This is a genomic window from Streptomyces sp. NPDC059787 (genome assembly GCF_042732315.1).
Taxonomy (GTDB): domain Bacteria; phylum Actinomycetota; class Actinomycetes; order Streptomycetales; family Streptomycetaceae; genus Streptomyces; species Streptomyces atrovirens.
The window spans coordinates 111,414-166,602 of the sequence record NZ_JBHWHX010000014.1; the positions used below are offsets into that span (position 1 = coordinate 111,414).

Annotated in this window: 57 protein-coding genes, 1 pseudogene and 2 riboswitches (2 of these 60 only partly in view); of the genes and pseudogenes, 37 read left to right on the forward strand and 21 right to left on the reverse strand. The window is 71.9% G+C overall.

The window, feature by feature from the left end; all coding sequences use genetic code 11:
* Positions 1-232, forward strand: partial view of an allantoicase gene (gene alc / locus ACFV5H_RS16170; protein WP_385052806.1) — the final stretch only. The gene continues 848 nt to the left of window position 1, outside the view; 232 of the gene's 1,080 nt are visible here — the last part of the coding sequence; the start codon falls outside the window, past its left edge; it ends in the stop codon at positions 230-232.
* A gap of 279 nt (positions 233-511) precedes the next feature.
* Here alc and ACFV5H_RS16175 read toward each other — a convergent pair whose 3' ends face one another.
* Positions 512-1,264 carry an SDR family oxidoreductase gene (locus ACFV5H_RS16175; RefSeq protein WP_385195285.1) on the reverse strand — a complete coding sequence of 251 codons (753 nt, stop codon included), beginning with the start codon at positions 1,262-1,264 and terminating at the stop codon, positions 512-514.
* Positions 1,265-1,408: 144 nt separating this feature from the next.
* Here ACFV5H_RS16175 and ACFV5H_RS16180 point away from each other — a divergent pair, with 144 nt between their 5' ends.
* Positions 1,409-2,035, forward strand: a complete 627-nt coding sequence (locus ACFV5H_RS16180) for a dihydrofolate reductase family protein (protein ID WP_385195288.1) — start codon at positions 1,409-1,411, stop codon at positions 2,033-2,035.
* A 41-nt stretch (positions 2,036-2,076) separates the two neighbouring features.
* Here ACFV5H_RS16180 and ACFV5H_RS16185 read toward each other — a convergent pair whose 3' ends face one another.
* Complete coding sequence (locus ACFV5H_RS16185; protein WP_344566122.1) at positions 2,077-2,277, reverse strand: hypothetical protein; 201 nt, start codon at positions 2,275-2,277, stop codon at positions 2,077-2,079.
* A gap of 179 nt (positions 2,278-2,456) precedes the next feature.
* Between ACFV5H_RS16185 and ACFV5H_RS16190 the strand changes: the two genes are divergently transcribed.
* A complete protein-coding gene (locus tag ACFV5H_RS16190; RefSeq protein ID WP_385052797.1) occupies positions 2,457-3,707 on the forward strand; it encodes a histidine kinase in 1,251 nt (416 codons plus the stop codon).
* A 58-nt stretch (positions 3,708-3,765) separates the two neighbouring features.
* Positions 3,766-4,440 carry a response regulator gene (locus ACFV5H_RS16195; RefSeq protein ID WP_385195291.1) on the forward strand — a complete coding sequence of 225 codons (675 nt, stop codon included), beginning with the start codon at positions 3,766-3,768 and terminating at the stop codon, positions 4,438-4,440.
* A 2-nt stretch (positions 4,441-4,442) separates the two neighbouring features.
* On the opposite strand, the gene ACFV5H_RS16200 is transcribed toward ACFV5H_RS16195, so the two are convergent.
* Positions 4,443-5,468: a Gfo/Idh/MocA family oxidoreductase gene (locus ACFV5H_RS16200; RefSeq protein ID WP_385052791.1), complete on the reverse strand. Its 1,026-nt coding sequence runs from the start codon at positions 5,466-5,468 to the stop codon at positions 4,443-4,445.
* A gap of 116 nt (positions 5,469-5,584) precedes the next feature.
* Here ACFV5H_RS16200 and ACFV5H_RS16205 point away from each other — a divergent pair, with 116 nt between their 5' ends.
* The 8 genes from ACFV5H_RS16205 to ACFV5H_RS16240 all read left to right on the forward strand — a co-directional run bounded on the left by ACFV5H_RS16205 (position 5,585) and on the right by ACFV5H_RS16240 (position 16,425).
* Positions 5,585-6,334 carry a GntR family transcriptional regulator gene (locus ACFV5H_RS16205; RefSeq protein ID WP_385052860.1) on the forward strand — a complete coding sequence of 250 codons (750 nt, stop codon included), beginning with the start codon at positions 5,585-5,587 and terminating at the stop codon, positions 6,332-6,334.
* Between the two features lie 171 nt (positions 6,335-6,505).
* Positions 6,506-7,510 carry a sugar ABC transporter substrate-binding protein gene (locus ACFV5H_RS16210; protein ID WP_385052788.1) on the forward strand — a complete coding sequence of 335 codons (1,005 nt, stop codon included), beginning with the start codon at positions 6,506-6,508 and terminating at the stop codon, positions 7,508-7,510.
* Positions 7,507-8,574, forward strand: coding sequence for an ABC transporter permease (locus ACFV5H_RS16215; RefSeq protein WP_385052786.1), 1,068 nt, complete (start codon positions 7,507-7,509; stop codon positions 8,572-8,574). The genes ACFV5H_RS16210 and ACFV5H_RS16215 overlap by 4 nt, the downstream gene beginning before the upstream one ends.
* The gene (locus ACFV5H_RS16220; RefSeq protein ID WP_385052783.1) at positions 8,571-9,380 is read left to right on the forward strand and encodes an ATP-binding cassette domain-containing protein; all 810 of its coding nucleotides are present in this window, start codon (positions 8,571-8,573) and stop codon (positions 9,378-9,380) included. The genes ACFV5H_RS16215 and ACFV5H_RS16220 overlap by 4 nt, the downstream gene beginning before the upstream one ends.
* Before the next feature lie 121 nt (positions 9,381-9,501).
* Positions 9,502-10,650 (forward strand): ROK family glucokinase, encoded by a 1,149-nt coding sequence (locus tag ACFV5H_RS16225; protein WP_030869668.1) that lies wholly within the window; start codon positions 9,502-9,504, stop codon positions 10,648-10,650.
* Positions 10,647-11,225: a sugar kinase gene (locus tag ACFV5H_RS16230; protein WP_385052779.1), complete on the forward strand. Its 579-nt coding sequence runs from the start codon at positions 10,647-10,649 to the stop codon at positions 11,223-11,225. The genes ACFV5H_RS16225 and ACFV5H_RS16230 overlap by 4 nt, the downstream gene beginning before the upstream one ends.
* Positions 11,226-11,323: 98 nt before the next feature.
* On the forward strand, positions 11,324-14,221 hold the full coding sequence (locus ACFV5H_RS16235; protein WP_385195293.1) for a DEAD/DEAH box helicase: 2,898 nt from the start codon (positions 11,324-11,326) through the stop codon (positions 14,219-14,221).
* Positions 14,218-16,425, forward strand: a complete 2,208-nt coding sequence (locus ACFV5H_RS16240) for an SWIM zinc finger family protein (protein ID WP_385195296.1) — start codon at positions 14,218-14,220, stop codon at positions 16,423-16,425. Before ACFV5H_RS16235 ends, ACFV5H_RS16240 begins: the two co-directional genes overlap by 4 nt.
* 35 nt (positions 16,426-16,460) lie before the next feature.
* Here the strand turns inward: ACFV5H_RS16240 and ACFV5H_RS16245 are convergent, their stop codons facing one another.
* From ACFV5H_RS16245 to ACFV5H_RS16300, 12 genes and pseudogenes are all read right to left on the reverse strand, one after another.
* Positions 16,461-16,826, reverse strand: coding sequence for a helix-turn-helix transcriptional regulator (locus ACFV5H_RS16245; RefSeq protein WP_085571271.1), 366 nt, complete (start codon positions 16,824-16,826; stop codon positions 16,461-16,463).
* Positions 16,827-17,030: 204 nt separating this feature from the next.
* Complete coding sequence (locus ACFV5H_RS16250; protein WP_385052770.1) at positions 17,031-17,405, reverse strand: hypothetical protein; 375 nt, start codon at positions 17,403-17,405, stop codon at positions 17,031-17,033.
* Between the two features lie 465 nt (positions 17,406-17,870).
* The gene (locus ACFV5H_RS16255) at positions 17,871-19,697 is read right to left on the reverse strand and encodes a glycoside hydrolase family 3 protein (protein WP_385195299.1); all 1,827 of its coding nucleotides are present in this window, start codon (positions 19,695-19,697) and stop codon (positions 17,871-17,873) included.
* Positions 19,698-19,862: 165 nt separating this feature from the next.
* A pseudogene (locus ACFV5H_RS16260) lies at positions 19,863-20,003 on the reverse strand (transposase); the annotation flags it as partial.
* Between the two features lie 292 nt (positions 20,004-20,295).
* Positions 20,296-20,679, reverse strand: a complete 384-nt coding sequence (locus ACFV5H_RS16265) for a hypothetical protein (protein ID WP_385195301.1) — start codon at positions 20,677-20,679, stop codon at positions 20,296-20,298.
* Between the two features lie 421 nt (positions 20,680-21,100).
* Positions 21,101-21,586, reverse strand: a complete 486-nt coding sequence (gene rraA, locus ACFV5H_RS16270) for a ribonuclease E activity regulator RraA (protein ID WP_385052762.1) — start codon at positions 21,584-21,586, stop codon at positions 21,101-21,103.
* Between the two features lie 48 nt (positions 21,587-21,634).
* Positions 21,635-22,279 (reverse strand): 3-oxo-tetronate 4-phosphate decarboxylase, encoded by a 645-nt coding sequence (otnC, locus tag ACFV5H_RS16275; RefSeq protein WP_385052760.1) that lies wholly within the window; start codon positions 22,277-22,279, stop codon positions 21,635-21,637.
* The gene (gene otnK, locus ACFV5H_RS16280; protein ID WP_385195304.1) at positions 22,276-23,538 is read right to left on the reverse strand and encodes a 3-oxo-tetronate kinase; all 1,263 of its coding nucleotides are present in this window, start codon (positions 23,536-23,538) and stop codon (positions 22,276-22,278) included. The genes otnC and otnK overlap by 4 nt, the downstream gene beginning before the upstream one ends.
* 83 nt (positions 23,539-23,621) lie before the next feature.
* Positions 23,622-24,704, reverse strand: a complete 1,083-nt coding sequence (locus tag ACFV5H_RS16285; RefSeq protein WP_385052755.1) for an isocitrate/isopropylmalate dehydrogenase family protein — start codon at positions 24,702-24,704, stop codon at positions 23,622-23,624.
* Positions 24,705-24,741: 37 nt separating this feature from the next.
* Positions 24,742-25,578, reverse strand: a complete 837-nt coding sequence (locus ACFV5H_RS16290) for a sugar phosphate isomerase/epimerase family protein (RefSeq protein ID WP_385195306.1) — start codon at positions 25,576-25,578, stop codon at positions 24,742-24,744.
* Complete coding sequence (locus tag ACFV5H_RS16295) at positions 25,575-26,270, reverse strand: aspartate/glutamate racemase family protein (RefSeq protein ID WP_385052750.1); 696 nt, start codon at positions 26,268-26,270, stop codon at positions 25,575-25,577. The genes ACFV5H_RS16290 and ACFV5H_RS16295 overlap by 4 nt, the downstream gene beginning before the upstream one ends.
* Positions 26,271-26,504: 234 nt before the next feature.
* Positions 26,505-27,218, reverse strand: coding sequence for a FadR/GntR family transcriptional regulator (locus ACFV5H_RS16300; RefSeq protein ID WP_385052748.1), 714 nt, complete (start codon positions 27,216-27,218; stop codon positions 26,505-26,507).
* Positions 27,219-27,580: 362 nt separating this feature from the next.
* Here ACFV5H_RS16300 and ACFV5H_RS16305 point away from each other — a divergent pair, with 362 nt between their 5' ends.
* The 4 genes from ACFV5H_RS16305 to ACFV5H_RS16320 all read left to right on the forward strand — a co-directional run bounded on the left by ACFV5H_RS16305 (position 27,581) and on the right by ACFV5H_RS16320 (position 30,223).
* Complete coding sequence (locus tag ACFV5H_RS16305; protein ID WP_385052745.1) at positions 27,581-28,876, forward strand: CitMHS family transporter; 1,296 nt, start codon at positions 27,581-27,583, stop codon at positions 28,874-28,876.
* A gap of 127 nt (positions 28,877-29,003) precedes the next feature.
* Positions 29,004-29,405, forward strand: coding sequence for an aldehyde dehydrogenase family protein (locus ACFV5H_RS16310; protein ID WP_385052743.1), 402 nt, complete (start codon positions 29,004-29,006; stop codon positions 29,403-29,405).
* A gap of 22 nt (positions 29,406-29,427) precedes the next feature.
* Positions 29,428-29,886, forward strand: a complete 459-nt coding sequence (locus ACFV5H_RS16315) for a cupin domain-containing protein (RefSeq protein WP_385195308.1) — start codon at positions 29,428-29,430, stop codon at positions 29,884-29,886.
* 19 nt (positions 29,887-29,905) lie between these two features.
* Entirely contained in the window at positions 29,906-30,223 is a 318-nt protein-coding gene (locus tag ACFV5H_RS16320; RefSeq protein ID WP_385195311.1) for an antibiotic biosynthesis monooxygenase family protein, read from the forward strand.
* On the opposite strand, the gene ACFV5H_RS16325 is transcribed toward ACFV5H_RS16320, so the two are convergent.
* From ACFV5H_RS16325 to ACFV5H_RS16335, 3 genes are read right to left on the reverse strand one after another with little or no spacing between them, the layout of a single operon-like run.
* Positions 30,166-30,951, reverse strand: coding sequence for an ABC transporter ATP-binding protein (locus tag ACFV5H_RS16325; protein WP_385195314.1), 786 nt, complete (start codon positions 30,949-30,951; stop codon positions 30,166-30,168). The genes ACFV5H_RS16320 and ACFV5H_RS16325 overlap by 58 nt on opposite strands.
* The gene (locus ACFV5H_RS16330; protein WP_385195317.1) at positions 30,948-32,063 is read right to left on the reverse strand and encodes a FecCD family ABC transporter permease; all 1,116 of its coding nucleotides are present in this window, start codon (positions 32,061-32,063) and stop codon (positions 30,948-30,950) included. Before ACFV5H_RS16330 ends, ACFV5H_RS16325 begins: the two co-directional genes overlap by 4 nt.
* Complete coding sequence (locus ACFV5H_RS16335) at positions 32,060-33,085, reverse strand: ABC transporter substrate-binding protein (protein ID WP_385195320.1); 1,026 nt, start codon at positions 33,083-33,085, stop codon at positions 32,060-32,062. Before ACFV5H_RS16335 ends, ACFV5H_RS16330 begins: the two co-directional genes overlap by 4 nt.
* Positions 33,086-33,133: 48 nt before the next feature.
* A riboswitch (cobalamin riboswitch) is annotated at positions 33,134-33,255 on the reverse strand.
* 223 nt (positions 33,256-33,478) lie between these two features.
* On the opposite strand from ACFV5H_RS16335, the gene ACFV5H_RS16340 reads away from it, so the two are divergent.
* The 3 genes from ACFV5H_RS16340 to ACFV5H_RS16350 all read left to right on the forward strand — a co-directional run bounded on the left by ACFV5H_RS16340 (position 33,479) and on the right by ACFV5H_RS16350 (position 36,106).
* A complete protein-coding gene (locus tag ACFV5H_RS16340) occupies positions 33,479-34,459 on the forward strand; it encodes a ferric reductase-like transmembrane domain-containing protein (protein ID WP_385195322.1) in 981 nt (326 codons plus the stop codon).
* Between the two features lie 54 nt (positions 34,460-34,513).
* Positions 34,514-34,640: riboswitch (cobalamin riboswitch) on the forward strand.
* Positions 34,641-34,702: 62 nt separating this feature from the next.
* Positions 34,703-35,107, forward strand: a complete 405-nt coding sequence (locus ACFV5H_RS16345) for a (2Fe-2S) ferredoxin domain-containing protein (RefSeq protein ID WP_385195325.1) — start codon at positions 34,703-34,705, stop codon at positions 35,105-35,107.
* A 357-nt stretch (positions 35,108-35,464) separates the two neighbouring features.
* Entirely contained in the window at positions 35,465-36,106 is a 642-nt protein-coding gene (locus ACFV5H_RS16350; RefSeq protein WP_385195327.1) for a superoxide dismutase, read from the forward strand.
* Between the two features lie 365 nt (positions 36,107-36,471).
* Here the strand turns inward: ACFV5H_RS16350 and ACFV5H_RS16355 are convergent, their stop codons facing one another.
* Entirely contained in the window at positions 36,472-36,831 is a 360-nt protein-coding gene (locus ACFV5H_RS16355; RefSeq protein ID WP_385059684.1) for a hypothetical protein, read from the reverse strand.
* Between the two features lie 447 nt (positions 36,832-37,278).
* Here ACFV5H_RS16355 and ACFV5H_RS16360 point away from each other — a divergent pair, with 447 nt between their 5' ends.
* Positions 37,279-37,620 (forward strand): hypothetical protein, encoded by a 342-nt coding sequence (locus tag ACFV5H_RS16360; protein ID WP_385195388.1) that lies wholly within the window; start codon positions 37,279-37,281, stop codon positions 37,618-37,620.
* On the opposite strand, the gene ACFV5H_RS16365 is transcribed toward ACFV5H_RS16360, so the two are convergent.
* Positions 37,521-37,964, reverse strand: a complete 444-nt coding sequence (locus tag ACFV5H_RS16365) for an Rrf2 family transcriptional regulator (RefSeq protein ID WP_385195329.1) — start codon at positions 37,962-37,964, stop codon at positions 37,521-37,523. The two genes, ACFV5H_RS16360 and ACFV5H_RS16365, sit on opposite strands and share 100 nt — an antisense overlap.
* A 161-nt stretch (positions 37,965-38,125) precedes the next feature.
* Between ACFV5H_RS16365 and ACFV5H_RS16370 the strand changes: the two genes are divergently transcribed.
* From ACFV5H_RS16370 to ACFV5H_RS16445, 16 genes are all read left to right on the forward strand, one after another.
* A complete protein-coding gene (locus ACFV5H_RS16370; protein WP_385195332.1) occupies positions 38,126-38,596 on the forward strand; it encodes a nuclear transport factor 2 family protein in 471 nt (156 codons plus the stop codon).
* A 602-nt stretch (positions 38,597-39,198) separates the two neighbouring features.
* Complete coding sequence (locus ACFV5H_RS16375) at positions 39,199-39,375, forward strand: hypothetical protein (RefSeq protein ID WP_385195335.1); 177 nt, start codon at positions 39,199-39,201, stop codon at positions 39,373-39,375.
* Positions 39,376-39,430: 55 nt separating this feature from the next.
* Positions 39,431-39,829, forward strand: coding sequence for a hypothetical protein (locus ACFV5H_RS16380; RefSeq protein WP_385053905.1), 399 nt, complete (start codon positions 39,431-39,433; stop codon positions 39,827-39,829).
* Between the two features lie 170 nt (positions 39,830-39,999).
* The gene (locus ACFV5H_RS16385) at positions 40,000-41,457 is read left to right on the forward strand and encodes an aldehyde dehydrogenase family protein (RefSeq protein WP_385195338.1); all 1,458 of its coding nucleotides are present in this window, start codon (positions 40,000-40,002) and stop codon (positions 41,455-41,457) included.
* Positions 41,458-41,540: 83 nt separating this feature from the next.
* Positions 41,541-41,840, forward strand: a complete 300-nt coding sequence (locus tag ACFV5H_RS16390; protein WP_385195390.1) for an SDR family NAD(P)-dependent oxidoreductase — start codon at positions 41,541-41,543, stop codon at positions 41,838-41,840.
* Between the two features lie 144 nt (positions 41,841-41,984).
* On the forward strand, positions 41,985-42,344 hold the full coding sequence (locus ACFV5H_RS16395) for a hypothetical protein (protein WP_385195340.1): 360 nt from the start codon (positions 41,985-41,987) through the stop codon (positions 42,342-42,344).
* Between the two features lie 589 nt (positions 42,345-42,933).
* Positions 42,934-45,717 (forward strand): ATP-binding protein, encoded by a 2,784-nt coding sequence (locus tag ACFV5H_RS16400; RefSeq protein WP_385195342.1) that lies wholly within the window; start codon positions 42,934-42,936, stop codon positions 45,715-45,717.
* 160 nt (positions 45,718-45,877) lie between these two features.
* A complete protein-coding gene (locus tag ACFV5H_RS16405; RefSeq protein ID WP_385195345.1) occupies positions 45,878-46,702 on the forward strand; it encodes an alpha/beta fold hydrolase in 825 nt (274 codons plus the stop codon).
* Positions 46,703-46,768: 66 nt separating this feature from the next.
* A complete protein-coding gene (locus ACFV5H_RS16410) occupies positions 46,769-47,092 on the forward strand; it encodes a putative quinol monooxygenase (protein ID WP_290006461.1) in 324 nt (107 codons plus the stop codon).
* Positions 47,093-47,222: 130 nt separating this feature from the next.
* The gene (locus ACFV5H_RS16415; protein WP_385195347.1) at positions 47,223-47,915 is read left to right on the forward strand and encodes an SDR family NAD(P)-dependent oxidoreductase; all 693 of its coding nucleotides are present in this window, start codon (positions 47,223-47,225) and stop codon (positions 47,913-47,915) included.
* Positions 47,912-48,151 carry a hypothetical protein gene (locus tag ACFV5H_RS16420; protein ID WP_385053885.1) on the forward strand — a complete coding sequence of 80 codons (240 nt, stop codon included), beginning with the start codon at positions 47,912-47,914 and terminating at the stop codon, positions 48,149-48,151. The genes ACFV5H_RS16415 and ACFV5H_RS16420 overlap by 4 nt, the downstream gene beginning before the upstream one ends.
* A gap of 32 nt (positions 48,152-48,183) precedes the next feature.
* Positions 48,184-49,482, forward strand: a complete 1,299-nt coding sequence (gene pcaC / locus ACFV5H_RS16425; protein ID WP_385195350.1) for a 4-carboxymuconolactone decarboxylase — start codon at positions 48,184-48,186, stop codon at positions 49,480-49,482.
* A gap of 55 nt (positions 49,483-49,537) precedes the next feature.
* Entirely contained in the window at positions 49,538-50,173 is a 636-nt protein-coding gene (locus ACFV5H_RS16430) for an MBL fold metallo-hydrolase (RefSeq protein ID WP_385195353.1), read from the forward strand.
* A gap of 52 nt (positions 50,174-50,225) precedes the next feature.
* Complete coding sequence (locus tag ACFV5H_RS16435; RefSeq protein ID WP_385053878.1) at positions 50,226-51,005, forward strand: exodeoxyribonuclease III; 780 nt, start codon at positions 50,226-50,228, stop codon at positions 51,003-51,005.
* Positions 51,006-51,079: 74 nt separating this feature from the next.
* Complete coding sequence (locus tag ACFV5H_RS16440) at positions 51,080-51,487, forward strand: DUF6278 family protein (protein ID WP_385195356.1); 408 nt, start codon at positions 51,080-51,082, stop codon at positions 51,485-51,487.
* 145 nt (positions 51,488-51,632) lie between these two features.
* Positions 51,633-52,376, forward strand: a complete 744-nt coding sequence (locus ACFV5H_RS16445; RefSeq protein WP_385053873.1) for an amino acid ABC transporter ATP-binding protein — start codon at positions 51,633-51,635, stop codon at positions 52,374-52,376.
* A gap of 270 nt (positions 52,377-52,646) precedes the next feature.
* Here the strand turns inward: ACFV5H_RS16445 and ACFV5H_RS16450 are convergent, their stop codons facing one another.
* Positions 52,647-53,402, reverse strand: coding sequence for a hypothetical protein (locus tag ACFV5H_RS16450; RefSeq protein WP_385053870.1), 756 nt, complete (start codon positions 53,400-53,402; stop codon positions 52,647-52,649).
* A 152-nt stretch (positions 53,403-53,554) separates the two neighbouring features.
* Between ACFV5H_RS16450 and ggt the strand changes: the two genes are divergently transcribed.
* Positions 53,555-55,189 carry the 5' portion of a gamma-glutamyltransferase gene (gene ggt / locus ACFV5H_RS16455; RefSeq protein ID WP_385195358.1) on the forward strand. Its footprint extends 174 nt past the window's final position, so 1,635 of the gene's 1,809 nt are visible here — the first part of the coding sequence; its start codon is at positions 53,555-53,557; the stop codon falls past the right edge of the window.

Below are 55,189 nucleotides of genomic sequence, written 5' to 3' on the forward strand. Positions count from 1 at the left end.
CACGGCGTACCTGAAGGGCAACAGCGCCGGCTGGGCGTCGGTCTCGGTGAAGGACGGCGACGACGCCGACTGGCGGGAGATCCTCCCCCGCACCCGCCTCCAGCCCGACACCGACCACCGCTTCGTCCTCCCCGCCCCGGCGACCGCCACCCACGCCCGCGTGGACATCCACCCCGACGGCGGCATCTCCCGCCTCCGCCTCTTCGGCTCCCTGACCGAACAGAGCACCTGACCCACCACAGCCGCAGCCGCGGGCAGTCGTGCCCACACAGCCGCGGGCAGCCGTGCCCACACAGCCGCGGGCAGTCGTACCGACATAGCTGCGGGCAGTCGTGCCGCTGGGGCGGCACGGGTGGGCGCAGCGGCACCCGGCAACCGCCGGCAGAGCACCCCTCACGCACGGCACCCGGCAACCGCCGGCAGAGCAACCCTCACGCACGGCACCCCACAACCGCCGGCAGCCCCCCGGGACGTGGCGACTGTCACCCCAGCCGCCACGCCCAGCCAGACATCACGCCGCGTGCCCCCCGTCCACCGAGAACTCCGCCCCGGTGACATACGCCGCCCCCGCCAGATGCGCGATCGTCTCCGCGACCTCCTCCGCCCTCCCGAACCGCCCCACCGCGGTCATCGCCACCTGCCCGTCCGCATAAGGTCCGCCCGCCGGGTTCATGTCCGTGTCGATCGGCCCCGGATGGACGATGTTCGCCGTGATCCCCCGCCCGCCCAGCTCCCGGGCCAGCGCCTTCGTCAGCCCCACCAACGCCGACTTGCTCATCGCGTACAGCGTCCCGCCCGGCCCGGGCACCCGCTGGGTCATACACGTACCGACGGTGATGATCCGCCCCCCGCGCGGCATGAAGGCGACCGCCGCGCGGGAGGCGAGGAAGACCCCGCGCACGTTCACCGCGAGCACCCGGTCGACATCCGCGAGGGACAGCGTCTCCACCGGCCCGAGCACGCCGACCCCCGCGTTGTTCACCAGCACGTCCAGCCGCCCCAGCTCCCGCGCGGCGGCGGTCACCGCCCCGGCCGCCTCCTCCGGGTCACCGGCGTCCGCACGCAGGGCCACCGCGCGGCGCCCCAGCGCCTCCACGGCCCGCACGACCTCCTCGGCCGCCTCCTTGCCGTTCACGTACGTCACCGCGACGTCCGCGCCCTCCCGCGCCAGCCGCAGCGCCGTCGCCGCGCCGATCCCACGGCTGCCCCCGGTGACCAGGGCCGCCTCGCCGAGCAGGGTCTTCTCCACAGTGTGAGTCGTCATGCGTCCATCCCAGCGCTCCCGCCCCCGACGCGCTGGCGGCGAACGGACGTCGACCTGACGCAACGCCGATGAGTTGCGGGCCCCGCCGGGGTCTGAGCTGATGACGGCACGCCCCACCCCCGTACCGGAAGGCAGGAACCCGTCATGGGCAAGCTCGTAGTCACCACCTTCGTCACCCTCGACGGCGTCTACCAGGCCCCCGGCGGCCCCCAGGAGGACACCAGGGACGGCTTCGAACAGGGAGGCTGGAGCGTCCCCTACGGAGACGAGGACTTCGGCCGGTTCGTCAACGGGGTCTTCTCCCGCGTGGGCGCCTTCCTCCTCGGCCGTCGTACGTACGACATCTTCGCCTCGTACTGGCCGAAGATGACCGACCCCGCCGACCCGGTCGCCGGCAAACTGAACGCGCTGCCGAAGTACGTCGCCTCCGCCGGCCTCACCGACCCCGAATGGGCCGGCACCACCGTGATCCGCGGCGACCTCGCCAAGGAGGTCACCGCCCTCAAGGAGCGCACCGACGGCGAGCTCCAGCTCCACGGCAGCGGCGCCCTCGCCCGGTCCCTGTTCGCGCTCGACCTCGTGGACACCCTGCACCTGCTGACCTTCCCGGTCGTCCTCGGAGCCGGGCGCCGCCTGTTCCCGGAGGGCTCGATGCCGAGCGCCTTCCGGCACACCGGCGGAGAGATCACCGCCGCGGGCGTGTCCATCCAGACCTACGACTTCTCCGGCCGCCCCGAGTACGGCTCGTACGAGCTCCCGGAGAACGCCTGACACCGGCCGCACCGGTGGACGCCGCCACCCGGACGGCGGTGTCAGCCGGGCTTCCGGCTCTCCGCGGCGGCGAACAGGGCGCCGCTCAGCACCAGCAGGGCGATGCTCGCGAAGAGTTCGTAACCGTCGAGGAACGAGAACCGGTGGACGAGCCCCCAGTCCCAGCCGGCGAGCTCGCTCACCAGACCCGCCACCCCCTGCACCAAGGCGAGGAAACCCAGAACCTCCAGCAATTGCTTCATGCCACCGACTCTCGCCCCGCGGACACCCCACCCGCATCGGCCGCGAGACGGGCCCTGCCCGACCGAAGACGGCACTCCGCGCCGGCCGGAGCGCCGAAAGTCTGCGGTGCCGCGACTTCGGTAGCCGATCCCGCCGGCGAGGCTGTGCCGGGGCCGCCCCCTGCGTAGATTTGCCGACCGTGACTGGTGACAAGGCGGCGCAGACCGCCCCGGTGTTCACGGGGCGCCGATGGTTCTTCCCGTCCGCCCTCATCCACGAACTCGACCCCGACGCGGCCCGCTCCGGGCGACGGCCCCGGCGCACCGCGCGCGACTGGGCCGTCGACTTCGCCTGCTTCCTGCTGGCCGTGCTCGTGGGCCTGGCGGGCGCCGACACGCTCCGCGACAACCACGACATCCCGCACGCGCTGGCCGTCGCCGACCAGGTGCTCGGCGCGCTGTCGTGCGCCGCGCTCTGGCTGCGCCGGCGCTGGCCGCTCGCGCTGGCCGCCGTGATGATCCCGGTCAGCTTCGTCTCGGAGACCTCCGGCGGCGTGGCGATCATCTCCCTGTTCACGCTCGCCGTGCACCGGCCCTTCCGGTACGTGGCCTGGGTGGGCGGTATCCAGGCGGCGCTCGTCCCGCTGTACTTCTGGTGGCGCCCCGACCCCGACCTGCCGTACCTCGCCGTGCTCGTCCTCTTCCTCGTGCTGACGGCCGCGACCGTCGGCTGGGGCATGTTCGTACGGTCCAAACGGCAGCTCATGCTGAGCCTGCGGGACCGTGCGCGGCGGGCCGAGACCGAGGCGCGGCTGCGGGCCGAGCAGGCGCAGCGGCTCGCGCGGGAGGCCATCGCGCGGGAGATGCACGACGTGCTCGCGCACCGGCTGACGCTGCTGAGCGTGCACGCGGGCGCCCTGGAGTTCCGGCCCGACGCCCCGCGCGCGGAGGTCGCGCGGGCGGCCGGCGTCATCCGGGAGAGCGCGCACGAGGCGCTGCAGGACCTGCGGGAGATCATCGGTGTGCTGCGGGCCGGTGACGCCGACGACGCGGGCCGGCCGCAGCCGACGCTCGCGGCGCTCGACCCCCTGGTCGCCGAGTCCCGGCAGGCCGGCATGAAGATCACCCTGGACCAGCGGGTCACCGACCCGGCCGCCGTCCCCGCCTCCGTCGGCCGCACCGCCTACCGCATCGCCCAGGAGGGCCTGACCAACGCCCGCAAGCACGCCCCCGGCACGGAGGTCACCGTGTCGGTCACCGGCGGCCCGGGGGAGGGCCTCACCGTGACCGTGCGCAACCCCGCGCCGGAGGGGGACGTACCGCATGTGCCCGGCGCCGGGCAGGGCCTGATCGGTCTCACCGAACGGGCGACCCTGGCGGGCGGCGCCCTGGAGCACGGGCCCGCCCCCGACGGCGGGTTCGAGGTACGGGCCCGGCTGCCGTGGGGCTGAACCGGGAGCGGCCGGTACGTGTGTCCCCGCCCCGCACGGCCGTGATTACCTACGGGCCATGACTGCGATCAGAGTGCTCCTCGTCGACGACGACCCGCTGGTGCGGGCCGGGCTGTCCTTCATGATGGGCGGCGCGGACGACATCGAGATCGTCGGTGAGGCCGCCGACGGCGGCGAGGTCGAGGCGCTCGTCGACCGTACCCGGCCGCACGTCGTCCTCATGGACATCCGGATGCCGACGGTGGACGGTCTCACCGCCACCGAGTCGCTGCGCCGGCGCGAGGACGCCCCGCAGGTCGTGGTGCTCACCACCTTCCACGCCGACGAGCAGGTGCTGCGCGCGCTCCGCGCGGGCGCCGCCGGGTTCGTCCTCAAGGACACCCCGCCCGCCGAGATCGTCGCCGCGGTGCGCCGGGTCGCGGCCGGCGACCCGGTGCTGTCACCGACCGTCACCCGGCAGTTGATGGCACACGCGGCCGGCACCGCCGCCGACACGCGGCGCACACGCGCGCGTGCGCGCGTCGCGGACCTCAACGACCGGGAACGCGAGGTCGCCGTCGCGGTGGGCCGGGGCCTGGCCAACGCCGACATCGCCACCGAGCTCTACCTGAGCGTGGCCACCGTCAAGACCCACGTCTCCCGGATCCTGGCCAAGCTCGGCCTCAACAACCGCGTGCAGATCGCCCTGCTGGCCCATGACGCCGGCCTCCTGGAGGAGCCCGGGGACCGCTGATCTCAGGTGTACGCCGCCGCCGTCGCCCCGCTCACCAGCTCCGTCGGCCGGACCGGTCTGCGCTCCCGCCGGGACAGCTCGCACGCCTCCGCGATCAGCAGCGCCTGCAGGGCCTCCCGCCCGTCGCACGGGTTGGCCCGCTCGCCCCGCACCACCTCGACGAACGCGACCAGTTCGGCCTCGTACGCGGGCCCGAACCGCTCCAGGAACCCCGTCCACGGCTTGTCCGCGGCCGGCGGCCCGGTCGGCTCGGTGGACGCGATCGGCGTACGGTCGTCCAGGCCGACGGCGATCTGGTCCCGCTCCCCGGCGAGCTCCATGCGCACGTCGTAGCCGGCTCCGTTCAGCCGGGTCGCGGTGACCGTGGCGAGCGTGCCGTCGTCGAGGGTGAGGAGCGCCGCGCCGGTGTCCACGTCGCCCGCCTCGCGGAACATCGCGGGCCCGGCGTCGGACCCGGCCGCGTAGACCTCCGTGACCTCCCGGCCGGTCACCCAGCGCAGCATGTCGAAGTCGTGGATCAGGGCGTCCCGGTACAGCCCGCCGGACTGCGGCAGATACCCGGCCGGTGGCGGCTCCGCGTCGCCGGCCATCGCCCGTACGGTGTGCAGCCGCCCGAGCCTGCCCGAGCGCACCGCCTCCCGCGCGCCCGTGTACCCGACGTCGAAACGGCGCTGGAACCCCATCTGCAGGACGGTCCCGGCCGTCTCGACCTCCGTGATCGCCTGTAACGTGCCCGCCAGGTCCAGGGCGATGGGCTTCTCGCAGAACACCGGCAGCCCCGCGCGGGCCGCCCGGCCGATCAGATCGGCGTGGGCGGACGTGGCCGCGGTGATCACCACGGCGTCCACTCCCCAGGTGTAGATCTCGTCCACTCCGGGTGCCGCCGTCTCGCCGAGCCGGTGGGCGAGGGCCTGCGCCCGCGCCGGATCGACGTCCGTGAGGATCAGGGAGCCGACGTCGCGGTGCCTGCTGAGTGTGTGGGCGTGAATGGTGCCGAGACGGCCCGTACCGATGACCCCGATGCGCATGGAAACAAAGTGGGGCCCGCGTCGCTCCCTGTCAATGCGTATGTCCGGACAACCGAACTACACAACTTCCCGTCAACAGCGCGCGGGGCTACGCTCGGCCCGTGCCGAAACCAGAAGTGGACCCGACCGTACAGCTGGAGCTGAGCGTGGACCGCGGCTCCCCCGTGCCGTTGTACTTCCAGCTGTCCCGGCAGCTGGAGTCCGCCATCGAGCACGGCGTGCTGACCCCCGGCACCCTGCTGGGCAACGAGATCGAGCTCGCCGCGCGGCTCGGCCTGTCCCGGCCGACCGTCCGCCAGGCCATCCAGTCCCTCGTCGACAAGGGCCTGCTGGTGCGCCGCCGCGGGGTCGGCACCCAGGTGGTGCACAGCAAGGTCAAACGTCCGCTGGAGCTCAGCAGCCTCTACGACGACCTGGAGGCGGCCGGTCAGCGCCCTGCCACGAAAGTGCTGGTCAACACCGTCGTGGCGGCGTCCGCCGAGGTCGCGGCCGCGCTCGGGGTGGCCGAGGACAGCGAGGTCCACCGGATCGAACGGCTGCGGCTCACCCACGGGGAGCCGATGGCGTACCTGTGCAACTACCTGCCGCCCGGCCTGCTCGACCTGGACACCGGCCGGCTGGAGGCCACCGGCCTGTACCGGCTGATGCGGGCCGCCGGGATCACCCTGCACAGCGCCCGCCAGACCATCGGCGCCCGTGCCGCCACCGCCGGCGAGGCCGAGCGGCTCGGGGAGGAGACCGGCGCCCCGCTGCTCACCATGGAGCGCGTGACCTTCGACGACACCGGCCGCGCGGTGGAGTTCGGCACCCACACCTACCGGCCCTCCCGCTACTCGTTCGAATTCCAACTGCTTGTACGGTCCTGACAATTCGCCGCGGCGTACACACCGTGCCGTCTTAATGTCAGGACAATGTGACCGGATTCCGCTCCCCGCGCGGGGACGCCCGATGCCCGTGTTCGAGAATGGGGCGTTTGGGGCCGGTGCGGTCATCGGCCCCTTGCACACGCAAGAGCACAGCAAGAAGGGCAAGTCCTCGTGTCACGGTTTTCGACCTGGGTGGGCATCGCGCTGGCGGGGGCGCTGAGTCTCTCGCTCGCGGGATGCAGCAGTACCGGCGGCAAACGGGCGGAGGACGCCCGCGCGGCCGCGGCGGCCCAGGGGCGGGCGGCGGTGAACACCCCCCGCTGGACCTTCGCGATGGTCACCCACGCGGGAGACGGCGACACCTTCTGGGACATCGTCCGCGGCGGCGCCGAGCAGGCCGCGGTGAAGGACAACATCCACTTCCTCTACTCGCACGACGACGAGGCCCAGCAGCAGGCGCAGCTCGTGGACGCGGCCGTCGACAAGAAGGTGGACGGCATCATCGTCACCCTCGCCAAGCCGGACGCGATGAAGGCGTCCCTCGCCCGCGCCCGCGAGGCCGGCATCCCGGTCGTCACCGTGAACAGCGGCTCGGCCGAGTCCAAGGAGTTCGGCGCGCTCACCCACATCGGCCAGGACGAGACGATCGCCGGCGAGGCGGTCGGCGAGGAACTGAACGAGCGGGGCCGCAAGAAGGCCCTCTGCGTCCTGCACGAGCAGGGCAACGTCGGTCACGAGCAGCGCTGCGACGGTGTGGAGAAGACCTTCGACGGCACGCTGGTCCGCCTCCACGTCAACGGCACGAGCATGCCCGACGTGCAGTCGGCGATCGAGGCCCGGCTCCAGTCCGACGCGGCCGTGGACGCCGTCGTCACCCTCGGCGCCCCCTACGCCGACACCGCCGCGAAGGCCCGCGAGGGCGCGGGCAGCGACGCCGAGATCGACACCTTCGACCTCAACGCCAAGGTCGCCGCCGGCCTGAAGGACGGCAGCCTCGGCTTCGCCGTCGACCAGCAGCCCTACCTCCAGGGCTACGAGGCGGTCGACCTGCTGTGGCTGTACCGGTACAACGCCGACGTCCTCGGCGGCGGCCGGCCCGTGCTCACCGGACCGCAGGTCATCACCAAGGACGACGCCGCCGCGCTCGAGGACTACACGCAGCGGGGCACCCGATGAGCGCGACGACTCCCGGCGCATCCCCCGATGTCCCTTCCGGTGCCTCTGATGAAAGGTTTCTGCGCAGTTCTTCGCCGCTCCAGCGGCTGCTGACCAGACCCGAGCTCGGCTCCCTCGTCGGCGCGATCGCCGTCTTCTGCTGCTTCGCCCTCGCCGCCGACGGCTTCCTGCGTGCCTCCAGCCTCGGCACCGTGCTCTACGCGTCCTCCACCATCGGCATCATGGCCGTCCCGGTGGCGCTGCTGATGATCGGCGGCGAGTTCGACCTGTCGGCCGGGGTCCTGGTCACGTCGTCGGCACTGGTGTCGTCGATGTTCAGCTACCAGATGACCGCCAACGTCTGGGTCGGCGTCGGCGTGTCCCTGCTGGTCACGCTCGCCGTCGGCGCCTTCAACGGGATCATGCTGGCCCGCACGAAACTGCCGAGCTTCATCGTCACGCTCGGCACCTTCCTGATGCTGACCGGCATGAACCTCGGCTTCACCAAGCTGATCGGCGGCACCGTCTCCACCAGGACCATCGCCGACATGGAGGGCTTCACCACCGCGCGGGCCCTGTTCGCGTCGACCCTCACCGTCGGCGGCACGCACATCAAGGTCACCGTCCTGTGGTGGCTCGCCCTGGTCGCCCTCGGCAGCTGGATCCTGCTGCGCACCCGCGCCGGCAACTGGATCTTCGCGGTCGGCGGCAACGAGAACGCCGCCCGCGCGGTGGGCGTCCCCGTGGCCCGGACCAGGACCGCCCTCTACATGGGCGTCGCCTTCGGCGCCTGGATCTGCGGCCAGCACCTGCTCTTCTCCTACGACGTCGTCCAGTCCGGCGAGGGCGTCGGCAACGAGCTGATCTACATCATCGCGGCCGTCATCGGCGGCTGTCTGATCACCGGCGGCCACGGCAGCGCCGTCGGCTCGGCGGTCGGCGCGCTGCTCTTCGGAATGACCAGCAAGGGCATCGTCTTCGCCGAGTGGAACCCCGACTGGTTCAAGTTCTTCCTCGGAGCGATGCTGCTCCTCGCCACCCTGCTCAACACCTGGGTACGCCGCCGCGCGGAGGCATCGAAATGACACGGACCGACTCCCGTACGGCCCTCGTGGAGCTGTCCGGCGTCAGCAAGCACTACGGCAACGTCCGCGCCCTCGAAGGCGTCTCGCTGGAGGTGCGCGCGGGCGAGATCACCTGTGTGCTGGGCGACAACGGCGCCGGCAAGTCCACCCTGATCAAGATCATCGCGGGACTGCACCGGCACGACGGCGGCACCCTCGCCCTCGACGGCCAGGAGACCCGCCTCGCCTCCCCGCGCGAGGCCCTGGACCGGGGCATCGCCACCGTCCACCAGGACCTGGCCGTCGTCCCGCTGATGCCGGTCTGGCGGAACTTCTTCCTCGGCTCCGAGCCGCGCAAGGGCATCGGCCCCTTCAAGCGCATGGACGTCGACCACATGCGCCGCACCACCCGCGCGGAACTCCTCCGCATGGGCATCGACCTCCGCGACGTCGACCAGCCCATCGGCACCCTCTCCGGCGGCGAACGCCAGTGCGTGGCCATCGCCCGCGCGGTGCACTTCGGAGCGAAGGTCCTCGTCCTGGACGAACCGACGGCGGCCCTGGGCGTGAAACAGTCGGGCGTGGTCCTGAAGTACGTGTCGGCAGCACGCGACGAGGGCCTGGGCGTCGTCCTCATCACCCACAACCCGCACCACGCGTATCTGGTGGGGGACCGGTTCGTCCTGCTGAAGCGCGGCACGATGGTCGGCAACCACACCCGTGACGAGATCACCCTGGACGAGCTGACGAGCCAGATGGCGGGAGGCAACGAGCTGGACGATCTACGCCACGAACTGCAGTTGGCCCAGGGTCGCGGGGCTGTATAGATCTGCGGCTCCGCCGCGTGGGCGCGGGAAACCACGACGCACCCGCACCCGACAATGATCCACACCACGCACCCGGGATCCATTCGGCACCCGGCGGAGCCGTGCGGCACAATCGCACACGATGAGCACCTACCGCGACTTCACCGCCCCCATCGGCTCCCGCCGCGCCCCGGTCCTGAGAACCGTCGGCACCCGTGAGCGCCGCTCCCACCTGACGGCGCCCCGTGTCCCGACGGTCGGCATCGACATCGGCGGCACCAAGGTGATGGCGGGCGTCGTCGACGCCGACGGCAACATCCTGGAACGGCTGCGCACGGAGACCCCGGACAAGTCCAAGAGCCCCAAGGTCGTCGAGGACACCATCGTCGAACTGGTGCTGGACCTGTCCGACCGGCACGACGTGCACGCGGTCGGCATCGGCGCGGCCGGCTGGGTCGACGCCGACCGCAACCGCGTGCTGTTCGCCCCCCACCTGTCCTGGCGCAACGAACCGCTGCGCGACCGGATCGCCGAACGCCTCGCCGTCCCCGTCCTGGTGGACAACGACGCCAACACCGCCGCCTGGGCCGAGTGGCGCTTCGGCGCCGGCCGCGGCGAGGACCACCTCGTCATGATCACGCTCGGCACCGGCATCGGCGGGGCGATCCTGGAGGACGGGCAGGTCAAGCGCGGCAAGTACGGAGTGGCCGGCGAGTTCGGCCACATGCAGGTCGTCCCCGGCGGCCACCGCTGCCCCTGCGGCAACCGCGGCTGCTGGGAGCAGTACAGCTCCGGCAACGCACTGGTCCGCGAGGCCCGCGAGCTGGCCGCCGCCGACTCACCGGTCGCCTACGGGATCATCGAGCACGTCAAGGGCAACATCGCCGACATCAGCGGCCCGATGATCACCGAGCTGGCCCGTGAGGGCGACGCCATGTGCATCGAGCTGCTCCAGGACATCGGGCAGTGGCTCGGCGTCGGCATCGCCAACCTCGCCGCCGCCCTCGACCCCTCCTGCTTCGTCATCGGCGGTGGCGTCTCCGCCGCCGACGACCTGCTGATCGGCCCCGCGCGGGACGCCTTCAAGCGGCACCTCACCGGCCGCGGCTACCGCCCCGAGGCCCACATCGTCCGCGCCCAGCTCGGCCCCGAGGCCGGCATGGTCGGCGCCGCCGACCTCGCCCGGCTGGTCGCCCGCCGCTTCCGCCGCGCCAAGCGCCGCCGGGTCGAGCGGTACGAACGCTACGAGCGGTACGCGGAGGCCCGCCGTACCACCCAGGAGTCGCTGTGAGCGACGGGTTCCCCCAGCCGCCGGCCCTCCCGGGCGCGCCCCGCCCGGCCGAGGACCGGCGGCACATGATCCGCCGCAGGGCACTCACCCTGCTGATCATCGTGCTGCTCATCGGCGTCCCGGCCGGGTACCTGGTGATCTCCGCGAACCAGAGCCGGGCCAGTGGCAAGGACAAGGAGGCGAAGTACTCCGCGACCGGCCTCACCGAGGGCTGGCCGTCGAAGGTGCAGCGCCGCCTCTACCAGGTGCCCGTCCCGCACCCCGCCTGGTGGGTGGCCTCCTACGAGACCAACAACTGGAGGACCAGCCGCCTCTACGTCGAGTTCGAGACCACCGACGCGGGCCTGAGCGCCTTCCTCACCAGCATGGGTGTGCGGGAGAGCGGCCTGAAGCAGGACGACATCACCATCAGCGAGCGCGACCGGGAGATCACCGGCTGGACGTTCGACGGACCCGGCACCTGGTCCGGCCTCGTCCACGAGCAGAAGGACCCGGCGCCCACCCACGACGTCGTCGTCAACCATGACAAGCCGGGCTACCCGAGGGTGTACGTCGTCTCCCGCACCGTGCCCTGATCCCGCCCGCCCCACCGGCCGCCGGGGCCGATTGTCAGACCCCGCCCGTAGAGTCGGGGACGACTGATCCGACGGACGGGCGGGAGGTGACAGGACGTATGAGCGAGCGGACCGTGACGGCCGGGCGGGACACCGCCGGGACCGGCGACGCGGACGGGACGGACGTCCCCGTCCGGCTCGCGGCCGTCTTCCTCCCGGCACCCCTCCCGCGCGAGGGACGCGTCGCCTTCTACGACCCCGAGGGCGGCCCCGACGGCGAAGAGCCGCCCGGACCACCCGGCGCCTCCGCGTCGCGCACCGACCTCACCGTCGTCCGCCCGCACGGCACGGGGGTGCGGCGGCGGACGACCCCGGCGCTCTCCCTCCCCGTCGACGAGGCCCTGCCGCTGCTGGTCCGCGCCCGGCACGACCCCGCGGCCCACCCCGCCACCGCCTGCTGGGGCGCCGCCGCCCTGCACGCCCTGCGGCTCACCGCCCGCGGCCGGCTGCTGCCCGGTCTCACCGTCACCGGCCACGACGCCTGGCGCGCCGGCCCGCTCGACCCCGACGACGTGGCGCACCTGCGCGCGGTGGCCGCCGCCCTGCCCCACGAGGGCCACGCCGTCCCGCTGCCCGGCCCCGGCCCCCTCCGGCTGCCCCGGCCGGAGGCACTGGTGCGCGCCTTCCTGGACGCGGTCGCCGACACCCTGCCCCGCACCCCGGCCGCGCCGTACGCCTCGGGGCCGCCGTTCGCCGCGCGGAAGGCGCAGCGGCTGCCCGACGCCCACGACTGGGCCGCCGAGGTCGCCGCCGGCATGGACGCCGGCGTACGGATCTCGCTCCGCCTCGACCTGTCCGCCTACGACCTCTTCGACACCGGTGAGGGCGCCGGCGGGGACGGAAGCGGCGCGCGCGGCGCGGGCGCCGCGATCGTCCAGGTGCACAGCCTCGCCGATCCGACCCTGGTGGCCGACGCGGCGGCCCTGTGGGCGGGCGCGGCGGACAGCGCCTTCGGCCCCCGCGCGCGGGTGGACGCGGCCCTCGCGGTGCGCCGCGCGGCCCGGGTCTGGCCACCGCTGGACCGGCTCTCCGACCAGGACGTGCCCGATGTGCTGGCCCTCTCCGAGGAGGAGCTGAACGACCTGCTGGGCGTGGTGGCCACCCGGCTCGCCGCCGCCGGCGTCGCCGTGCACTGGCCCCGGGACCTCGCCCAGGACCTGACCGTCACGGCGGTGGTCCGCCCGGCTCCGGGCTCGGCGAAGGACGGCACCGGCTTCTTCGAGAGCGAGGACCTGCTGCGGTTCGGCTGGCAGCTCGCCCTCGGCGGCGACCCGCTCACCGAGGCCGAGATGGACGCCCTGGCCGAGACCCACCGTCCCGTCGTACGGCTGCGCGACCAGTGGGTGCTGGTCGACCCCGCCCTCGTCCGCAAGGCCCGCAAACGGGACCTGGGGCTGCTCGACCCGGTCGACGCGCTGTCCGTCGCCCTCACCGGCCACGCGGAGGTCGACGGGGAGACGGTCGAGGCGGTGCCGGCCGGTGCCCTCGCCGCCCTCCGTGACCGCCTGACCGCAGGGGTGCGGCCCGCCGAGCCGCCACCCGGCCTCGACGCCACCCTGCGCGACTACCAGCTGCGGGGCCTGGCCTGGCTGGACCTCATGACCTCCCTCGGCCTCGGCGGCTGCCTCGCCGACGACATGGGCCTGGGCAAGACCGTCACCCTCATCGCGCTGCATCTGAAGCGGGCCCGCACCGAGCCGACCCTGGTGGTCTGCCCGGCCTCGCTGCTCGGCAACTGGCAGCGGGAGATCACCCGGTTCGCGCCCGGCGTCCCCGTGCGCCGCTTCCACGGCCCCGACCGCACCCTGGACGGCCTCGACGGCGGCTTCGTCCTCACCACCTACGGCACCATGCGCTCCGCCGCACCGGAGCTGGCCGGGCAGCCGTGGGGCATGGTCGTCGCCGACGAGGCACAGCACGTCAAGAACCCCCACTCCGCGACCGCGAAGGCACTGCGCACGATCCCGGCCCCCGCGCGGGTGGCGCTCACCGGCACCCCCGTGGAGAACAACCTCTCCGAACTGTGGGCCCTCCTCGACTGGACGACCCCCGGACTCCTCGGCCCGCTGAAGTCCTTCCGCGCCCGGCACGCGCGCGCGGTGGAGACCGGCGAGGACGAGGAGGCCGTCGAGCGCCTCGCCCGCCTGGTCCGCCCCTTCCTGCTGCGACGCAGGAAGTCCGACCCCGGCATCGTCCCCGAACTGCCGCCCAAGACCGAGACGGACCACCCGGTACCGCTCACCCGCGAACAGGCCGCGCTGTACGAGGCGGTGGTGCGCGAGTCGATGCACGCCATCGAGTCCGCGCAGGGCATGGGCCGGCGCGGACTGGTGCTGAAGCTGCTGACCTCGCTCAAGCAGATCTGCGACCACCCGGCGCTCTATCTGAAGGAGGAGCAGGCGCGTGCCGGAGGCGACCGGCTCGTGGCCCGCTCCGGCAAACTGGCCCTGCTGGACGAGCTGCTGGACACCCTGCTCGCCGAGGACGGCTCCGCCCTGGTCTTCACGCAGTACGTCGGGATGGCCCGCCTGATCACCGCGCACCTCGCCGAGCGCGCGGTCCCCGTCGAGCTCCTCCACGGGGGTACGCCGGTGGCGGAGCGGGAGCACATGGTGGACCGCTTCCAGAGCGGCGCGACCCCGGTCCTGGTGCTCTCCCTCAAGGCCGCCGGCACCGGCCTCAACCTCACCCGCGCGGGCCACGTCGTCCACTTCGACCGCTGGTGGAACCCCGCGGTGGAGGAGCAGGCCACCGACCGCGCGTACCGCATCGGCCAGACCCAGCCCGTCCAGGTCCACCGCCTGGTCACCGAGGGCACGGTCGAGGACCGTATCGCCGAGATGCTGGAGTCCAAGCGCGCCCTCGCCGACGCGATCCTCGGCTCCGGCGAGGCGGCCCTCACGGAGCTGTCCGACCGCGACCTGTCCGACCTGGTGTCCCTGCGGAGGCCGGCATGACCCCCCGCCCCTCCGACGAGGCCCGCGCGGCCCTGCGCGCGGCCCGCGCACGGGTGACCCGCGAGCCGACGGCCACGGCCGCACCGGAGCACCGGCCCGCTCCCGATCAGCCGGCCGCCCCGGCCCCGGCCACCGGACAGCCCGACCGCCCCCACCGGCCCGCTCGGCCCGAAACCCGGGAACACCGCCCCGGCGACGTGGCCCGTGAGGCGCTGCGGCAGGCGGTACGGGCCCGGCGCGGCACGGCGGGGCCCGCCGACGCGGCGGACCCGGACCGCGAGGACACCGGCGCACCGGCGGCACACCCTCCCGCGGAGGACAGGGCACCCCGTGAAGAGCGGCCCCACGGTGAGGGGCCGCCCACCACCGAGACGCCGTCCGGGGACCCGGCGGCCGTGGCCGGCGACGGCGCCGGACACCGCGAGGCTCCGCGCCCCGGGGACATCGCGCGGGAGGCGCTGCGCTCCGCGCGCGGGGAAGCGCCGAGGGCGCGTCCGGCACCGGACGGCCGTACGGCGGGCGCCGAGCCCCGTGAACGGCGCGCCCCGTCACCCCGCGTCCCGCGCACGACCCGCGGCGACCGTGCCGCCGACGCCCGGGCCCGCGAGGTACGGGAGTCGCTCACGGACGCCTTCCGCATGCCCGGACCGGATGCGGAGACCGACGACACCCCCGGCCCGAGCGGCACCCCGACGTCACCCGGCGACCCGCGCTCCCGCAGCGGAGCTTCGGCCCCCCTCGGCCTCCCGGGTGACGTCAGGGAGTCGCTCACGGACGCCTTCCGCATGCCCGGGCCGGATGCGGAGACCGACGACACCCCCGGCCCGAGCGGCACCCCGACGTCACCCGGCGACCCGCGCTCCCGCAGCGGAGCCTCGGTCCCCCTCGGCCTCCCGGGCGACACCGCACCGCCCGCACCCGCCACCCCCCGCTCCATGGCCGCCCCCGCCCGCGACGGCGACCTGCGCCGCACCTTCCCGGCGTTCCCGCCCCGGGCCTCGGACAGCGAGGGCTTCGCCGAGACCTGGTGGGGTGACGCATGGGTCACGGCGCTGGAGGAGGGTGCGCCGGCCGCCGCCCGACTCGCACGCGGACGCGGATACGCCGAGCGGGGCCATGTGGACGCCATCACCGTCACGCCGGGACTGGTCCTCGCGTACGTGCAGGGCAGCCGCCCGCGGCCGTACCGCGTGCAGGTGCGGCTGCGGACGTTCACGGACGCCGACTGGGAGCGGTTCCTGGACGCCGCCGCCGACCGCCCCGGCCACATCGCGGCGCTGCTGGACAAGGAGATGCCCCAGTCCCTCGCCGACTGCGGAGCAGCGCTGCTGCCCGGCCCCGGCGACCTCGCCCCGCAGTGCAGCTGCCCCGATTCCGGCCACCCCTGCAAGCACGCCGCGGCCCTCTGCTACCAGACGGCCCGGTTGCTCGACGCCGACCCGTTCGTGCTGCTCCTGCTGCGCGGACGCGGTGAGCGCCAGGTGATCGACGCGCTGTCCCGGCTCAGCGCCACCCGCGCGGCCCGCGCCGTCCGGGGAAAGGAACCGGAACCCCTGCCGGGCATCCGGGCAGCCGATGTCCTCGCCCGCCGCGACCGCGAACTCCCCCCGCTCCCGGCCCCGCCGCCCCCGCCACCGCATCCCGGGCAGCCGCCCGTGTACCCCGCGTCCCCGGGCGGTCCCGACCCGTTCGCGCTGGACCAGCTGGCCACCGACGCCGCCGCCCGCGCGCACGCCCTGCTCACCACCGGCCGCGACCCGGTCGGCCGGCTCACCCTCTGGCAGGACGCGGTGCGGCTCGCCGCCGCCCGCCCCGGCTCCGGCCTGACCGCGGCGACGCGCGCGCTGTACTCCTCCCTCGCCGGAGCCGCCGGCCGCACCCCCGCCGAGCTGGCGCGCGCGGTCGCCGCCTGGCGCCAGGGCGGCCCGACGGGTCTCGCGGTCCTCGAGGAGCCCTGGGACCCGCCGGCCGGCCGCTTCGACCGCGCCCGCCCGCTCCTCCTCGCCGCCGACCTCCCCGCCTTCCGCCCCTGGCGCAACCGCCTCACCCACCCACGGGGCCACGTCCAGCTCCGCCTCGGCCGCGACCACCTGTGGTACGCCTACGAGTCCGAGCCGGGCCACGACGACTGGTGGCCCCGCGGCACCCCCGACCCGGACCCCGTGGGCGCCCTGACCGGTCTGGACACACCGGCCGACCTGTGACGGGCACGGGCGAGGCGGCGGGTCCGGCGGCCCTCTCAGCCCCGCCTGCTCGTGGGGACCGACGCCACGGGTGCGTCGGTCTGCCGGAGTTCGGCCAGGAGCTCGCTCTGACCGGCCAGCAGTTCGGTGAGGATCCGGCGGGCCGCGCGGAGGAGCTCGGCGACGTCGCCGCCGGCGAGGGCGTAGCGGACGGTGGAGCCCTCCCGGACCGAGACGACGATGCCGGACCTCCTGAGCACGGCCAGCTGCTGCGAGAGGCTGGACGGCTCGATGTCGATGTCGGCGAGCAGGTCCCGCACCGGCACGGGACCGTGCTGCAGCAGTTCCAGGACCCTGATGCGCACAGGGTGCCCCAGCATGCGGAAGAACTCCGCCTTGGCCTGGTAGAGGGGGACTTGCATGGGCGCGCACTCCCTGCCGCATCGGGGATGTTCTGCACGGTGCGGCGGCGCCCTCACGGACGCGCCGCCGCACGATGTGCTGTCCTTCGGAGCCGATCCTTCTTGCTCGGCCCGGCGCGCATCCACGGATTGGGACCATGTTGATGTGGTGACTTGAAGAAGTCTTCACATCATGGGCGCGCGTCGACCCGGTTCCCGGGTCGTTCACACCTCCAGCTGTTCTTCGATCCGCTTGAGTTGGTGGCGGGCCATCGCCAGGTTCGACCGGGACTTGTCGAGTACGAGGTACAGGAACAGTCCGTTGCCGTTCCGCCCGGTGACCGGCCGGATGACGTGGTACTGGCTTTCGAGCGTGATGAGGATGTCCTCGATCTGGCCGGTCAGGCCCAGTAGTTCCATGGTGCGCAGCTTGGCCCGGATGACGTCCGTGTTGCCGGCGGCCGCGACGGTGAGATCCAGGTCCTTGCCCCCGCCCAGCGTCCCCAGGGCCATGCCGCTGGAGTAGTCGACGACGGCCGCTCCGAGCGACCCTTCGACGGCGGTCATGATGTCCTTCAGTGACACTTCGACAGTTGCCATGGACGTCTCCCTCATCTGTTGTTCCACGGGTTGCGTCGGCCTCGACGGGGCGGTGGTTCCCGCCCCGGCCGCGGTGGCACCGTAGGCAGGTGGCACCGGCCCGGGGGAACGGGTTTCCGGGGGTGACCCCTAATGACCGAATGCCTGCGTCAGGGAACCGCTGTTTGACCGGAATCGGTCCGAGAAGTTTCCGTAGTGCCGGCAGCCGCCTGACGGGCTGCTCCGCCGTGCCCGGCGGATCCACGCCGGGGAGCACGGGCTCGATCGGATGCCGTGACCGGGGACCACTCGCCGAACCACTGCTCGGCGCCATAGGCCTCGAACCGCTCCACCTCGACGAAGCCCGGCTCGGTCGGCGGCGACCACCGTCACATCGGGTCCACTAGTCCAACGGGTGACGCTTTCGGCCCCGGCGCTCCCCCCTTCAGGGGCACCGGGGCGGAAAGCCGCGTGGGAACGCGGGCGTCAGTCGTCGTACGTCAGACCGTGTCCGGAGTGGAAGAGGACCTCGGCCGGGTCGTCGGCCCGCTGGATGGGCACGGGCAGCTTGCCGCGCGGCTCGACCCGTCCCGCGATCACCCGGGCGGCGGCGCGCAGTTCGACCTCGGTCCAGCAGTAGGAGGCCAGTGAGGCCGGGACGTCGCCGAGGTGGGCGATGTCGTAGGGGTTGCGCACCGCGAGGTGGACGACGGGGACGCCCGTCGCGAGCAGTCGGGACACCAGGGTGCGCTGGGCGCTGGTGGCGCCGACGTTCTCGGTGGTGACCACCACCGCGTCCCGTCCCCGTGCGGCGGCCACGGCCTCGTCGATCTTCGCCGCGTCGGGCGCCCGGCCGGTGGCGAGGTGGGTGGTGCTGTAGCCGAGTCCGTCGAACGCCCTGGCCAGCTCGGGCACCGTGGTGCGGGTGTCGTCGGTCGGGAAGGCCGGGCTGGCGCCGACCACGAGCAGCCTCCTCTGTCGGCGGCGCAGCGGGAGCGCCTCGTCCTCGTTGACCAGCAGGGTGGTGGTGCGTTCGGCGATCCGGTCGGCGGCGCGCCGGTGGCTGCGGGCGCCGACGACCCGGTCGACCACCTTCGGGGAGACGTAGGGGCTGCCGCTGAGCAGGCCGACCTTGTCCTTGACCCGCAGGATGCGCAGGACCGACTCGTCGAGCCGCTCCTCGGTGATCTCTCCGCTGCGCACGGCGGCCAGGACGCCGTTGTAGGCGACGTCGATGTCCGGCGGGAACAGCAGCTGGTCGGCGCCGGCCTTGAGGGCGAGGACGGGCACGCGGTCGTCGCCGTACTTGGTGCGCACGCCCTGCATGTTGAGGGCGTCGGTGACGATCACGCCGTCGAAGCCGAGTTCGCCGCGCAGCACGCCCTGGAGGATCGTGGGCGACAGGGTGGCCGGTTCGTTGCTGGGGTCGAGCGCGGGGACCTGGAGGTGCGCGGTCATGACCGAGTCGACGCCGGCGGCGATCGCGGCCTTGAAGGGCGGGGCGTCGATGCGCTCCCACTCCTCGCGGGTGTGGGTGATCACGGGCAGTCCGGTGTGGCTGTCCTCCCCGGTGTCCCCGTGGCCCGGGAAGTGCTTGGCACAGGCCACGACGCCGGCCTGCTGATAACCCGTCACCTGGGCCGCCACCATGCGACCGACCGCGTGGGCGTCGGCGCCGAAGGAGCGGACGTTGATGATGGGGTTGGCCGGATTGACGTTGACGTCGGCGACCGGGGCGAAGTTCTGGTGGATGCCCAGGGCGGCGAGTTCGGTGCCCGAGATCCGTCCGGCGGTGCGCGCGTCGGAGAGCGAGCGGCCCGCGCCGAGCGCCATCGCGCCCGGCAGCTGGGTGGCGCCGCTGCCGATGCGGACGTTGACCCCGTGCTCCTGGTCGATGGAGATCAGGGACGGGACGGGGGTGGGCAGGGCGAGTGAGGCCCGCTGCACACCGTTCGTCAAGTCCGCTACCTGGCGCGGGTCTTGGATGTTGTTCGTCCAGCCGTGGAAGTAGATGACACCGCCGATGTGGTACTTGGCGATGAGCTCGGCCACGGTGCGGACGCCGAGTTCCCCGAGGTTGCGCTCCTGGTCGAACCGGCTGGGAGAAGTCGCCGACGTACCGTAGAAGTACGGCACGAACAGCTGGCCGATCTTCGCCTCGACGCTCATCCTGGAGATGATCTTCTTCAGGCGGTTGTCGCGCCTGTGCGCGACCGCGGGGGTGGCCGCCGCGCCCACGACGCCCGTCGCGCTCGCGGCGACCACGGTCGCGGAGGCGAGAACGGTTCGTCTGGACAGACTCCGGTCCTGCATACGGACGTGCTCCTTCCAGCCTTGCTCATGAAGGGAGTTGAAGGAAACGCGAAGACTCCGGGCAGGGGGAAACGTAGCCCTCGGATCACGGGCGGGACAAGAGGTCTAGACAAAATGAGGGCTTCCCCGTCGCGCGTGCGGGTGCCCTGAGCCGGGCCGATACGTGTCGTCGACCGACCGGGTGGAGACACCGTGTACGTATGCCTCCATGATCACCGCGTAGAGGGCCTGGTCGATGCGCCGCCGGCGCTCAAGAAGACTAACGCCGAACCCGGTCGTGAGCCGGTCGTACGGGTGACCGTTGCGGAGATGGGCGAGAGTGGGCAGCGCCTGCCGGCCGGAGTTCGGACGCCGCCGGCGAGTACCGGGCTCCCGCCGGCGCCGGCGGAGCTCGACGGACGGGAAGCGCAGGGCGGAACCGGACACGTCGATGCCCGACGGGTGGACAAGCACATGAAGCCTCCGGCGGAGACGGATTTCTTGGTCGAAAACCCATCTGGCCAGAGGCTTCACCTGTCGGTCGGCCCAACCGGCCGATCGACCCGGCAGGTTGGAAAGAGCTCACTGCTGACCTGCGGCTGTTCAGGATGAAAGAGGTTCACTCGTTGAAGACGCGACTTTCGGCGATCTTGACACCGGGGTAACCCGTACCCATCCAGTACAACTTCATCTGGTAGTCGCCGACGCCGTTGATGTCATGCGGCATTTTGTCGCACCCGGCGTCGCCGCCGTCCTCTTCGTAATCCGTGACGTACCAGTCGCCACCTATGGCCTTGTAGTACAGCCGCCCCAGGACGCCTGCGCCATCCGCATTCGTGTCGCACACCTCGAATACGTCACCGTCGTCGTGGAAGGTCATGCTGCCCTGAGTGGCCGAGATCTTGATGTCGGTGATTGCCGCCGCCGGCGCAATGGACAAAATCGTCGCAGAGGAAGCAGCCAGTACCATTACGCCGATACGCTTACGCAGCACTCGATTCATGAGCGTCGACTTTATGTTCGAAACTCGATCTGACGCAACATCACCTTGATCACATTGCTGTAACGCCCGGCTTGCGGTGCGTGACCGTAATGCCTTTCAGTGAATCATCACCCTTCACTGGGCCTTTCCCCTGTTTATGTACGCATGGTCCAATTGGCCTTTATGTTCTCTGGCTGGCGATTTTGGCCGTCTGCTCACCTACTGCTGATTCCTGATGCGGTCCGTCATGTCGCCGCCGGTGGCGGTCAGGAACTCGGCGCCGAGGATGACGCCCGGGCCGGGCAGGCTGGTGTGCCGACGTTGCGGCCGTGGGACGCTCGGAGGCGGCGTGCGCGGTCCACCCCCCCCCGAAGAGGATCGCTGCGACCAGGCCGAGCGCGGTGACCGCGAACGACCAGCCGAAGGTCTTCAGAACCACTGGCTACCCAATCGTGGGGAGGAGGACGATGCCGTCGTCGTCGGCGTGCAGGATGTCGCCGGGCCGGAAGGTGACGCCGCCGAAGGCGACGGGCACGTCGACGGCTCCGGCCGCGTCCTTGCCGCTCTTGCGCGGAACGGTGCCCAGCGCCTTGACGCCGAGGCGGAGACCGGCGAGGGCGGCGCTGTCGCGGACGGCGCCGTGCAGGACCAGGCCGGCCCAGCCGTTGTCCTGGGCGGAGCCGGCGATGAGGTCGCCGACCAGGGCGGTGCGCAGGGAGCCGCCCCCGTCGACGACGAGGACGGCGCCGTCGCCTGGGGTGCGCAGCAGGTCGCGCAGGAGGCCGTTGTCCTCGTGGCAGGAGACCGTACGGACCGGTCCTGCGAAGCCGCGGTGGCCGCCGAACTGACGGAACTGCAGGTCACAGACGCGTAGTTCGGTGCCGTACTGGTCGACGAGGTCGGCGGTGGGGACGGGGGTGACTGTCATGGGGTTCCTTCGCTGGGGAGACTGCCGCGCTCGCTGCTCATCCGGCCGTCAGGGGGATGTGGGGGCGAGCGCGGCAGCCTGTTCGGGGGTGAGGGGACGGGTGGCGTGTCCCCGCAGGAGGAGGTGGAGTCTGGCGGTCTCCTCGAGTTCCTCGATCGCGTCGGCGGCCTGCTCCATGGTCGTACCGGCGATGACAGGGCCGTGGTTGGCGAGGAGGACGGCGTGGTGGGTGCGTGCCGTCCGCTCGGCCAGCGGTTCCAGGGTGCCGTCACCGGGGGCGTGGTAGGGGAGAAGGGGCAGGGTGCCGACGCGCATGGCGTAGTACGCGGTGAGTGGAGGAAGGGCGTCGGCCGGGTTCACGTCGCCGAGGCAGGAGATCGCGGCAGCGTACGTCGAGTGCAGGTGGACGACCGCGTGGGCGTTCGGCCGGGCCCGGTAGAAGGCGGCGTGCAGGAACGCCTCCTTCGTCGGACGGGGACCCTCCAGGTGCGTGCCGTGCAGGTCGGTGCGGGAGAGGTCGGCTTCCTCGACGGTGCCGAGGCTGGACCCGGTGGGCGTGAGCAGCAGGCTGCCGTCGGCCAGGCGGACGGACAGGTTGCCCGTCGAGCCGTGCGTCAGACCGCGTGTGAAGAAGGAGCGCGCGGTACGGACGATGAGTGCGCGGGCGGCCGACTCGTCGGCGTAGGTGGTCACTTGGCCTCCGTGAGAGCACGGGTGAACAGGTCGGGGGCGCCGAAGTTGCCGGACTTGAGCATGAGGGCGAGGTCACCGCTCCTGGTGGCGGCGTACGTCCACGGCACGCCGGGGTCGGCTTCCTCGCCGACGAGGACGGCCCGGACGCCCAGGGCGGTGGTGACGGCGCCGGAGGTCTCACCACCCGCCACGAGCAGTCGGCGTACGCCGCGTTCGACCAGGTGGGAGGCGAGGGTCCCGAGGAGTTCCTCCACCTGCGCGGCGGCTTCCGTGACACCCAACTGGGCCTGTACAGCGGCCAGTTCCTCCGGGGAGGCGGAGGCGTAGATCAGGACGGGCAGGGTGGGGTCCTGTTCGTCGTACCAGGCCAGGGCCTCGCCGGTGACGTCGCGGCCGGTGGCGGCGGCGAGCACGTCGAGGTGGAGGGAGGGCAGGCCGGCGGCGTAGAACTGGGCGATCTGCTCCAGGGTGCGGGCCGAGCAGCTGCCCGCCAGGACGGCGGCCCGCCCCCGGTCCGGCCAGGGTTCGGCGGTGGCCTGCCCGGTGGCCGGGTAGGCGTGCCCGAGCCCTTCGGCGAAACCGGCGGCGCCGGCGACGACCGGCAGTTCGAGCGTGGCGGCGCCCAGGACGGCGAGGTCCTCGTCGGTGAGGGCGTCGGCGATGACGTGCCGGACGCCGGCCTGCTGGTGGGCGAGTACGGCGTCGCGTACGGCCTCCGTGCCGAGGCGGACGGTGGTCCAGTCGATCAGGGCCACCTGGTGGCGGGTCTGCGCGGACAGCAGGCGCACCAGGGCGGAGTCCGTCATGGGGTTGAGGGGGTGGTGGCGCAGCGGTGAGTCGGACAGCAGCTGGTCGTGGACGAAGAGGTGGCCCTGGTAGACGGTGCGGCCGTTGGGCGGGGAGGCGGGGCAGTGCAGGGTGACGGTGGCGCCGGCGGCGTCCATGAGGGCGTCGGTGACCGGGCCGATGTTGCCGTGCGGGGTGGAGTCGAAGGTCGAGCAGTACTTGAAGTAGACCTGAGCCGCGCCCTTGGTCCACAGCCAGCGCTGGGCGGCGAGGGAGTCGGCGACGGCCTCGTCGGCGGGCGTGGACCGTGACTTGAGCGCGACGACCGCGGCGTCGCAGTCCGCAGGGAGCGTGGTGGTGTCATTCGGGACGCCGAAGACCAGGGCGGTGCGCAGGCCGGCACGCCGGAGGGCGGCGGCGACGTCGGTGCCGCCGGTGAAGTCGTCGGCTATGCAGCCGATGCGCAGGGTCATGGTCGGGGGTCTCTCCTCGGGCGTGCGGACGGAGCGTGGGCCGGGGCGGGCCGGTCGGAGTGGGCCCGCCCCGGGAGCGACGGTCAGTTCTGGCCGGCGCCGATGGCCTCGATGACGGCGGCGGTGAACTCGGTGGTGGAGGCGGAGCCGCCGAGGTCGCGGGTGGAGGTGCCGGCGGCGATCGCGTCGGCCACACCCTTCTCGATGACCTTCGCGACGGTGGCGAGCCTCTCGTCACCGTGCTTGGCGCCGAGCCACTCGAACAGCATGGCTCCGGAGAGGATCATGGCGACCGGGTTGGCGATGTTCCGCCCGGCGATGTCGGGGGCGGAGCCGTGGGAGGCCTGGGCCATGGCGGTGGTGGCGGAGGAGTTGATGGACGGGGCGGTGCCCAGCGAGCCGGAGATCTCGCCGGCCAGGTCGGAGAGGATGTCGCCGAACATGTTCTCGGTGACGATGACGTCGAAGTCCTGGGCGCGGCGCACCAGGTGAACGGTCATGGCGTCGATGTGGAAGTCGTCCACCGTCACGTCCGGGTAGTCCTTCGCCACTTCCTGGCACACCGTGCGGAACAGGCCCGTGGTGAGCTTCAGGACGTTGGCCTTGTGGACGATGGTGAGCTTCTTGCGGCGCGAACGGGCCAGGTCGAAGGCGACGCGGGCGACGCGTTCGGTGGCCTCGCGGGTGATGATGCCCAGCATGATCGCGGTGTCCGGGGTCGGCATGAACTCACCCGTGCCCGCGAAGGTGTTGCGGTCGGCGTAGAAGCCCTCGGTGTTCTCGCGGACGATGACCAGGTCGGCGTTGTCGCAGACGGCCTTGGCGCCGGGGAAGCTCTTGGCGGGGCGGATGTTGGCGAAGAGCTGGAAGTGCTTGCGCAGGGTGCCCGAGGGGTTGAGCGCGGACTTGTGCGGCTCGGGGTAGGACACGGAGTCGTGCGGGCCGAGGTACCAGCCGTCCAGGCCGGCCAGGGCGTCCTTGGTCTCCTCGGGGACCGGGGTGCCGTGGGTCTCGATGGCGGAGGCGCCGAGCGGCAGGGTGACCCAGTCGACGGAGACGCCGGCGGCCTGCGCGGCGGCGGTGGCGATCTCGACGGAGGAGGGGACGATCTCGGGGCCGATGCCGTCGCCCTCGAGGACGCCGAGGCGGTAGGTCTTGGTGCTCATGGTGCGGGTTCCTCTCGAAGAAACAGGGGTGGTGGGGTCAGGACAGGACGGCCGCCGCGTCGGCGAGCGCGGTCCAGGAGCGGGCGGCGGCCCTGGTGCTGTCGCCGTCCTGGGTGTGCTCCAGGGTCAGCCAGCCGGTGAAGCCGCCGGCCCGGAGAGCGGTGAGGAGGGCGGGGAGCCGGGGGTCGCCGACGGTCAGGGGGCCTCGGGTCGAGGCGGCGGCGAGCTGGAGGCAGCCGGTGACACCGGTGTGGCCGGCGACGGCTTGTACCGCGTCGATGCCCTCGGCGTCGAGGTGGTGGGTGTCCAGCACCAGCCCGGTCGGCACATCGAGCGAGTCGATGAAGGCGAGGGCCTCGGCCGGGGTGTGCCACAGCGAGGTGCTGGTACGCGACTGCGGCTCCAGCAGCAGGCGACCGCCGTGCGTGGCCGCCTCCTCGGCCAGCTGCCGCACAGCGCGTTCGGCCCAGACACGTTGTACGTCCTCCAGCCCCGGCAGGAACGTGCCGCGGGTCTGGCCGAGCGTGACCGGCACACCCAGCTCGCCGGCGAGCCGGGCGGCGCCCAGCAGGCGGCCCAGGGCGTGCCGGCGCACGTCGGGCGACGGGTCGGTCAGCGTCAGCCGGTCCTGGGCCGCGACCGGTCCGGTGCCGACGCCCAGGACCTCGAGGCCGGCGGCCTCGACGGTCCGCGTCAGGGTTTCGGCGTCCTGGGCACCGACCTCGCGCACCTGTACCTCCACCCCGTCGTAGCCGAGTTCGGCCAGGTCACGGACGGCCTCGGCGAGAGGCGCCGTGTGGCCGAGCGGCATGGGGGAGGCGCAGTCGTCACCGGAGACGGTGTAGGCCAGCGGCCAGGGCGGCCCCGCGCTCATGACGCGACCGCCGGTGCCCCGGCCGGGACGAGCAGACCGCGCAGTTCACGGGCGGCGGCACCGGCACCGTCCAGCACCGGCACGCCCAGCAGGGCGGCCAGGGCGTCGCGCGCCGGGGTGAGCGAGTACTGGGCCAGCAGCACCGCGTCGGCGTCGGCGCCCCCGGCCGTGTGAAGGGCGTCCGCCAGGTGACGGGCGGCGGTCTCGGGGTCGGCCGCGACGGCGGCCTCCTCGCTCAGGGCGGTCACGATGTCGACCGGACGGTCCGGGCGGGCGGCCGGGACGAGTGCTTCGAGCTGGGCGACGGCGGCCGGAACGGCGGGCGGCGTGGAGGCGACGACGGCGAGACGCCGGTACGGGCCGGCCAGCGCGGCCTTGAACATCGACTCGTCCGACTTGAGCACGGGCACCTTCCACAGCGTCCGGGCGGTGTCCACCACCTCCCCGTAGGAGGAGCAGGTCAGCAGCAGACCCTGGGCGCCGCCGTCCATCACGTGCCCGATCAGACGGAGCATGCGCCGGCGCAGTGCGCCGGTGAGTCCGCCGGCCTCGCGGGCGTCGTCCAGCAGGCGGTCGTCCAGCACGTTCCAGGCCGTGGCCTGCGGGAACTCCTGGGCGAACGCCTCATGGGCGATGCGGTGCGCGGCCGGCACGGCGTGGATCATGGCGACCAGGGGGTGGGGTTCGATCACCGGGTTCTTCCTCTTCCGGTAGGCGGGGACCGGCAAGGGTCCCGACCGCGGGTCTTCTCCGGCCGGCGCGGGAACGTCCGTGACGGCGGGGGAACAGGCCCGAGACGGGGGACGGCAGCGTGGTGTCGCGGTGCCGCGCCGCCACTGTAGGCCTAACCGGTTAACCGGTCAACCGGTTGTTCGTGCGGGTGGGCCGCGGGGCGCCGGGACCGGCCCGGCGCCTGGCGGCGGCCGCTATCCCTCGCGCTGTTCGAGCGCCTTCATCAGGCGCCGGGACGCGCCGTCCATGTGCCGGGCCATCGCCGTACGGGCGGCGTCCGCGTCGCCGCGCGCGACCGCCTCGAAGATCGGCACGTGGTCGCCGTAGGCGACCTCGCGGGAGCGCACGGCCCCGGTGCGCTCCACCCAGCCGCGCTGGATCATCGCGCGCATGCCCTTGAGCATGTCCCGCAGCACGGTGTTGCCGGCCAGTTCGCCGAGGGCGGCGTGGAAGGCGGTGTCCGCCTCGGGGAACTCCTCGTCCGGGCACTCCCGCATCGCCGTCAGGCGGGCCCGCAGCAGCTCGACGCCCGCCTCGTCGCGCGTCTGCGCGGCCAGGCCGGCGACGACGACCTCCAGCTCGGCGCGCGCCTGCACCATGTCCCGGGCGCCCCGCTCGCCGAGGACGAGCCCCAGCTCGAACAGGCGGTAGAGCACGTCGGAGTCGGTGCCGCGGAAGTACGTCCCACTGGACTGCCGGATCTCCAGCAGGCCGAGGAAGCCGAGCGACTTGATCGCCTCGCGCACGGTGGGCCGGTTCACCCCGAGCATCTCGGTCAGCTGCCGCTCCGAGGGGATGCGGTCGCCGGGCTGGACCTCGCCGGACATCAGGTAGTCGATCAGGCGGCGGGAGACCTCTGTGGCCAGCGGCTCACGCGGCTCGACCGTGATCCTGGCGAGTTCGGCCATCGATTTCCTCACTTCGGTATTGACGCGATGGCCGGATTCTAGTTACCTACCGGCAATCCGGTAAACCGGTTGTCCGGAAGTCGACGGGTCCGAGTCACCCGTCCTTCCCCGTGTCGGCCCCGGATGTCCCAGTCATGCCAGGCGCACCCCTGACGTTCCCCCCGGGCCACCGCCCGCCACGCCCGTGCGCCCGCCGAGCCGCCGTACAGGAGCCGCACGTACCATGACCGACCCGACGCACGAGCCGAGTACGGCCCCGTGTGCGCTGCCGGTCGTCGCCCGAACCGACACGCACTGAACCCACGCGCCGTCCTGCGCCGCCGCCAGACCGGCGGCCCTCCGCCCTGCCCCAAGGAGCAACGATGCTCGCCGTCCTCGGCTTCGCCACCCTGGGCAGCTTCATGCTGCTCGTGATGCGGAAACACCTCTCCGCGTTCACCGCCATCATGCTCACCCCGATCGCCGCCGCCGCCGTCGCAGGCAAGGGCACCGAGCTCGGCGACATGATCATGAACGGTCTGGACACCGTCGCGCCCACCGCGGCGCTGCTGCTCTTCGCCGTCCTCTACTTCGGCCTGATGATGGAGTGCAAGCTCTTCGAGCCGATCGTCCAGGCCATCGTCCGCGCCTCCAAGGGCGACCCGGTCCGCATCGTCGTCGGCACCGCCGTACTGTCGCTGTGCGTCGCCCTCGACGGTGACGGCACCACCAGCTACATGATCGTCTGCTCGGCGTTCCTGCCCGTCTACCGGCGCCTGGGCATGAACCCCCTCATCCTGGCGACCCTGGCGGCCATGTCGCTGGGCACCATCTCCGGCACCACCCCCTGGGGCGGCGCCGCCACCCGCGGCATCAGCGTCCTGCACCTGAGCGCCACCGAGTACTTCGTCCACATGATCGGCCCCATGGCCCTCACCAGCCTGGCCATCATCGCCGTCGCCTACTGGCTCGGCCTGCGCGAGCGCGGCAAGCTCGACGCCGAGAAGCTGGCCGCCTACAAGCTGGAGATCGCCTCCGGCGAGGCGTTCGAGCCGGTCGAGGCCGACTGGCGCATGTGGTTCAACGCCGCTCTCACCCTGCTGCTGATGGTGCTGCTCATCGCCGAGGTCGCCGACCTCCTGGTGCTGTTCATGGTCGCGTTCGTCATCGCCCTGCTGGTCAACATCCGCTCCATCGGCGACCAGCAGGAGCTCATCAAGCGCCAGGCGTCCAACGCGGTCCCCGTGATGATCCTCGTCCTGGCCGCCGGCGTCTTCACCGGCATCATGACCGACTCCGGCATGATCAAGGCCATGGCCGACGCCGCCCTCTCGATCGTCCCGGACGGCTGGGGCAGCGTCATCCCGCTGTTCACCGCGATCCTCGCCCTGCCGCTCGGCTTCTTCATGTCCAACGACGGCTACTGGTTCGGCGTCGTCCCCGTCCTCGCCGAATCCGCCGCCCACTACGGCATCCCCGCCAACGAGATCGCCCGGGCCGGCGCCATCGGTCAGATCCTGCACATGATGGGCCCCACCAGCGCGCCCCTGTGGGTCCTCCTCGGACTGGTCAAGGCGGAACTCGGCGACTTCCAGAAGCACGCCCTGCGCTGGGGCGTCCTCGTCTCCCTCGCCTACATCGCCTTCGCCCTCCTCACCGGAGCCATCAGCGTCACCTGAGCCGGCGCGACATCCCGTGGGTTTCCCCGTGTCCGGCGGGCCGCCGCCGTCACCGGTGCGGTCGGCACCGTGCTGGACAACCCCGCCACCCGAGCCCGCGGTACCGGCGGTGCACCGGGCACCGCCGATGCCGCGGCCGGGATCCGACGCACCGTCGAGCACACCGGAGAGACCTCCTGGTGATCGTTTCCACCGACCCGGCCACCGGTACCGAACTCGCCCGCTGCACACCGCAGTCCGCCGAGGAGGTCGACGGCATCCTCGACGCGGCGGCCTCGGCGCGGGCCGCCTGGCCAACCGGACCGAGTACGGCCTGGGCGCCGCCCTGTGGACGACCGACCTGGACCGGGCCCGCCGCATCGCCCGCGTCATCGACGCCGGCGCCGTCTTCGTCAACGGCATGGTCGCCTCCGACCCCCGCCCGCCCTTCGGCGGCATCAAGAAGTCCGGCTACGGCCGCGAGCTCGGCGCCGAGGGCATCCGCGAGTTCACCAACACCAAGACCGTCCGGATCGGCCCGGCGGCCTGACCACCCCCACCTGGAGAACTCCGTGCACCGGCACCCCACCGACGAGCCCTGCTTCGCCTCCTTCCCGCCCGCCGTGCTGCGACCCGCCGAGCTGACCGCCTTCAGCCGCGGCGGCGGCGCCCGCACCATCCCCCTGGTCACCCGGGCCGTCGGCGCCGAGGTCTTCCTCACCGGCCAGACCCTCTTCGACGGCGGCGCGGGCATCGCCCCGCACACCCACAACTGCCCGGAGAGCGTCACCATCCTCGAAGGCGACGCCGTCGTGGAGATCGACGGCACCGAACACCACGTCACCCGCTTCGACACCACCTACGTCCCCGCCGGCACCCCCCACCGCTTCCGCAACGCCTCCGCCACCGAGCCGATGCGCATCCTGTGGATCTACGCCTCCGTCGACGCCACCCGCACCCTCGTGGAGACGGGCGTCACCGCGCGCGTCGACGCCGAACACGCCAAGGCCGCCGCCGAGAACCGCGACTGACCCCAGGAAGCAGCACCACGTGATCACCGAAATCGCCCGGATCGAGGTCCGGCCGGGTCGGGAGAAGGAGTTCGAGGAAGCCGTCGCCCAGGCCCTTCCCTACTTCCTCGCGGCCGACGACTGCGACGGCGTCGATCTGCACCGCAGCCCCGAACACCTCTCGCGCTACCGGCTGACGGTCCGCTGGGAGACGGTCGAGCACCACACCGTCGCCTTCCGCGGCTCCGAGGGCTTCGCCAAGTGGCGAGGACGGGCACGGGGCAGGACCGGGTCGGCCCTTCAACCGCGTGGTTCTTCGGGGAGGAACGTCACCTGCGGAGCGCCCGTGCGCGGATGAGTGGCGACTTCCGCCGCCACTCCGTAGACCTCGGCCAGGAGTCGGGGGGTGAGGATCTCGGCGGGCGCTCCGGAGGCGGTGACCTCACCGTCGTGCAGGACGTAGAGGCGGTCGCAGTAGTAGGCGGCCAGGTTGAGGTCGTGCAGGGCGAGCAGCACGGTGGCGGGCAGGCGGCGCAGGGTGCCGAGCACGGACAGCTGATGCCGGATGTCGAGGTGGTTGGTGGGTTCGTCGAGGACGAGGAGGGTGGGCTGCTGGGCGAGGGCGCGCGCGATGAGGACGCGTTGGCGCTCGCCACCGGAGAGCCGGTCGAAGGGGCGGTCGGCCAGGTGGACGGCGTCGACCGCGAGGAGCGCGGAGTCGACGAGGTCGGCGTCCTCGGGGGTGTCGCCGGCGAGGAGTCGTTTGTGCGGGGTGCGGCCCATGGCGACGACCTCGCGGACGGCGAGGTCGAAGTCGGCTGCCGAGTCCTGGACCACCGCCGCCACGGTGCGGGCCAGTTGCCGCACCGGCAGCGACCAGGCGTCACTGCCGTCGACGCGGACCTGGCCGGTGTCGGGGCGCAGGACGCGGTAGACGGTGCGCAGGAGGCTGGACTTCCCGCTGCCGTTGGGGCCGACGAGACCGATGGTCTCGCCCGGGCGGGCGGTCAGGGAGACGTCACGCACCAGATGGCGGGCCCCGGCGGTGAGCGTGACGCCGTCGACGCTCAGTTCGGTCGCGGTCATGCCACTCCTCGGTCGGTGCCGCGCCGGGCGTCCCGGCGCATCAGCCACAGGAAGAACGGCCCGCCGCACAGGGCCGTGAGGACGCCGACGGGTATCTCCATCGGCGCGGCGATCGTCCGTGCGGCGATGTCGGCCCAGACGAGGAAGACCGCTCCGCCGAGTGCCGCCGTCGGCAGGACCCGGCGGTGGTCGCCGCCGACGAACAGGCGCACGATGTGGGGCATCATCAGACCGACGAAGCCGATCGGTCCGGCCGCCGCGACCAGCACGCCCGTGACGAGGGAGAGCACGACGAACAGCCGGGCGCGGAAGCGGGCCACGTCCAGCCCCATCGTGGTGGCCGCCTCCTCGCCGGCCAGCAGCAGGTTCAGGTTGCGGGCCTGTGCCAGGAGGACGCCGACACCGAGCAGCAGGGCAGTGCTCGGCAGCCACAGCGTGCCCCAGTTGACGCCGCCGAGGCCGCCGAGGGTCCAGGCGAGGACCGCGCGGGCTTCGTTGCCGCGGTCGGTGGTGAGCAGCAGCAGATCGAGGACCGCGGTGAGCACCGCGGCGATGGCCACTCCGGACAGCACCAGCCGGGACGAGGTGATGCGGCCGCCGGTGCGGGCGGTGGCGTAGACGAGTAGGAGCGCGCCCAGGGCTCCGACGAAGGCGGCCACCGACAGGGAGAGGGGCCCGAAGAGGGTGACCCCGAACACGATCACGGAGACCGCGCCGAGGGATGCACCGGAGGAGACGCCGAGCAGGTACGGCTCGGCGAGCGGGTTGCGCACCAGGGCCTGCAGGGCGGTGCCGATCACCGCGAGGCCGGCGCCGGTGACCGCGCCGAGCAGCACCCGCGGCGCCCGCACGTCCACCACGATGGTCTCCCGGGCCCGTGACCAGTCCGGCTGCTGCCAGTCGGCGCCCAGCGTGTGCGTCACGATGCCCCACACCTGGCCGGGCGGCACGTGCACGGAGCCGATCGCGAGGCCCGCGGTCGCGGAGACGAGGAGGAGGGCGGTGAGGACCAGCAGCGTGACGGCCAACCGTGTACGGCCTGTTCCTGACCCGGTGGCCTTCCGCCGTCGAACCGTCCGCTCGGTGGGCGTGCCGGTGGCGGCCTGGGTCACCGGAAGCTCGCGGGGTGCAGTCCGCGGGCCAGGTCCTCGACCGCGTAGGCCGAACGGATGCCGACCAGGGTGGCGGTCAGCGGCAGGACGACGAACCGCTTGTTCCTGACGGCGGGTACGTCCGCGAGCGCGGGCTGGGAGAGCAGGAACTCCTTCTTCTCCTCCACGCTTCCGGCGCCGGCGTAGTCGTAGACGGCGATGACCTCCGGTTTGCGCTCGACGACCTGCTCCCAGGAGACGTCGCCGAAGACGTCGTCGAGGTCGGCGAAGACGTTCTCGCCGCCGGCCAGCCGGATCAGCTCGGTGCCCAGGCTCTTGCCGCCCGCGGTGAAGGCGCTCTTGTCGCCGCTGTCGTAGACGAAGACGGACACCTCGGGCTCGCCTTTCACCTTGCCGGCGGCCTTGCCGACGCGGCCCTCGAGGTCCGCGACCAGCTTGTCGGCCCGGTCCGGGACACCGAAGATCGTGCCGATGGTGCGGATCTCGTCGTAGGTGTCCTTCATCGTCACCCGCTTCTTGCCGCAGTACTCGCGGTTGAGGTAGGTGTCGATGCCGGCGTCGGCGAACGCCTTGCGGGAGCGGCCCTCGTTCTCGGCGAAGGCGCTGCCGTAGCCGCCGTAGACGAGTTCGGGTCCGGCGTCCAGGATCTTCTCGAACGACGGTTCCCTCTCCGCCAGTTCGGGGATCGCCTCGTAGTCCTTCCTCAGCTCGGGCAGGACGGCGGAGTCGGGGAAGGCCGTGCCGACCATGCGGTCCTTCAGGCCGAGGGCGAGCATGAGTTCCGCCGGGTGCTGGTGAACGGTGACCACCCGCGACGGCGGCCTGTCGTACGTCGTCCTCACGCCGCAGTTGTCGATGGTGACCGGGAAGCCCGTGGGCGCGGCGGCGGTGGCCTTCGCGTCCCCGCCGCCCTCGTCGGACGAACCGCAGCCGGTGGTCAGCAGCAGGGACGAAAGAGCCACGGCAGCGGCCGTGGCACGAAGGAGCCCGCGCGTGCGGGCAGGGGTGAACAGCTGGGACACGTGAAGCCTCCTGGAGTCCGCGCTCCTCGGATCGGGCCCGCGACGGACCAGTGTCCTGACTCCCGGATCGACGTTCCCTCCGCCTTCCCGCGCGGTGCGCAGTGGCATGTCGGAGGGGCGCTCCCCGGTCACAGTGGCGGGACCGTGCCGGATTCGCACCGGCTTCCTGTCTCCCGTCGCGGCGATGACCAGGTGATCCTACGTTTCCCCGAGTCGACGGCAAAAGGGCGTGCGGCCCCTGCCGCACGCAACGCGCTGGAGGCACGTTCGACGGCGTACACGGCCAGTCTGGCCGGATACCGCCTCGGGCATCACCATCCCCTCAGTTCAGACTTGTTGCCTCACGCCACATGCGCACCGCCGCTGCGGTGGCCCGTGCCCGGGAGGCCCCTGATGACGTCAGACACGAGGCCGGACGAAGAAGAGGCAGCAGCCCCGCCCGGAAGGCGACGGCTTCCCGGGGACCGTGTCGCTCTGCGCGGCGATCTGCGGTCCGCCCTGCCCGACGCCACCGCGGCGGTGGTGGTCACGGCGCTCGTGTTCGCCCTCCTGTGGGCGCGCATGGAATCGGGTGCTTCGGACACCGTCGCGGTCATGCCGTTCATGGACGACCCCGGCACCTACTGGATGTACCTGCTCAGCCAGGCGTTCGGCTGGTCGGGGCTGCTGTGGGCGTGGGGCACGGTCATGCTCGGTCTGCTGCTGTCGGGGCCGCGCCCCGCCCGGCTGCCGGTCTCCCGGCAGGTGCTGGAGCGCTGGCACCGCACCACGAGCCTGACGACCATGGCGCTGATGTTCGCGCACGCGCTGATGTTCGCGGCGGAACTCGTGCGCTACGAGACGAAGGTGGACTGGGCGGAACGGTTGTGGGTGGCCTTCGCCGACAGCTTCGTGCCCGGCTGGTACGACTCCGGCACCGGCAGGATCGCCATCCCGCTCGGACAGGGCGCCCTGTACCTGGCGATCCCGCTCGGGCTGTTGTTCTACGTCCGGCACCGCATCGGAGCGAACACCTGGCGCCGGCTGCACCGCTTCGTGATCGTCGTCTACGTGCTGAGCGTGTGGCACACGCTGCTCTACGGCACCAACGTCTGGTACGGGGAGTGGCCGCGCACCGTCCTGTGGCTGCTGCAACTGCCGGTCGCGGTACTGCTGTTGCTGCGTCTGCTGAGACCGGCCCGACGGGCCGAGCGGCTGGGCTCCCCCGGCGGGGACGCGGCCCGGCCGGGGTGGTGGGTGCGGGCGGCGGGACGGGTCGCCGTCGCAGCCGTCGTCGTCGGACTGGTCGCCGTGGTGGTGTCCGGCCGTGACGGCGGACGGGACCGTCCGACCCATCCGCCCGCGACGGCCCCCCACGCCCAGGAGACGGACTGACGGCCGGTACGGCGCCCCGGAATGGGATGATGGCCGGCGACAGGGCGACGGCGGAACGAGGAAGCCGGTGTGAATCCGGTGCGGTCCCGCCACTGTGATCGGCGAGCGAGTCCCGACGGGCCACTGCCCGGCAGCGGGTGGGAAGGCCGGGACGAGCATCGACCCGAGAGCCAGGAGACTCACGCGGTCGCCTCCTCGACGGACCATCGGGGCGGATCTCCCCGGAGAGAGGGACGGCACCGCATGCCCGCAACGCCGACCGGACGAACGACAGACGACGCGCGGACCGAAGCGGCGGCCGGCCCCGTGCCGTGCCGCGTCGTCGTGTGCCGCGACTGCTGCTGCGGCAGCCCCAAGGTGACCGGCGTCGACCACGCGGCCCAGACGGCACGTCTGCGCGCCCAGGTGCCGGTGCGGGTGTCCGCCTGCCTCGACGCCTGCGAACACGCCAACGTCATCGTCGTCCAGCCCTCCGCGCAGGGACGGGCCGCCGGCGCCCGGCCCGTCTGGCTCGGACTGGTCAACGACCCGGACGCGACCGAGGACATCGCCGCCTGGGCACGCGCCGGCGGACCGGGCGTCGCACCCCGGCCGGACATCCTCGACCTGTACGCCATCACGCCGCCGCGACGGCGTACGGCCTCCTGACCGTACGGAGCCGGAGGGAGGACAGGAGCCGTGCACGAGGCTTGTGCCTCACGTGCGTCCGTCGCCGCCCTGCACGACGTGGCGGGCCTCGGCGGCTTCTCGCCCTGCGGGTCGGCGGACGGGGCGACGGCCGGCATCCGCACCGAACATGATGAACAGGCCGCCACCGCTCCGGAGTTCGCGGCAGCGAGGTGGGACCGAGCGGTGAACGCGAGGCCGGCCGCGCCGCCATTCGTCGTACGCCGGCCGGGGTCCCGGCGACACCGGTCCCAGAACCATCGCCTGATCAACAATTGCCGCTACTGCTGGTAGCGTGCAACTGCACATCAGTTGCAATAGCGTCGGAGGATGTCAGACATGGCGGTGTACACGCTCCCGGAGCTTCCCTACGACTACTCGGAGCTCGAGCCGGTCATCAACCCGCAGATCATCGAGCTGCACCACGACAAGCACCACGCCGCGTACGTCAAGGGGGCCAACGACACGCTGGAGCAGCTCGCGGAGGCGCGGGACAAGGAGCAGTGGGGCTCGATCAACGGTCTGGAGAAGAACCTGGCCTTCCACCTCTCCGGCCACATCCTGCACTCGATCTACTGGCACAACATGACCGGAGACGGCGGCGGCGAGCCCCTGGCCGCCGACGGTGTCGGTGACCTCGCCGACGCGATCGCCGAGTCCTTCGGCTCCTTCGCCGGCTTCAAGGCGCAGCTCACCAAGGCCGCCGCGACCACCCAGGGCTCCGGCTGGGGCGTGCTGGCCTACGAGCCGCTGAGCGGCCGGCTGATCGTCGAGCAGGTCTACGACCACCAGGGCAACGTCGGCCAGGGTTCCGTGCCGATCCTGGTCTTCGACGCCTGGGAGCACGCCTTCTACCTGCAGTACAAGAACCAGAAGGTCGACTTCATCGACGCCATGTGGGCCGTCGTCAACTGGCAGGACGTGGCGAAGCGCTACGAGGCCGCCAAGGCCCGCGCCGACGTGCTGCTGCTGAACCCCTGACCGCGGGGGCCGTATGACGTCCTGCTCGTGATCGTCTTCTCAACCTTCACCTGCGGGCGGCACAAGGAAGGGCCCCCGGCCGGGGGCCCTTCCGCCGTGTCCGGGGCTCGCCTCTGCACGCGAGTCCTGGACCCGTTCGAACCGGCCGGCACTTACGGCGCCGTGATTCCCGCGCCCGGCCACCGTGGACCGAACGCACGGTGGGCCGTCCGGGAAGCCAAGACCGGCACTGTCGCGGCTTCTTCGTCTACTCCTCCGGCTGAGGTAGTACGCGCCGGCTCAACCGCGGCGGCGACCGCGGGCCGACGCCGCCCTGCACCGCATCGTCTTCACCGGGCGCGCCCCGACCCGCGCACCCAGGCGTACTACGAACGCCGCGCCCAGGAGGGCAAGAAGCGGGCATCGTCGGGGATGCGTTCGTCGACGTCTTCAAGTCGCCCTTCGTCCGCGCCGGGGACCTGCACGACGCATTCACCGGCGAGAACGGCGGCGCCAGCGTCTTCGTCGGCAAGTACCTCCCCGTCCGCCCCGCCTACCGCCTCCACCGCGCCGAATCCATGCTGCGCCAGCAGGGCTGCGACGCCCTCGCCGACCTGTACGCCGAAGCCGCCGAAGAACTGACCCAGCAGATCGCCCTCGTCGGAATCGGCGGCCTGACGGGATGGCGCAGAGCCGCGGTCGAGCCGGGCGGGGGACGTTACTACGGGGAACCGAGTTCGACGCACTTCGGACTCCCCGTCGTTCGGGTCGTCGGGGGTCAGTCCGCTGGGGTCGGTGAGCAGGGTGGGGGCGTTGTCGGCGTAGGCGTAGGGCGATATGTACGGCGTGGTCTGGGCGTGGGTGACCGCGCCGTTCCTGAGGGTGGCGACCTGGTTGCCGTTGGCATCGTGGTCGTAGGTGTAGGCGGTGCCCGCGACGGTGGCGGCGGAGATATGCCCGGCCAGGTCGTAGGTGTAGGTGTCGGCGCCCTTCTCGGGGTGTGACCCGGATACGCGTCAAAGGGGCAACGAGTTGATCTTGAAGCCGTGAGCGTCCGGCCCGTCACCCGTTCGGCTCGGCGTCGCTGGTGGTGATGTTGACCATCGCCTTGGGGCCTGGGGTGGGTTGCGGCCTCGATCGAGCGGACCGCGTATCCGCGGTTCAAGCGGCTGATCACCGCGCATGAGCTGCATCTGTTCTTCTCGCCGACTCGTGACGAGCTGGAGTGGGCGGCCGGGGCGACGGACGGGGACGAGCATCTGCCGGCCTTGTTGCCGATGCTGAAGTCGTATCAGCGCATGGGGTGCTCTTCGGCGCTGGAGGACGTGCCTGAGCAGGTGGTGGAGTTCGTGCGGCGGCACACGCTCACGTCACTCCGCCCCGGTGGGCAGAACCCACGCCGAACCCTACGGTTCGCACGGGGTCGCCCAGCTGATCAGAGAGGCCGGCGAGGTGCCGCGAGTACGTCCCCGAGTACCTTCTCGAGCGTGACGCGGGCCAGTTCGTGTCTCAGGGTCTCCTCGATGCCCTCGTAGATGCCCCGCATCGCCGGCTGGATGCCGTGACCCACCACGCATCCCTGGTCCGGGGTGGTGCGGTGCATCGCGAACAGCGGGCCGGGTTCCACTGCCTCGTACACGTCGAGCAGGGTCATCGACTCCAGCTCGCGTGCCAGCGACCAGCCCGCGCCCGCGCCCCGACGGGACTCCACGAGCCCGGCCCTGCGCAGCTCGCCGAGCAGTCGTCTGATCACCACGGGGTTGGTGTTCGCGCTCGTCGCGATCTGCTCGGAGGTGGCGACCTCGTGGCCCTGGCGCTGGTAGAGACCGATCCAGGCCAGCGCATGGGCGGCGATGGTCAGCCTGCTGTTGGCGCTCATGATCCCTCTTCCGGTCGCAACACTCCATGTTACGACAGCGTAGTCGTAACAGTGAAAGTTGCGACAATCTGCCGTAACAATTATCGTTACGACAGCCGGGAAGGGTCGATCAAGGACAAGCGCGGACCCTGAGCGTGTTGCGAACTCGAAGGAGAACAGGAATGGAAAGTAACGAAAAGATCATTCGCGAGGCTTACCGGCTCGCGGAAGGGAACGTTCTCGACGGTGACGGTTTCCTGGCCTTGTTCACCGAGGACGGGTCGTTCAACGACATGTCGACCTCGCAGAGTTTCCGCGGAGAGCAGATTCCTCAGGTGATCGCGGGCCTCGCCCGCTCGTTCCCCGATGTACACCGTGAGCTGCTCGAGGTACATGCGTTCGGTGATGTCGTCGCCGTCGAGTTGCGAATCCAGGGCACGCATCTCGGAGGGTTTCCGACTCCGGTCGGCGAGATCCCACCGACCGGGAACCGGATCGACGTGCCGGCGGCGGACCTCTGGTACCTCCGTGACGGAAAGATCGAAAGGTTCAATTGCTACAACTCGATGAGCGTGTGGCTTGATCAGATCGGGGTCCACCCTGACTTCAAGTCCGCAGTCGAAGCCACCGAGACAGCAGCCACGACGGCGTAACTCTGCCGGTCAGCGCCGAGTATGCGACAAGACGATCCCTTCTTCGGGCCGCATACCCGGCGCTGCTTCTTGAACAAAGTTGTTGTTCGCACCCAGCCGCCGACACGACCCGGCAGGCCGACTCATCGAGTATCAGCGGCCCTGGCCGGCAGGTAGGGCGACGACCCACATCGAGTGACGTTCTCCGGGCCCGCCTCCACGGGACACACGGCTGCGACGAGACCCCACCCCAAAGATCATCGAGGTACGCGGGGCCGGACTGCCCTTCCCCATGCCGCCAAGCCCTGCGCATCCGACGCTGACCGTGGACGAGTTCCACGCGTGCGCGGACCGTGGAGGGCTCGGCCTGCCATGAGTCCGCGACGATCCCGAGAACCGGCGCGGAGGCCGGCGTAAGAGACGGCACCACCCGCGCCCCTTGCTCCGCCCTCGGGCAGGACGACGACTCCCAGCTCGACGCCTTGCGGGCCACGGCATCCCGAAGGACAAGATCTTCAGCGAGAAGATCAGCACCCGCGTCCGCGGAGGGCCCGGTTCGAGGAGACGCTCGTACGGCGCGGGAGGTCAAGGCCCACGCCCCGCACCGCCGTGTCATCTTCACCGTGTACGAGATGAAGCGGCTCGGCCGCGACGCCGCCGAACTCACCGCGCTCGCCGACCACCTCACCGCCCACCGCCTGGTCCTGGAGATGCTCGCCGGGCCCCTGCCCGGCATCTACGGCCCCACCGGTCCGACACGTCCGCCTCGCGCGTCTACTGGGCCTCGATCGCGAACATGACCCGGCGCCTCACCCCACCGAGTCCAGCCTGGCGCGACACCCTCGGACCGGCCGCGTGAACGTCGTCGAGCTCCTGGCCGGCCTCCAGGCCCAGCACGACAAGACCGCAGCCCGTGCCGACGAACTGCGTGATCAGATCCAGCACTTGACCGCCGCCCTGACCAAGACCGAAGCGCGACTCACGAACCTGGTCACCACCCGGAAGGTCATCGCCGAACTCGCACCGGCTTCAGGCCGACCCGCACCGCCCGGGACGAACACCGCCCACCAGGCCATCGTGAACACCTTCAACCAGCATCCCGATCAAGAGTTCCGAGCCCGTGAACTGCACGAACGCCTCGGCATGCCCACCGACGAGGCATCCGTCGGCATCACCCGCAGCCGCCTCGGACACCTCACCCGCCAAGGCTTCCTCACTCAACCCGGACGAGGCCGCTACCAGAAGCGGATTTGACGTCCACTGAGAGCCACCGGTCGGGTCTCGGCACTGCCCCGGTACTGACGTGAGCGAGCCGTCGGCCGGATGTCAGTCAGCTGACGGAGGCTGTCGGCACGACGGCCGAGCCATTCTCGTGGAGACATCGAATCCGCCCGGTACCCGGGTGAGACCACGAGGAGCGGACCATGAACACCATCGCGCAGCACTGGATCAACGGACAGTGGACCGGCTCCGGCTCGGTTCTGGAATCGATCGACCCGGCCGACGGCACTGTCGTCGGCTCGTTCTACGACGGTGGCGAGGCGGAGGCCTCGGCCGCCGTGGACGCAGCCGCCGCCGCGTTCGAGACCACCGAATGGGCGCGCACTCCCTCGCTCCGGGCGACCGCGCTCAGTCGGCTGGCCGACGCCCTCGAGGTCCGGGTGCCCGAGGTCGCGGCCATGTTGTCCCGGGAGAACGGCAAGCTGCTGGGCGAGACCACGTGGGAGGTCAGCGGTGCGGTCGGGTGGCTGCGGTACGCGGCGGCCTCTGCACGCACCCAGACCGCCGGGCGCGCCGCCGAGACGGCCCCCGGCCAGTACACCCACTCGGTGCCCGAGCCGCTCGGTGTCGCCGGGATCATTTCTCCCTGGAACTCCCCCATCATGCTGACCGTGCGGGCACTGGGCCCGGCGCTGGCCGCCGGCTGCACCGTCGTGGTCAAGCTTCCGGCTCAGACGGCACTGACCAATGAGCTTTTCGCGCAGGTCCTGGCCTCGGTTCCGGAGATCCCGGCGGGCGTGGTCAGCGTGTTCACCGAGTCCGGCAGCACCGGGGCCCCGTTCCTGGTCTCCTCGGACAAGGTCGACGTGATCAACTACACCGGCAGTACGCCGGTCGGGCGCCGTATCGCGGCCGCGGCCTCCACCACACTCAAGCGGCTCGGTCTGGAACTGGGCGGCAAGGCGCCGATGGTGATCTTTCCCGACGCCGATCTGGACATGGTGATCCCCACCGTGGTGCAGTCGCTGGTGCTGATGAACGGGCAGTTCTGCTGCACCGGCTCCCGTGTACTGGTTCACCGGGACATCGCCGACCAGGTGCGCACTCGGCTCACCGCCGCGCTCGCGCAGGTGCGGCTCGGGTCGGGCGACGACGAGAAGGCCCAGCTCGGCCCGGTGATCGACCGGGCGTCCGCTCAGCGGGTGGACGCGATCGTCGAGGAAGCCACCTCGTACGGCACGGTACTGCTGCGCGGCGGTGTGGTCACCGACGGCCCGCTGGCCGCCGGCGCGTTCTACCGGCCGAGCCTGGTCGAGGTGGACCGCACCGACGTCCGGATCGTGCAGGAGGAGGTCTTCGGTCCGGTCCAGACGTTCGAGATCTTCGATGACGAGGACGACGCCGTGGCCAAGGCGAACGCCACCGTCTACGGTCTGGCCGCCTCGGTGTTCAGCTCGGACTCGATGAAGGCCCGCCGGATCGCCCGGCGCATCCGCACCGGCACGGTATGGATCAACACCTGGGGGGCCATCAGCGAGGACTTCGAGGAGGGCGGCGTCAAGGGAAGCGGTTACGGCTACCTGTGCGGCCCGCGAGCGATCGAGGAGTTCCAGGCCCTCAAGGTGTACGTGGAGCAGGACCACACCCAGTCCGCTCACTGATCAGATCATCACCTGGCCCGGCGCCCACCTGAGCGCCGGGCAGCCCTCCTGCGCAGGAAGGGTGCACCACGGCCTCGATTCTGATCACCGGAGCGACGAACGGTCTTGGTCTCGCTCTGGCTGAGGAGCTTGCGGAAGCCGTGCACCAGTTGCTTCCGCACGGTCGTGCCCCGCAGCGACCGGTGCCGGTCGCGCAGCGTTTCGGGGCCGGGCAATACATCGCCGACCTGTCCGCTCCGGCCGAGACCCAGCGACCCGCGGCCGAAGTGGCGGCACGGCGCGGTCGCCTCGACGTGCTGGTCGACAACGAGGGTGTGGCTTCACCTGGAACGGCACCATCCGAGGCATGCCGGCAGACGGATACCGGCAGCGGCTGGCGGTGAGCCGTCCGAGCCCTGTGCTGCCCACCCGGCAATCGCTGCCGCTGTTGCGCTCGGGCAGCCCCTCACGCAGCGCCGGCATCGCCTCGGTCGCGCAGGAACCGATGGAATCAAAACGATACGCAGCTTTTCGATGTGGAGTGGTCCATGAACGAGAGAACTGTTTCCGATGCCTACGGTGCCGACGATCCTGGACTGCCGAGCCCACCGGCAGTGACAGGCATCCGGCACACGCTCCGGGAGCAGAGCCGGAACGCGTCCGCGAACGCCGAACCCCGGCTCGGCCCCACCGTTCCGGCCGCCGTCCGGCGTTGGAAGCTGTGGCTCCTCACCGTGTGCGGTATCTACCCCACCATCGTCCTGCTGGGCCTGGCCACGAACCCCGTTCTGGAGGATCTGTACCTGCCGGTGCGACTCGCCGTACTCGTCCCGGCGGCGGCGGCAGCAATGGTCTGGCAGATCAATCCCCGACTGCAGCGGCATTTCGGAGCTTGGCTCACCAGATGACAAGCAGCCCGGCTCCGCCACCGAGGAAGGCGTCGCGGTGCCAGTTCTGTGAAGGAACCCTCGCCGCCGCGGGAACCTGGCCGGCACGGCGTACGACGGCGCCCGTGCCGTGCGCCCGGTGCACCTGCTCGATGACGGCGACACGTTGTTCACGCCGACGACGGGGACGCACCCGCTCGGCACCGCGAACCCGACGACCCCGGACAACGTCCTCACGGCGGGGCGCGGACGCGGTGACCCACGCGACCGTACACGCCGTGGGCACCGCCGAGTGGGTCGCGTACTCATCGACGGAGCCGAGACCACCAAGGTCCTCAACGCCGCTCAGGCCGCCAACGTCGGCGCCACCCACATCACCGTCATCAGCCGACTCGAAGGGCTTCCCGGGAAGGCTGACCGCCCTTGGTGCTGTCGTTGCGGTGGGGCTGCAGCGCCCGACGGGTGCTCTGCATGATCTTCGTCCGGGAGCTGGGGATGTCGGCGAAGCAGACGGCTTCAGGCTCCGTTTGCCGACGGGTGCGATACTTCCTGGTCAGGCGCGTGGCTAGTGTTTCGACTGCTTCGCGAGGCAGGACGAGGGACGCGGCGGATGTGGGCGAAGTCAGGGACAGGCACGGGCGTCGGCCCGACCGGGCTGGTCGGCCGGGAGGGCGAGCTCGCCGAGCTTGCGGCGTTCCTGGACATGGCCGGGACGGACGGAGCTGTTCTGCTGCTCACCGGTGATCCGGGCGTGGGGAAGACGGCACTCCTGGACGCCACCGCCGAGCTGGCGGTGGCGAAGGGAGTGCGGGTCGTCCGCGGCAGCGGTGTCGAGTACGAGACGGACATCAGCTACGCGGGGCTCCATCAGCTCGTCGGCTCGCTGCCGGACGAGCTCGGTCGTCTGCCGCGTTCCATGCGGGAAGCTCTCGAGGTCGCCCTCGGTCTCGGCGCCGGTCCCGCGCCGAGCCGGATCGCCGTCCTGAACGCGGCACTGTCCCTGTTCGACGAGGCCGCGAAGGAGCGGCCGTTGCTCCTCGTGGTCGATGACCTTCATGTCGTCGACCAGGCGAGCCGGGCCGCGATGGGTTTCGTCGCCAGAAGACTGGGGGGCCGCCGCATCGGGCTGCTCGGAGCGCAGCGGGCGGAGTCCGGCGAATCCTTCCGGTCCACCGGTCTGCCGGAGCTCGAGGTCGCGCCGCTGGGTGACGCGGACGCTCTGCGGCTGCTGTCCCGACGCTTCGCTCACCTTCCCCGCCGGGTTCTTTCGACCGTGGCCCACGAGGCGCAGGGAAATCCCCTGGCGCTGCTCGAGTTCGCCGGGTCCACCGGGGTGTCCGGCGACCGGCACGGCCAAGGGGCGGGGCGGGCGAGCGGCCCGGGGCGGGATGTCCGCGCTCTGTACGGCGCCCGCGTCGGACGACTGCCGCGGGGAACGCGCGAGGTACTGCTGCTCGCGGCTCTCGAGGGCTCCGGCGACATCGGCGTCCTCGAGGCGGCCGGCGGGCCGGGCAGCCTCGAGGAACTCGCTCCCGCGGAGCGTGACCACCTGGTCATGGTCACGGAGAACGGCCGCACGGTGCGCTTCAGGCATCCGCTGGTCAGGTCCGCGGTGGTCGACGGTTCCACCGGTGAACAGCGGCGCGGCGCCCACCGCCGGCTGGCCGACGCGCTGGCCGACCAGCCCGAGCGGCGCGGTGATCACCTCGCCAGAGCCACGACGGCGCCCGACGAGGCGGTCGCCGCCGTCGTGGAGTCGGCGGCCCGGAGCAGCCTGCGGCGCGGTGACGCCGACGGCGCGATAGCGAGATTGCGGCGCGCGGCCGAGCTGAGCCCCGACCGCGCGGACCGCAGGCGCCGCCTGTCGCAGGCCGCCTATGCCGCCGCCTGGGTCGCAGGCCATCTGGAGGTCAGCCACGAGATCATGCGTGAGGTCGAGGGCAATCCCGCGGCCCGGTCGCTCTCGGCGGCCGCGACGGCCGGCTTCCTGGTGCTCGTCACGGAAGGCGACGCCGATACGGCCCATGCACTCCTGATGGAGGCGGTCGAGCAGGCCCCGGTGATGCCCGGACCGCCGCATGAGGAGCTGGAGACCGCGCTGTTCACCCTCACCCTCGCCAGCCAGTACTCGGGCCGGCAGGAACACTGGCGGCCTCTGGTCGACGTGCTCGCACGGCTTCCCGAGGCGTCGCCCTCCGCCGCGGCGTCGCTGGCGCGGGTCCATCACCGCCTCGGCTCCGTCACCGACGGCGCGCTGCGCCGCCTGGACGAGGAGATCGCGCGGCTGAGGGACCAGAGTGACGCCGACGTGGTCATCCGCACCGCCCTGACCGCCTCGTACCTCGACCGGCTTCCGGGCTGTCGCGACGCCGTGTCGCGGGTCATACGCGACGGCGGCGCGGTGGGATCGAGCATGCCGGCCCTGATGTTCGTCGCCCTGGACGACCTGTACGCCGGCCGGTGGCAGGCGTCGGCCGGCGCCGCGGACGAGCTCGTCGCACTGTCCGAGGAGACGGGGTACCACCTGTTCGCCCAGGTGGGGCACTACGTCGCCGCGATGGCCGCGGCCCAGCTCGGTGACCTCGACGCGTGCCGGGAGCACTGTGAGGACATCTGGGGGTGGTCGGGGCCCAGGGGCCTGCGGCGGCTGGAGAACTGCGCCCACCAGGCGGCGGCCCGGGCGGCCCTCGGTGCCGCCGACTTCGAGGCGGCCTTCAGGCACGCCACGGCGATCTGCACCCCCGGTGTGCTGCCGCCCTTCAACCCCGAGGCCGTGTGGTCCGCACCGGACCTCGTCGAGGCCGCCGTGCACTCCGGGCGGCACGCGGAGGCGCGTCGGCACGCGGACGCGCTGCGCGACGCCGGTGTCGGCCACCTGTCGTCGCGATGCGCGCTGAGCTCGGCCACCGTCACGGCCATGACATCGGCTCCCGAGGACATGGCCCGGTGCTTCGAGGAGGCACTCGGGCTGCCGGGCGTCGAGCAGTGGCCCTTCGAGGTCGGCCGTGCGCATCTGGCGTACGGCGAGCGGCTGCGCCGTCAAGGGCTCAACCGCGAAGCCCGGGAGCAGCTGGCCGCCGCCCGCAGCCGCTTCGAGGAGCTCGGAGCCCGCTCGTGGGAGGCCCGGGCCGAGGCGGAGCTCCGCGCCACCGGGATGACGCGGACCGGCCGGGGCAAGGCCGGCACGGCCCTCACCCCGCAGGAGCTGGAGGTCGCCCGGCTGGCGGCGACGGGGCTGTCGAACCCGCAGATCGCGTCACGTCTGTTCCTCTCGCCGCGGACCGTGTCGTCGCATCTCTACCGCGTGTTCCCGAAGCTGGGGATCACGTCGCGGGCCGGGCTCCGCGACGCTCTGGAGGCGCTGCCTCCCGAGCCTTCGGCCACCCGGCTGTGAGAGCTACCGGTCGGGTCCCAGCACTGCCCCGGTACTGACGTGAGCGAGCCGTCGGCCGGATGTCAGTCAGCTGACGGAGGCTGTCGGCACGGCCGCCGAGCCATTCTCGTGGAGACATCGAATCCGCCCGGTACCCGGGCGAGACCACGAGGAGCGGACCATGCCGTTCGTCACCACCGGCGACGGAGTCGAGATCTTCTACAAGGACTGGGGCTCGGGCCGGCCGGTCATGTTCCACCACGGCTGGCCGCTGAGCTCTGACGACTGGGACGCCCAGTTACTGTTCCTCGTCCGGCGGGGCTACCGCGTCGTCGCCCACGACCGCCGCGGGCACGGACGCTCCGCCCAGGTCGGCCACGGACACGACATGGACCACTACGCGGCGGACGCTGCCGCCGTGGTGGCGCACCTCGACCTGCGCGACGTCGTCCACGTCGGCCACTGCGCCGGTGGCGGAGAGGTCGCCCGGTACGTCGCCAGGCACGGTGCCGGCCGGGTCGCCAAGGCTGTTCTCGTCGGAGCGGTCCCGCCGCTCATGGTCCAGACGGAATCCAACCCCGCAGGGCTGCCGGTGGAGGTCTTCGACGGCTTCCGCGAGGGCGTGGCCACCGACCGCTCCCAGTTCTACCTCGACATCGCCTCCGGGCCGTTCTACGGGTTCAACCGCCCCGGCGCGGACGTCTCCCAGGGCATCATCCAGAACTGGTGGCGCCAGGGGATGGCCGGCAGCGCGCAGGCGCACCACGAGGGGATCAGAGCGTTCTCGGAGACGGACTTCACCGACGACCTCCGGGCGGTCGACGTGCCCACGCTCCTCCTGCACGGCGACGACGACCAGATCGTCCCGATCGCCAACTCCGCCGAGCCGGCGATCACGCTGCTCGGGGACGCGGTCCTGAAGGTCTACCCGGGTCTGTCACACGGCATGTGCACCGTCAACGCCGACACCGTCAACGCCGACCTCCTCGACTTCATCAAGAGCTGACCCGGCTCGGTACCGGCACACAGCCCGTCAGCACGGAACACGACACGGAACAGAGAAGGAACCACCATGACCGCAACACCCACCGGCTACGTCACCGTCGTCTGGGACGCGAAGGCGAAGGCGGGCCGGGAGGACGACCTCAAGGCGTTCATCACCGCCGCCGTCACCCCCTCGCGCAACGACCCCGGCAACATCGACTACGAGGCCCACGAAGTCGAGGGCCGGCCCGGCGAGTTCGTCATCTACGAACGCTGGGAGACACGCGCCCACCTCGACGCACACCTCGCCGCGCCCCGGATGCGGGAACTCGTCCCGCAGATGCTCGAACTGATCGACGGATCCATCGAGGACGGCATCCGCCTGCTGCGCCCCTTCCGCCCCGCCCACTAGAGCAGGGTGCCCGCCGACGTCGGGGCCGACGCCGACGGAGCACACCGCCGCGGAACCAATCCCCTGGGTGCTCCCGGTGACCGCTTTCCGGGAGCACCCGCTCCGACGACACGCACAGGAGAGACACGACATGACGACCACACTGATCACGGGCGGCAACAGGGGCCTCGGCCACGAGATCGCACGCCGCCTCGTCGCGGCCGGCCAGACGGTCTGGACAGGGGCCCGGGACGCCGGGAACGGCCGCGAGGCCGCCGACCGGCTCGGCGCCGAGTTCGTCCAGCTGGACGTGACCGACGACGCGTCGGTCGGCTCGGCGGTCGAGACGCTGCGCGCTCGGGCGGGCCACCTGGACATTCTCGTCAACAACGCCGGGATCCTCGGCGAAGTGACCACGCCCGAGGACATGACGGCCGACCAGATCCGCCACGTCTACGAAACCAACGTCTTCGGCCTGGTGCGCGTCACGCACGCGTTCCTGCCCCTGCTGCGTAAGGCGACTGCCCCGTCCGTCGTCAACGTCACCAGCGGTCTGGGGTCGTTCACGCTGACCCACGACCCGGAGCGGGTCGAGTCGCGGTATCCGCTCGCCGCCTACGGCTCGTCGAAGAGCGCGGTCACCATGCTGACCATGCAGTACGCCAGGACGATCCCCGACGTCCGCTTCAACGCGGTGGACCCCGGCCGGACCGCGACCGAGTTCACCGGCCACATCGGGCAGAGCGTCGAGGAGGGCGCGGAGGCGGCGGTGCGTATCGCCACCCTGGGGCCCGGCACGCCCACCGGCACGGTGACCGACCGCGCCGGCGCACTCCCCTGGTGACGGCGGCAGGCCCGACCCCGCGACAGTCCTGGCAACCACACCCACCCGGCGCGAACGCCGCCCTGCACCGCATCGTCCTCACCCGGCTGCGCCACGACCCACGCACCCAGGCGTACTACGAACGCCGCACCCAGGAGGGCAAGACCCGGCGTGAGGACATCCGATGTCCCGAGCGGTATGTCGCCCGCGAGGTCTTCAACCTGGTCAGACCGGTCTCCCACGCCCCCGCGTTATAGGGGCGTCCGTGAGACGTGAGAGGGTCTGGGGCGTGAGTGAGACACCCCCGAACACCCTGCAATACCGCTTTGACGGGCCAGAAGACGCTCCGGTCCTGATCCTGGGTCCCTCACTGGGTACCACATGGCACATGTGGGACCGGCAGGTTCCCGAGCTGACGAAGCAGTGGCGTGTGTTCCGGTTCGATCTGCCGGGACACGGAGGCGCCCCCGCCCACCCCGCGGGCTCGGTCGCCGAACTCACCGCGCGGCTGCTCGTCACCCTCGAGAGCCTCGGCGTGCAGCGCTTCGGCTACGCCGGCTGCGCGCTCGGCGGTGCCGTCGGGATCGAGCTGGCCCTGCGCCATCCCGAGCGGGTCGCGTCCCTCGCGCTGATCGCCGCCTCGCCCCGCTTCGGTACGGCGGACGAGTTCCGCCGGCGCGGGGTGATCGTACGGACGAACGGGCTCGACCCCATCGCCCGTTCCTCGCCGGAGCGCTGGTTCACCGGCGGGTTCGCCGCCGCCCAGCCCGCGATCACCGAGTGGGCCGTGCAGATGGTGCGCACCACCGACCCCGGCTGTTACATCGCCGCCTGCGAGGCGCTCGCCTCGTTCGACGTGCGGGCCGGACTCGGCAGCGTCGGCGTGCCCACCCTGGTGCTGGTCGGCTCCGAGGACCAGGTCACCGGCCCCGCCGAGGCCCGTACGCTGGTCGCCGGGATCCCGGACGCCCGGCTCGCCGTCGTGCCCGGCGCCTCCCACCTGGTGCCGGTGGAGCAGCCGGCCGCCGTCACCGATCTGCTGGTGCGGCACTTCTCCACCGCCTGGCAGCCCGCCTTCGAGCCCGTCACCGGGCAGACCGCCCTGCCCGCGGCGGTGGTGAATCCGGTGCCGGCCGCCGCCCCGCCGCAGCTCGCGCCCGTCGCGGAGATCGCCCCGCCCGTCGTACCGCAGCAGCCGCAGGGCAGGCCCGACGCGTACGACACCGGCATCAAGGTCCGCCGGGAGGTGCTGGGTGACGCGCACGTCGACCGGATCCTGGCCGAGGCCGACGCGTTCTCGGGCGACTTCCAGGAACTCGTCACCCGCTACGCCTGGGGCGAGGTCTGGGACCGGCCCGGACTCGACCGGCGCACCCGCAGCTGCGTCACCCTCACCGCCCTCGTCGCCGGCGGCCACCTGGAGGAGCTCGCCTTCCACACCCGGGCCGCCCTGCGCAACGGGCTCACCCCGGACGAGATCAAGGAGGTGCTGCTCCAGGCGGCCGTCTACTGCGGCATCCCGGCGGCGAACAGCGCGTTCCGGGTGGCCCGGCAGGTCGTCCGCGAGGAGACCACGCCCCAGGAGTGAGAGCCCCCGGGGGCGCTCCGCGCGGCCGTGAACGGGACGGGGGCAGGATGGAACCATGAAGCTCACCAAGAAGTCGCACTCCTGCGTCCGCCTGGAGAAGGACGGACGCGTCCTCGTCCTCGACCCCGGGATGTTCAGCGAGGAGGACGCGGCCCTCGGCGCCGACGCCGTCCTGGTCACGCACGAGCACCCCGACCACTTCGACGAGAGTCGGCTGCGGGCCGCCCTGGAGGTGAACCCGGCCACCGAGGTCTGGACCCTGAAGTCGGTCGCGGAGCAGCTCTCGGCGGCCTTCCCGGGCCGCGTGCACACCGTCGGCCACGGCGACACCTTCACCGCCGCCGGTTTCGACGTACAGGTCCACGGCGAGCTGCACGCGGTGATCCACCCGGACATCCCGCGCGTCACCAACGTCGGCTACCTCGTCGACGGCGGGAAGCTCTTCCACCCGGGTGACGCGCTCACCGTCCCCGACCGGCCGGTCGAGACGCTGATGCTGCCGGTCATGGCCCCCTGGAACAAGATCTCCGAGGTCATCGACTACGTCCGCGAGGTGAAGCCGTCGCGCGCCTACGACATCCACGACGCCCTCCTCACCGACCTCGCCCGGCCGATCTACGACCGTCAGATCGGCGCGCTCGGCGGCTCGGAACACCTGCGGCTCGCACCGGGAGGCTCCGCCGAGCTGTGACCCGGCGGGCGGCGGGCGCGGGTTGTCACAGGTGCCGGGTAGGTTGTGGAACATGCGCATCGCGACCTGGAACGTGAACTCGATCACCGCCCGCCTGCCGAGGCTCCTGGCCTGGCTGGAGAGCAGCGGCACGGACGTGCTGTGCCTCCAGGAGGCCAAGGTCGCCGAGGAGAGGTTCCCGGTGGAGGAGGTGCGCGAGCTGGGCTACGAGTCGGCGGTGAACGCCACCGGCCGGTGGAACGGCGTGGCGGTGCTCTCCCGCGTCGGCCTGACGGACGTCGTCAAGGGCCTGCCGGGCGACCCCGGCTACGACGGCTCCGTCGAGCCCCGCGCCGTCTCCGCGACCTGCGGCCCGGTCCGCGTCTGGTCGGTGTACGTGCCCAACGGCCGCGAGGTGGACCACCCCCACTACGCGTACAAGCTCCAGTGGTTCGAGGCGCTGAAGGCCGCCGTGGCCGGCGACGCGGCGGGCGACCGCCCGTTCGCCGTCCTGGGCGACTACAACGTGGCACCGACCGACGACGACGTCTACGACCGGGCCGACTTCGAGGGCTCCACCCACGTCACCCCCGCCGAGCGCGCCGCCCTCGCCTCCCTGCGCGAGGCCGGCCTCTCCGACGTCGTCCCGCGCCCCCTCAAGTACGAACACCCGTTCACCTACTGGGACTACCGCCAGCTCGCCTTCCCCAAGAACCGCGGCATGCGCATCGACCTGGTGTACGGCAACGAGCCCTTCGCGAAGGCGGTCACGGACTCCTACGTCGACCGTGACGAGCGCAAGGGCAAGGGCGCCTCGGACCACGCGCCGGTCGTGGTGGACCTCGACGTGTAGCGGGGCGCCGCCGGCCGTCGTCCGACCCCGCGCGCCTGTGGTGCGCGACACGGTACGAATGACAGGCTGGAGGTATGAACATCCCTTTCCTGGGCAACCGGCGCCAGAAAACAGGGGTTCCCGATCCCGAGGGCATCGCGGAACTCCTCGCCGAGTGCGAACTGTTGCGCTCCCAGGCCGACCGGGCGGGTGTCCGACTCGACGACTCCCCGGCCTCGTTGGAGGCGTTGGACCAACTGGTGCCGCGCTGGCGGGACAACGAGGAGACCTCGAACTGGCTGGGCAACGACGCGGGGCTGTACCTCGGCACCGTCATCGTGCGCACCGTGCCGGGGGCCGCCTGGGAGATCCGTGCCGACGGGCAGCCGGTCGTACGGATCGCCTCCGGGCGGGAGTTCGACGTCGTGGACGCCGGACACGAGTGGGCGGCCGACGGCGTGCCCGAGCTGTCCCAGCTGTACGCGGAGGTCGCGGAGGCGTGAGGCCCCTGCTTGTAAATCGGTGCAAATCGGGCAGATCGGAGTAAATACGGCTAATGGTCGAAGAGTGCGTGTCGCGCCTTCCCGGTGATCTTGCCCGGATACGTTGCGGCGACCACCGCACGGCTGAGGACGAGGAGGGACGGGTGTGGCCGTCGATCCGCTGATCGAGCTGCGTGACGTCAACAAGTACTTCGGGGACCTCCACGTCCTCCAGGACATCGGGCTCACCGTGGACAGGGGGGAGGTGGTCGTCGTCATCGGCCCGTCGGGGTCGGGGAAGTCGACGCTGTGCCGGGCGATCAACCGGCTGGAGACCATCCGGTCCGGCACGATCCTGCTCGACGGACAGCCGCTCCCGCACGAGGGCAAGGCGCTGGCGCGGCTGCGCGCCGATGTCGGCATGGTCTTCCAGTCGTTCAACCTCTTCGCGCACAAGACCGTGCTGCAGAACGTCTCGCTGGGCCAGGTGAAGGTCCGCGGACGCAAGAAGGAGGACGCCGACCGGCGCTCACGCGCCCTCCTCGACCGGGTCGGTGTCGCCGGCCAGGCGGACAAGTACCCGGCGCAGCTCTCGGGCGGTCAGCAGCAGCGCGTGGCGATCGCGCGGGCGCTGGCCATGGAGCCCAAGGTGATGCTGTTCGACGAGCCGACCTCGGCCCTGGACCCGGAGATGATCAACGAGGTCCTGGAGGTCATGCGGCAACTGGCCGGTGAGGGCATGACCATGATCGTGGTCACGCACGAGATGGGCTTCGCCCGCTCGGCCGCCAACCGCGTGGTCTTCATGGCCGACGGCCGGATCGTGGAGGACCGTACGCCCGACGGGTTCTTCGGCGATCCGCACAGCGACCGGGCCAAGGACTTCCTCTCCAAGATCCTCAAGCACTGAACGGGGTGACGCCCGTAGACCCCTCCGTCCGGACCTCGACTAGGATGGTCCCTTCATCCCGGTGGGGGAGGGGACTCCGCGCCAGGAGCGGGGACACCGCCACCGGGAGGGGCCCACCGCCCCACGTCCAACGGGGCGGCGGATCACATCGGCCGGACCCGTCCGGCGGCAGCCGGAGATCACTGCTCGCGCGGCGGGCGCGACCCCGACGGGTCGCACGCCGGCGAGGAGAAGGTCAGCTGCGCGCCGGACGGGTGGTGCTGAACGAGGTCAGTCCGCCCGGTGACCGGTGCGCGGCGCGGCAGCCGGCAGCGCGGTCTGCGCGACCCTGGTCACATCCGCGACCAGTTCGACCACATCGGGGCCGTACGCCTGCGAGTTGATCACCTTCAGCAGCAGGACGAACGAGTTCGAGCCGTGCTTGCGGGCCAGCCGCTCGTGGTTGCGGGCGAGATAGCGGGTCGCGGCCTGGTTGGTGATCGCGCGCTGACCGCAGAACAGGAACACCGGCCGCGTCTCGCGCCGTTCACCCGCGGTCAGCCGTGCCAGCAGCACGTACTCGGTGATGCCCGGGTCCATGCGGTAGCGCTCGGAGCCGATCTGGAAGGCGCCCCGGTCCGGGCCCGGCTCCGGGTCGACGTTGACCCGCACCCCCGGCAGCATGGCCGCCATGTGGGCCACCATCCGCCGGTTCGACCCCGGCCCGCCCACACAGAACTCGGTCCGCTCGCCGAAGCCCTGGTGGGCCGCGTCCTGGGTGACCATCTGGACATGCGCCCCGCAGTCCTTGATCAGCGCGGAGAGCTCGAGGAGCGCGAACACGTCGAAGCGGTGCACCGCCGGTTCCGCCGTCGCCGGATCGCGGTTGACGACGAGCAGGCACTCGGAGTTCTCCGGCAGGCCGAAGAACGTCTGCTTGCGCCGGAGCTTCCGCCTCCACAGGTAGGTACGGGCTATCCAGCCCAGCGCGGCACTGATGCCGGCGGCCACCACGCCCAGAACGATGTTGCGCACGTCGTCACTCATGGGCGCGCATGCTAGCGGTCCCACGCAAACCCGTGTTCGAGACGCAGGCCGCAGGGCCCACCGGACGACGGGACGGCACACCCCTTCGGCATCCCTGACGGGAGCCCGGTGACGAACTAGGCTGCGCGGACAGCCGTTTACCGGAGGTGCGGATGCGTCGTCCTGTCGCACGGAATCTCGCAGTCCTGGCGGTCGGTGCCGCCGTGCTGTCGGTGGGGGCGGCCCCGCCGCCGACCCAGCACGCGACACCCTCCCGGCACACCCCCAAGGTCCCGGTGGCCGTCGGCCACGGCGGCGCGGTCTCCAGCGTCGACGCCGACGCCTCCGCCGCCGGGATCGAGATCCTGAGGAAGGGCGGCAACGCCGTCGACGCGGCCGTCGCCACGGCCGCCGCGCTCGGCGTCACCGAGCCCTACTCGGCCGGTGTCGGCGGAGGCGGTTACTTCGTCTACTACGACGCCCGCTCGCGCACCGTGCACACCCTCGACGGCCGTGAGACGGCCCCGCTGACCGCCGACTCCGGACTGTTCCTGGAGAACGGCGAGCCGATCCCGTTCGCCGAAGCGGTCAGCAGCGGGCTCGGGGTCGGCACCCCCGGCACGCCCGCCACCTGGCAGCGGGCGCTCGACAAGTGGGGCGAGCGGGGCCTGGGAACGGTCCTGAAGCCCGCCGAACGCCTCGCCCGCGACGGCTTCACCGTGGACGAGACCTTCCGCGCGCAGACCGCCGCCAACGAGACCCGCTTCCGCCACTTCCCCGACACGGCCGAGCTGTTCCTGCCGGGCGGCGAACTCCCGGTCATCGGCTCCACCTTCAAGAACCCCGATCTGGCCCGCACCTACGAGGAGTTGCGCCGCGAGGGCGTCGACGCCCTGTACCGGGGCGACATCGGCCGGGACATCGTGCGGACGGTCGACAAGCCGCCCGTGGACCCGGATTCCGGCTGGAACGCCCGGCCCGGCGAGCTGTCCGAACGCGATCTCGCGGCCTACCGCGCCAAGTTCCAGCCGCCCACGAAGACCTCGTACCGCGGCCTGGACGTCTACTCCATCGCGCCCTCCTCCTCCGGCGGCACCACCGTCGGCGAGGCGCTCAACATCCTGGAGCGCACCGACCTCTCCGAGGCGAGCGACGCCCAGTACCTGCACCGCTTCATCGAGGCGAGCCGCATCGCGTTCGCCGACCGGGGGCGCTGGGTCGGCGACCCCGCCTTCGAGGACGTACCGACCAGGGAACTGCTCTCCCAGCGGTTCGCCGACTCCCGTGAGTGCCTCATCAGGGACGACGCCGTCCTCACCAGCCCCCTCGCCCCCGGCGACCCCCGGGACCCGGAGCCCTGCGCGAGCGGCGGCGAGGCCGCCCCGACGACGTACGAGGGCGAGAACACCACGCACCTCACCACCGCCGACCGGTGGGGCAACGTCGTCGCCTACACCCTCACCATCGAGCAGACCGGCGGCAGCGGCATCACCGTGCCCGGCCGCGGATTCCTGCTCAACAACGAGCTGACGGACTTCTCCTTCGCCCCGGCGGACCCCGCCGTGCACGACCCGAACCTGCCGGGCCCCGGCAAGCGGCCCCGGTCGTCCATCTCGCCGACGATCGTGCTCGACCGGCACGACCGGCCGGTGGTGGCGCTCGGCTCGCCCGGCGGCTCCACCATCATCACCACCGTCCTGCAGACCCTCACCGGGTTCCTCGACCGCGGACTGCCCCTGGTCGACGCGATCGCCGCGCCGCGCGCCAGCCAGCGCAACACGGCGCTGACGGACCTCGAACCCGGCCTG

Bases quoted from the DNA above. Each gene is read 5' to 3' on its own strand.
- ACFV5H_RS16175 (WP_385195285.1), bottom strand. From the start codon at position 1,264: ATGACGACTCACACTGTGGAGAAGACCCTGCTCGGCGAGGCGGCCCTG.
- ACFV5H_RS16180 (WP_385195288.1), top strand. From the start codon at position 1,409: ATGGGCAAGCTCGTAGTCACCACCTTCGTCACCCTCGACGGCGTCTAC.
- ACFV5H_RS16185 (WP_344566122.1), bottom strand. From the start codon at position 2,277: ATGAAGCAATTGCTGGAGGTTCTGGGTTTCCTCGCCTTGGTGCAGGGG.
- ACFV5H_RS16195 (WP_385195291.1), top strand. From the start codon at position 3,766: ATGACTGCGATCAGAGTGCTCCTCGTCGACGACGACCCGCTGGTGCGG.
- ACFV5H_RS16200 (WP_385052791.1), bottom strand. From the start codon at position 5,468: ATGCGCATCGGGGTCATCGGTACGGGCCGTCTCGGCACCATTCACGCC.
- ACFV5H_RS16215 (WP_385052786.1), top strand. From the start codon at position 7,507: ATGAGCGCGACGACTCCCGGCGCATCCCCCGATGTCCCTTCCGGTGCC.
- ACFV5H_RS16220 (WP_385052783.1), top strand. From the start codon at position 8,571: ATGACACGGACCGACTCCCGTACGGCCCTCGTGGAGCTGTCCGGCGTC.
- ACFV5H_RS16225 (WP_030869668.1), top strand. From the start codon at position 9,502: ATGAGCACCTACCGCGACTTCACCGCCCCCATCGGCTCCCGCCGCGCC.
- ACFV5H_RS16235 (WP_385195293.1), top strand. From the start codon at position 11,324: ATGAGCGAGCGGACCGTGACGGCCGGGCGGGACACCGCCGGGACCGGC.
- ACFV5H_RS16240 (WP_385195296.1), top strand. From the start codon at position 14,218: ATGACCCCCCGCCCCTCCGACGAGGCCCGCGCGGCCCTGCGCGCGGCC.
- ACFV5H_RS16245 (WP_085571271.1), bottom strand. From the start codon at position 16,826: ATGCAAGTCCCCCTCTACCAGGCCAAGGCGGAGTTCTTCCGCATGCTG.
- ACFV5H_RS16250 (WP_385052770.1), bottom strand. From the start codon at position 17,405: ATGGCAACTGTCGAAGTGTCACTGAAGGACATCATGACCGCCGTCGAA.
- ACFV5H_RS16255 (WP_385195299.1), bottom strand. From the start codon at position 19,697: ATGCAGGACCGGAGTCTGTCCAGACGAACCGTTCTCGCCTCCGCGACC.
- ACFV5H_RS16265 (WP_385195301.1), bottom strand. From the start codon at position 20,679: ATGAATCGAGTGCTGCGTAAGCGTATCGGCGTAATGGTACTGGCTGCT.
- rraA (WP_385052762.1), bottom strand. From the start codon at position 21,586: ATGACAGTCACCCCCGTCCCCACCGCCGACCTCGTCGACCAGTACGGC.
- otnK (WP_385195304.1), bottom strand. From the start codon at position 23,538: ATGACCCTGCGCATCGGCTGCATAGCCGACGACTTCACCGGCGGCACC.
- ACFV5H_RS16285 (WP_385052755.1), bottom strand. From the start codon at position 24,704: ATGAGCACCAAGACCTACCGCCTCGGCGTCCTCGAGGGCGACGGCATC.
- ACFV5H_RS16290 (WP_385195306.1), bottom strand. From the start codon at position 25,578: ATGAGCGCGGGGCCGCCCTGGCCGCTGGCCTACACCGTCTCCGGTGAC.
- ACFV5H_RS16300 (WP_385052748.1), bottom strand. From the start codon at position 27,218: ATGGCCGAACTCGCCAGGATCACGGTCGAGCCGCGTGAGCCGCTGGCC.
- ACFV5H_RS16305 (WP_385052745.1), top strand. From the start codon at position 27,581: ATGCTCGCCGTCCTCGGCTTCGCCACCCTGGGCAGCTTCATGCTGCTC.
- ACFV5H_RS16310 (WP_385052743.1), top strand. From the start codon at position 29,004: ATGCCGCGGCCGGGATCCGACGCACCGTCGAGCACACCGGAGAGACCT.
- ACFV5H_RS16325 (WP_385195314.1), bottom strand. From the start codon at position 30,951: ATGACCGCGACCGAACTGAGCGTCGACGGCGTCACGCTCACCGCCGGG.
- ACFV5H_RS16340 (WP_385195322.1), top strand. From the start codon at position 33,479: ATGACGTCAGACACGAGGCCGGACGAAGAAGAGGCAGCAGCCCCGCCC.
- ACFV5H_RS16345 (WP_385195325.1), top strand. From the start codon at position 34,703: ATGCCCGCAACGCCGACCGGACGAACGACAGACGACGCGCGGACCGAA.
- ACFV5H_RS16350 (WP_385195327.1), top strand. From the start codon at position 35,465: ATGGCGGTGTACACGCTCCCGGAGCTTCCCTACGACTACTCGGAGCTC.
- ACFV5H_RS16365 (WP_385195329.1), bottom strand. From the start codon at position 37,964: ATGAGCGCCAACAGCAGGCTGACCATCGCCGCCCATGCGCTGGCCTGG.
- ACFV5H_RS16370 (WP_385195332.1), top strand. From the start codon at position 38,126: ATGGAAAGTAACGAAAAGATCATTCGCGAGGCTTACCGGCTCGCGGAA.
- ACFV5H_RS16385 (WP_385195338.1), top strand. From the start codon at position 40,000: ATGAACACCATCGCGCAGCACTGGATCAACGGACAGTGGACCGGCTCC.
- ACFV5H_RS16395 (WP_385195340.1), top strand. From the start codon at position 41,985: ATGAACGAGAGAACTGTTTCCGATGCCTACGGTGCCGACGATCCTGGA.
- ACFV5H_RS16400 (WP_385195342.1), top strand. From the start codon at position 42,934: ATGTGGGCGAAGTCAGGGACAGGCACGGGCGTCGGCCCGACCGGGCTG.
- ACFV5H_RS16405 (WP_385195345.1), top strand. From the start codon at position 45,878: ATGCCGTTCGTCACCACCGGCGACGGAGTCGAGATCTTCTACAAGGAC.
- ACFV5H_RS16410 (WP_290006461.1), top strand. From the start codon at position 46,769: ATGACCGCAACACCCACCGGCTACGTCACCGTCGTCTGGGACGCGAAG.
- ACFV5H_RS16415 (WP_385195347.1), top strand. From the start codon at position 47,223: ATGACGACCACACTGATCACGGGCGGCAACAGGGGCCTCGGCCACGAG.
- ACFV5H_RS16430 (WP_385195353.1), top strand. From the start codon at position 49,538: ATGAAGCTCACCAAGAAGTCGCACTCCTGCGTCCGCCTGGAGAAGGAC.
- ACFV5H_RS16435 (WP_385053878.1), top strand. From the start codon at position 50,226: ATGCGCATCGCGACCTGGAACGTGAACTCGATCACCGCCCGCCTGCCG.
- ACFV5H_RS16440 (WP_385195356.1), top strand. From the start codon at position 51,080: ATGAACATCCCTTTCCTGGGCAACCGGCGCCAGAAAACAGGGGTTCCC.
- ACFV5H_RS16450 (WP_385053870.1), bottom strand. From the start codon at position 53,402: ATGAGTGACGACGTGCGCAACATCGTTCTGGGCGTGGTGGCCGCCGGC.